We start from the raw sequence: 56,119 nt of genomic DNA on the forward strand, positions 1-56,119 counted from the left end.
GCGCGGCGGGCGGTCCCGAGCAGCCGATGGACGGCGAACGGGAGACCTCCTCCTGCCCGGAGCGCCGCCGGATCCGGTTCTCCCGGCACTGACGGCCCGAACTCCACCGCGGCGACGGCGGCAGGGCGGCTACTCGTCGCCCTTGCTCGGGGTCCGAAGCTCCTTGTACATCTCCCCGCACTGCTTCGTCGCCATGTCGTCGGGAGCGCACAGCAGCACGTCCAGGGCGAAATCGACGCTCCGCTGCCGGCCCTCCGAGGTGGAGAAGAGGGCCCTGATTCACGCGTCACCAATACTTGGCGGTTCGGCGATACGCGCGCCGGGGCCGGCCCAGCCCTCCAGTGAGTTGCCGCGCAACCAGGCTGTGCACACCGGAGGGCCGGGGCCGGTGGGACCGACCGCCGACCCGCTGCTTCCGCCGCCGGCGGCGGGTCCGGGACGGTCAGTGGTAGGCGTGGACGACCGCGTGTCCCCTGCCTCGGCCGATGACCCACTTGTTGACGGGCGTGGTGACGATGAACGCCACCGCCAGCGACACGGCGAGCGATCCCCAGAACAGCCAGTCGGCCAGGCCCGCGGCCATCGCGCCGGGGATGGCGACGACGACCGTGTTGTCCACGATCTCCATGACGAGGATCGACAGCGTGTCCGCGGCCACCGCCAGGCGGACCGCCGTACGCCAGTCGACCCCCGCCCGGCGCAGGCCGCGCAGCGTGAGCGCGTAGCCGAAGAAGAACGCCAGCACGATGGCGAGCACCACGGAGGGGACGTTCCCCCAGCCCAGGGTCGTCGCGATCACCATGCCGAGGACCTCGCCGATCGCACAGCCCGTCAGGCAGTGCAGCGTCGCCGCCGCCGCGACTCCCCACGTCGCCGAGTGCCCGTCGTGCCCACCATGCCCGCCCGGGCCGTGCCCAGCATGCCCGCCCGAGCCGTGCCCAGCATGCCCGCCCGGGCCCCGCCCGCCATGTCCCTCGGCGCCGTGCCCGTCCGTGCCGTGCCCGCCGGGGGCGTGGGCCGCGTGCTCGGCATGCCCGGACCGGCGGGCGTGGTCGGCCCCGCCTGGGGCCGGGTGCTCGTCGTGGCCGTCTTGATCGTGACGGGCCCGGGCGTCGTGACCGGGTCGCCTGAAATCCGACATCATCGCCTCCTCGGTCCGACTATATACCCCCCACCCGTATGTCGCGCCGCCGCTCCCACCGCTCGTTTGCCCCCTGACCTCACGGGTATCAGGCGGCCATGTTCGTGCCGTCAGACCTGGATGTCCTGGTCCCGACCCGGGACCGGTCCGGCGCGCTGGCCGTCACGCTCTCGGGCCTTGCGGCCCAGACGGCGTCCGGGTTCCGCGTGGTCGTGTCCGACCAGTCGCGGACCGCGGTGAGCGGGGACGGCCTGGTCGCGGCCGCCGCGCGCATCCTCGAACACCGGGGGTGCCCGGTCACCCTGATCCACCACGTGCCGCCGCGCGGGATGGCCGAGCAGCGGGCGTTCCTGCTCCGGCACGCCGAGCGGCGCCTGGTCCTCTACCTCGACGACGACGTGTGGCTGGAGCCCGAGGCGATCGAGGTCCTGCTGGCCGCCATCAGCCGGCTCCGCTGCGGGTTCGTCGGCTTCGGGCTGCACGGCCTGTCGTACCGCGACGACGTCCGCCCCCAGGAGCTCACGCCGTACGAGGAGTGGACGGACGGGGTGCGGCCCGAGCGTGTGCGGCGCGGGACCGCGGCCTGGCGCCGCCACACCCTGCACAACGCCTCGAACCTCCTGCATCTCGACGAGCGGACGAGCCCGGCGACGCACGGCGGGGGTGCCAAGCCGCCCTGGCGGCCGTACAAGGTGGCCTGGATCGGCGGATGCGTGATCTACGACCGGCCGCGGCTCGTGGAGTGCGGCGGCTTCGACTTCTGGACCCACGTGCCGCCGCACCACGCGGGTGAGGACGTGGTCGCGCAGCTGCGGGTCATGGAGAGGTACGGCGGGGCCGGGCTGTTGCCGAGCCGGGCCTATCACCTCGAACTCCCCACGACCGTCGCGGACCGCCGGGCCGAGTGCTACGACTATGTGATCGACGCGTCATGAGCGGCGGAGTGGGCCCGACCCTCGACGGGGTGCGGCGCATCGCTGTGCTGCGCGCGAACGCGCTGGGCGACCTGGTGCTCGCGATGCCCGCGCTGGACGCGATCCACCACGCGTACCCGGAGGCGCGGATCACGCTGCTCGGCCTCGACTGGCACGCCCGCTTCCTGGACGGCCGGCCGGGCCCGGTGGACGACGTGGTCGCGCTGCCGCCGATCACGGGCGTGTCCACCGCGGAGAGCGGGCACGCGGCCCCGGAGAGCCTGTTCGACGAGCTGCGCGGGCGCCGCTTCGACCTCGCGGTGCAGATCCACGGCGGCGGGCGCCACTCCAACTCCTTCCTCCTCGGGCTCGGCGCCCGGATGACGGCCGGGCTGCGCACGCCGGACGCCGCGAAGCTCGACCTGTGGGTGCCGTACGTGTACTACCACCACGAGACGCTGCGCTACCTGGAGGTGGCCGCCCTGGTCGGAGGGTTCACCGAGGACCTCGAGCCGCGCGTCGCGGTCACACCGGCCGACCGGGCGGAGCTGGCCCGGGCGTTCGGCGAGCCGCCACCCGGCCTCGTCGCGCTCCACCCTGGTGCGAGCGACCCCCGGCGGCGGTGGCCCGCCAAGGACTTCGCGGCCCTCGCCGACCGGCTGGGGCGGCCCGTGGTGATCACCGGTGTCGAGCGGGAGCGCGACCTGGTCGAGGAGGTGGCGGCGGCCATGAGCCGGCCCGTCGTCCTGGCCGTGGACACCCTCACCCTGGGCGGTCTCGCCGCCCTGTACGAGCGGTGCTCCCTGGTGGTCTCCAACGACACCGGGCCCCGGCACCTCGCCGCCGCCGTCGGCGCCCCGACCGTCGGGATCTACTGGTGCGGCAATCTGATCAACGCCGGGCCGCTGACCAGGGCCAGGCACCGGCCGCTGGTGTCCTGGACGCAGGCCTGCCCGGTGTGCGGGACGAGCGGTGTCGACCTCACCCTCGAACGGTGCCCGCACGACGCCTCCTGGGTGGCCGGGGTCACCGTGGACGAGGCCGCCGAGCAGGCCGAGGACCTGCTCGGCGGCCTCGCCCAGGGCCGTTGAGCCGTACGGCCGGTGGGGGTCGCGGCGTGGCCCCGCCGTGACCTGGCGGCGGCACACTCCTGTCCGTCGGCGGGCGCGACCCGCGTCCGCGGGACGACGGCGAGAGGACGGCATGTGAGAGACGGCGTCTGCCCGAAGTGCTCTTCGACGGCCATCATGCAGGGCGTGGAGGTGCGCGACCGGGGCGAGCACAACCCCCAGCCCCTGCGGGTGCACGTCACCGAGCCCGAACCGGCCAAGCACGGCTTCATCTGGTTCCAGGGCGGGTCGGACGGCGTAGTGCGCGCCTGGATCTGCGCCTCCTGCGGCTACACCGAGCTCTACACGGACAACCTGGCCGCGCTCTACGAGAGCTACCGCAAGACCCTGGGCTGAACCCCGGCGATAGCATGATCCGCGTGAGGAGCGAGCCGTACGTCGAGGTCCGTCCCATGCTCGACGCGGACGCCGACGTCGTGCTGGCCATCTACCAGGCCGGCCTCGACTCCGGCGACGCCAGCTTCGAGACGGCCGCGCCCGACTGGGCGACGTTCGCGGCCGGCAGGCTGCCCGGTCTCCGCTTCGTCGCCGTGGACGGCGCCACCGGCCGCGTCGCCGGCTGGATCGCCGCCTCCCGCGTGTCGTCGCGCGTGGTGTACGAGGGCGTGGTGGAGCACAGCGTCTACACCGACCCGGCGTACCGGCGCCGCGGGGTCGCCCGGGCCCTGCTGGAGGCCTTCATCGCGGCCAGCGAGGCCGCCGGGATCTGGACCATCCAGAGCGGGATCTTCCCGGAGAACCTCCCCAGCCTGCGCCTGCACGAGTCCCTCGGCTTCCGGGTGGTCGGGACGCGCGAGCGCATCGGCCGCCACCACGGGGTGTGGCGCGACGTCGTCCTGGTGGAGCGGCGCAGCCCCGCCGTCTGAGGCGGGCGCACGGGCGGGCGGAGCCGCACGGGCGGGGCGCACTACTCCCTGGGGTGGAGGGCGGCGGGCGCGTGCGCCCGGGGTGGTAGATCGGATGGCCTCCCCCCGCGCGACGACGCGGGAGGCCCTCCGCGGGCACGATCGAGGCGTCGCCGGCGCACCGGCGGGCGCACGGCTGAGGCGTCCTCCGTACTCCCCCGGTGGTAGGCGACGTGTCGCTGGGCGGCGGACGACGACGGCCCCACCGGTCGGAGACCATCGCCGTGGCAGGTCACCGCACAGCGCCAGTGGGCCCTCGCGGGGGCCGGGTCACGGTCGCCGGGCCCCGGCGCGCCTGCGGCCGTCCTCGCCCCTCCGTATCCGATCCCCCACCGAAGGGAGTCCCGCCGTGCGCAAGGTGTACGCCGTTCTCGCGGGCGTCCTGTTGGCCGCCACCGTGGCGCAGATGTACTTCGCGGCCGTCGGCGCGTTCGACAAACCGCAGGACGACGGCTCGTTCGCCCTGCACAGCATGACCGGCATGCTGGTCATCCCGGTCCTGACGCTGCTGGTCACGGCCGCCGCCGCGGCGGCCCGCGCGCCCGGCCGGCTGATCGGGCTGAGCGTGCTCCCGCTCGGCCTGATCGTCGTCCAGGTGCTGATCGTCGTCCTCGGCCGCGCGTTCGACGACGGCGCCGGGAACTCCACCCCGGTTGCCCTCGCCATCCTGGGCCTCCACGCGCTCAACGGCATGGCCGTCATGGGTGTGTCCGCGGCGGTGTTCCGGCAGGCCCGGCGGCTCGCGGCCGGCACGGCCGGCGCGGCGGCGGGCGCCTCCGAGGGGTCGGCGGTGCGGGCCTCGTGACCACGGACCGGCTCATGGCGCTCGACCTGCTCGTCGCGGTCCTCACGGCGGCGGCGTGGACGGGCGCGGGGGCGGCGGCGGCCGCTCGGCGTCCGCGCGTGGCGGCGGCGCTGCTCGCGGCGGCGATCGTGCTGTCGGCCGCCCGGGCCGGTTCCGTGATCGCCCTGGCGGGGGCCGGGTGGTGGTTCGTCCAGGAGAAGGTCGTCTTCGGCCTGCCCCTGCTGGTCGCGGGGACGCTCGTCGCGGGCGTCCTCGCCGCACCCCGGCTGCTCGCCGCCGTCCGCGGGGGCGCGGCGGAGGCCGCCGGGGCGCCGGCCGTCGTCGTGCCCCTTCTGGGAACGGGATACGCGGCGGCGGCCGGCCCCGTCCAGACCTTCCTGCTCGGGTACCCGGCCACGTGGAGCACCGGCCTCGTCCTGACGGCCGTGGTCGCCGGGGCCGTCCTGGTGACCTGGCGGGCCGTCTCCGGCCGGGTCCCCGGCCTGCGTACGGCCTCGGCCGCGGTCGCGCTGGCCGGCGTCGCCGGGGTGGTCCTCGGCGTCCTCCCTCTCGGCGGCGGGGCGGCGGCCGTGAGCGGCCACGACCCGGGCGACCCGGGCGACACGGGCGGCATGAGCGGTATGAGCGGTATGAGCGGTATGAGCGCCATGGGTGACATGAGCGCGATGGGCCATGCCCGTCACCAGGACCGGATGCGGTCGGTCACCGAGCTGCGCGGGCCGGACACCCCGGACCAGGGGGGCGCCGTGCGCCGGTTCACCCTCACCGCCCGCACCGCGACCGTGACGCTGTCGTCGGGACGGCGCGTCTCCGCCTGGACGTTCGACGGCCGCGTCCCCGGCCCGCCGATCACGGCCGTCCAAGGCGACCTGGTCGAGGTGCGGCTGCGCAACGCCGACATCTCCGCCGGCGTGACCCTGCACTGGCACGGCTACGACGTGCCGTCCGGCGAGGACGGCGTCCCCGGCCTGACCCAGGAGGCCGTCATGCCGGGGCAGGAGTTCGTGTACCGGTTCCGCGCGGAGCAGGCCGGCACGTTCTGGTACCACACCCACGAGGTGTCCGACCTGGGCGTCCGCATGGGCCTGTACGGCACGCTCGTGGTCACTCCGCGCGCGGCGGCCCCCGCGGGGCTCGACCTCACGCTGCCCGTGCACACGTTCGCGGGCGCGACCGTCGCCGGCGACCACGACCGGCCGATCGAGCAGACAGTGGCCGCCGGCACCGCCGTACGGCTGCGCCTGATCGACACCGACAACGACCCGCACCGGTTCACGCTCGCGGGCACGCCGTACCGGCTGGTGGCGGTGGACGGCGCGGACCTGCACGAGCCGGGCGTCCTCACCCGGTCCGCCCTCCGGCTGGCCGCGGGCGGACGGTACGACCTCGCCTTCACCATGCCGGCCGGCGGGTCCGTGGTGCTCCGGGTCGACGACCGCACGGTCGCCCTCACCCTCTCCAGCGGGGCCGCGGCCACCGGCCAGAGCCCCGGCGCGGACGGGGCGTCCTGGCCCGAGCTCGACCTGACCCGGTACGGCACGCCGGCCCCCACCCCCTTCACGGCGCGGACCCCGGCCGACCGGCGGTTCACGCTCGTGCTCGACAGGGGGCTGTCCCTCGCGGGCGGCAGGCCGCTGTACGCGTACACGGTCAACGGGGACGCCTTCCCCGACATCCCGCCGCAGACGGTGGCGGAGGGCGACCTGGTGAGGTTCACGGTGGTCAACCGCGGCAGCGACACCCATCCGTGGCACCTGCACGGCCACCGGGTGCTCGTGCTCTCCAGGAACGGGCGCGCCCCCACCGGCAGCCCGCTCTGGCTCGACACGTTCGACGTGCGGCCGGGCGAGGTGTGGGAGGTGGCCTTCCGGGCCGACAACCCCGGCCTGTGGATGAACCACTGTCACAACCTGGGGCACGCGGACCAGGGCATGGTCCTCCACCTGGCGTACGAGGGGGTCGGCACGCCCTTCCACGGCGCGCACGGCGGATGACGCGGCGGGCGCGGAGCCCGGGAAGCGCAGGCTCGGCAGAGAGATTTCCGAATACGACACGCCATTTCGGTCCGGCGCCACGTAAAGAATCGCGCTGTCCGCTGGACCGGGTGTAAACGAAGGGTAATCAGAGCAAAACTTAGGGTGAGCATCACAGGCCGGGTCCCGCCAAGCAAGCGATCAGGACCGGAAGGAGACATCGTGACACTCGCCCACCGGATCGTCCCCGCGATGGCGGCCTGCGCCGCCGCGGGATCGCTCGTCGTCGCCGTCCCACCCGCGGCGCAGGGCGCGAGCCGGGCCCGCCCGGAGCCGGACGTCGAGGCGCAGACGCTCTCGTGCACCTACCGCGTGCACGGCGTCCGCCCCTCCAGCTACCTCCACGTACGGCACGGCCCGGGGCTGCGGTACCACCCCGTCGGCACCCTCCGGGTGTCCGACGGCCGCTTCGCCGGCGCGTGCTCGGCCTCCGGCGGCTGGGTGCCGGTCCGGGCGTCGGGCGGCACGGACGGCTGGGCCGCGGCCCGCTACCTGCACAGGCTGGCGCTCGCCCAGCCGAGCGTGTTCATCCGGCCGAGCCTGTCGTGCGCCTACCGGGTCGCCGAGGTGGGCGCGGGGAGCTTCCTCAACGTCCGCAGGGGGCCGGGGCTGCCCTATCACCCCATCGGCACGCTGCGGGCGTCGGACGGCCGGGTGGCCGGCGGTTGCGACCCGTTCAACGGCTGGGTGGCGGTCGACTCGTCCGGCGGCAGGCCCGGCTGGGCCTCCGCCCACTATCTGCGCAAGCTCTCCTGAGCCACCGGCGGCCCTCGCCGTTACCCCCTGGTGGCGAGTGCGGCCATCCTCCCCCGATCCCCGCCTCCGGCGTCCTCCCGCCGGGGGCGGGGATCCCCGGAACCGGCCGCGGGCACTACCCGAGGTCGGGGTGGGGCACGTAGCGGTCGAGCCGCACGAGCCCGGGATCGGTCGCCATGAACGTGTCCATGTCCCCGATCCGCCAGCCGTCCTCCAGGAGGAGGGGAAGCAGCGGGTGGACCCCGGGCACCGCGACCCGGACCCGTCCGGCTCCCGGATGCGCGGCGACGGCCGCGCGCACCGCCTCCACGCAGTCGTGCGGGGTCTCGCCGCCGGCCGGGCCCACCTCCAGGCTGCCGGCCGCCGTGCGGGCGAACGCGTAGCCGCCCGCCGTGGTGTGCAGCGACACCCCCGGCACTCCGGCGTACCACGCCAGCGGCTCGGACCGGTCCCCTCCGGACACCCGGGCGTCCAGGGACGACGCCTCCCCCACGTCCCCGGCCGCCTCCCGCACGCCGTCCCGCGGCCCGTCCGCGGACGGGCCGGTCAGGTAGACCAGCGGGCACACCGGGCGCATGCCCTGCCGGACGTACAGCGCCAGGGCACGCGGGTCGGACGACGCGAACGTCACCCGCGGCGCGTCCGCCGGCAGCAGGCGGCGCAGGATCTCCCGCCCCACGCCGGACGACTGGTGGGCGGGCAGCACGAACAGGTCACCCAGATGCGTCAGCCCTCCCCTGCGCAGCGCCCCGCCGAAGCCGGCGATCCGGCCGTCCGCCTCCCCGACGAGCAGGGTCCCGAAGGCGCGCTCGGCGTCGAGGAAGTCCGCCGTGCCGGTCCAGTCGTCCAGGAGCGCGAACGCCGAGGCCACCTCCCGGACGGCCGCCATGTCCCCGTCCCGCGCGACGCGTACGACCGACTCCCCCACCTGGACTCCTCACCTGGCTGTTTCCACACCGTTCGGCCAACACTAGGACCCGTTAACCGACTCTTGTCCCGCCGGGGGATTCGATGAGCCGCAAGGGGTAGCGGATCGGGGCGTACCAGCGGGACGAGCGGGGGGCCATGGACGTCGTCGGCGTGAGGGGCGGATCGCCCGCCACGGATCCCAGCAGCACGACCTCGACCGTCCCCGCCACGGATCCCAGCAGCACGACCTCGACCGTCCCCGCCACGGATCCCACCGGCACGACCTCGCGAACGACCGACCCCGACGCCGCACCCTCCGGCACGCTCGTGCCCCGGACGGCGCCTCACCGGCGGCGGGCGGCGGTCTGGGCGGCCCGGCGGTGGACGGGCTGGGCGGGCTGGGCGGGCTGGGCGGGCTGGGCGGTGCTCGCCGTACCGGCCCTGGTGGCGCTCGTCGCGGGCGCCTGGGGAATCGACCGGGGGTCGATGTGGCAGGACGAGGCGACGACGTTCGCCATCGCCGGGCGCTCGCTGCCCGAGCTGTGGCGGACCCTCGGGCACGTGGACGCGGTGCACGGCCTCTACTACCTGCTCGTCCACCCCCTTCTGGGGCTCGGCGGGGGCTCGATCCCGGCCGAGGTGCTGATCCGGCTGCCGTCCGTCGCGGGAACGGCCGCCGCGGCCTGCGGCGTCGCCGCCCTCGGCAGGCGGCTCGGCTCGCCCGCGACCGGCCTCGCCGCCGGGCTGGTCTACGCGACAACCCCGGTCGTGAGCTACTACGCCCAGGAGGGCCGGTCGTACGCGCTGGTGACGGCGGCCGTGGTGCTCGCCACGCTCCTGCTGGTCAGGGCCGCGGACCGGCCGGACCGCGCGGGACGGTGGGCCGCGTACACGGCGGCCGTCGCCCTGGCCTGCCTGCTCAACCTCTTCGCCGCCCTGGTCCTCGCGGCCCACGGCGTGACGCTCGTCGCGGGCCGGGTGGGCGCGCGGACGCTCGCGCGGTGGGCCTGCTCCTGCGCGGCGGCGCTGCTCGCGGTCCTGCCGGTGGCCCGGGTGAGCTTCGGGCAGCGGGCCCAGGTCGCCTGGCTGGAGCGACCCGGGTGGCCCGAGGTGGAGGCCCTGGTCACCCGCTTCGCGGGCACCGGCGTCCCGCTCGCGGTGACGGCCCTGCTGTCCGCGCTCGCCGTCCTCACCGTCTTCACCACCCGGCGTTCGGCAATCGGAGAGGCGGAGACCGCGAAACGGCGGCCGGCCCTGACGCTGCCGCTCGTCGCGGCGCCTCTCGCTCTGCTGCCGCCCGCCGTGCTGCTGGCGGTCTCCCAGATCCACCCCTTCTACCAGGAGCGGTACGTCCTGTACGCCGTCGCCGGACTCGCGCCGCTCACCGGGGCGGGCGTCGTCGCCGTGGCCCGGCTCGCCCGGCCCCTCGCCGCGCGGCTCGGGATCGCGGCCGCACTCCTGGCCCTCCTGGTCGTTCCTGCGCTGCCCGTGCAGCAGCAGGTCAGGAGGGTGGACAGCCGCACGGACGACCCGGCGGCCGCGGCCCGGATCGTCGCGGCGGGAGCGCGCCCGGGGGACGCCGTGCTGTTCCTGCCGTCGGTCCGCCGTCTGGTCGCGGAGGCGTACCCGGACGCCTTCCGGCGGACCCGGGACGCCGCGCTGCGGGTGTCCGGCGCCGCGTCCGGGACGCTGGCCGGCCGTGAGCTGCCGCCGGAGCGGATCGAGGCGTCCCTGGCGGACGCGCCCCGGGTGTGGGTCGTCAGCCGATCGCACCCGCGCGACGCCGACCTGGCCTCCGGCCCCGACACGGCCAAGCGGCTGCTGCTCCGCGAGCACTACAACCGGCGGATGTTCGTCCGCGTCCTCGGCTACGCCGTCCGGCTCTACGTCCGCAAGGGGACGGGCGTCAGCCCTTCATCGCCCCCGCCGTCAGCCCGCCGATGAGCTGGCGCTCGGCCACGGCGTAGAAGCCGAGGGCCGGGATCATGGCGATCACGATGTACGCGAGGATGCGCGCGGTGTCCGAGGCGTACTGGCCCTGGAACTGCTGGACGCCCAGGGGGATCGTCCACCAGTTGGGGTCGTTGAAGACGACCAGCGGGAGCATGAAGTTGTTCCAGCTGGCGACGATCGCGAGCACCGACACCGTCGCGAGCGCGGGCCTCGCCATCGGCAGCAGGATCCGCCAGAAGAAGCCGAACGCGGTGCATCCGTCGAGCGTCGCCGCCTCCTCGATCTCCCCGGGGATGGCCCGGAAGAAGCCGCGCAGGATGATGATCGTCATCGGCAGCCCGAACGCCGCCTGCGGCAGGATCACGCCGAGGGGGTTGTCGAGCAGCCCGAACATCCGCAGCAGCACGAACAGCGGCAGGATCGCCACCGCGAACGGGAACATCAGCCCGGCCGCGAACAGCGTGAACAGCAACTCCCGCCCCCGGAAGGAGAAGCGGGCGAAGATGAACGCCGCCATCGCCGACACGGCCACGACCAGCACGGTCGTCGCGACGGCGATGAACGTGCTGTTCCACAGCTCCCGCCAGAACGAGCCCGAGGACAGGACGCTCGTGAAGTTCCCCGGCACCCAGGGCGAGGGCAGTCCGAACGGGTTCGTCGACAGCTGCTGGGTGTTCTTGAACCCGCCGATCACGCCGTACAGCAGCGGGACGAGGACGAACGCGCCGACCACGACCACGATGGCGTGCAGCGAGATCGATTGCGTCCGGTTGCGCCGGTTGTGGTTGGGGCGCGCGTGGGCGCGCGGCCCGGCCTCGGGCGGCCGCCGGGCCGGCCCCCGGTCGGCCCCCCGTCGCACCTGGGTCTGCCCGGTCATCGCTTGTCTCGCAGCACGGTCGTCGCTCCTTCGAGGTCGCGGCGCATGACGTATCTCTGGTAAAGGAGGGCGAACACGAGGCTGATGAGGAAGATCACCACGCTGATCGCGCTGGCGTAGCCCACCTGGAAGCGCTTGAAGCCGAACTGGAACATCGTCACGGCCATGGTCTCCGACGCGTGGGACGGCCCGCCGTCCGTGATGATCCACACCAGGTCGAAGAGCTGGATGGCGCCGATGACGGACAGGAACACGCTGATCCGGATCGTGGGCCCGAGCAGCGGCAGCGTGACGTGGCGGAACACCTTCCAGCCGGCCGCGCCGTCGATCTTGGCGGCCTCGATCAGCTCCTCCGGGATGCCCTGGCGCCCGGCGAGATAGAGGATCATGTGGAAGCCGAAGTACTTCCAGGTCATGACCACGAAGATCGACAGCAGGACGGTCGACGGTTCGGCGAACCACTCCAGGCCGCCGAGCCCGATGCTCTCCAGGATCTGGTTGGCCAGGCCCTCGTCCGGCGACAGGATCATCGTGAAGAGGACGGCCGTGATCGCCTCCGACAGGACGTACGGGGCGAAGAACAGCAGCCGGTAGAACGCCCGGCCGCGCAGCCGCTGGTTGAGCAGCAGGGCCAGGCCGAGCGACATCGGCAGCTGCACGAGCAGCGACAGCACGATCAGGACCCCGCCGTGCCACAGGTCCCCGAGGAACACCGGGTCAGAGAAGGCCCGGGTGTAGTTGTCCAGCCCAAGGAAGTCCGTGGGCAGCCCCCGCAGGCCGTTCCACTTGAAGAAGCTGGTGTACATGGCCACCGCGATCGGCGCCACCACCAGCAGCAGGAACAGCACCAGAGCCGGGAGCAGGAACAGCAGGACAGTGGTGAACCCCCGGAGCCTGCCACGGCTCCGGGGTCGCGTCATCTCCACTCCGCGGTTACTCCGACTTCGCCGTCTCGGTGATGGCCTGCGCCACCTGCTCCGGCGTCTTGGTCCCCGCGATCAGCTCGGCCACGCTGTCGTTGACCTCCTGGCCGACGGCCGGGGGGTACGCCTGGTCGAGGTAGAGCTGGAAGCCCGTCGCCGACGCGAGGTTCTTGGCGACCACCGAGAGGTTCGGGTCCGTCACCGCGTCCTCCTCACCCTTGAGCACGGGGAGCACGCCGCCCGTCTGGACGGCCTTGCGGTGCTCGTTGCTCTCGGTGAGGAACTTCAGGAACTCCAGGGCCTCCGCCGGCGCGTCCGCGCCGATCGCGAAGCCGCCGCCGCCGCCGAACGCGTCGGTCACCGAGCCCTTGCCGCCGTCGACCGCGGGGAAGGGGAAGAAGCCCAGGTCGTCGCCGATGCCCTTGCCCGAGGACTTCTCGACGGAGGGCGCCCACTGGCCCATCAGCTCCATCGCGGCCTTGCCGTTGCCCATGGTCGCCGCCTGGCCGTCCGGCTTGTCGTAGGCGGCGCCGAGGTAGCCCTTCTGGAACGGCTGGAGGTCGGCCAGCTCCTTGAGCTTCTGCCCCGCCTCCACGAACGGCTGACCGGTGAAGTCCTTGGTCTCACCCGCCTGCTTGAGGGCGTCGAGGCCGCCGATCCGCATGGCCAGGTAGGCCCAGTAGTAGTGGCCGGGCCACTTGTCCTTGCCCGCCAGGGCCATCGGGGTGATGCCGGCCGCCTTCAGCTTCTTGACGTCGTCGATGAGCTGGCTCCACGTGCTGGGAGCGTCGGCGATGCCCGCCTTCTTGAACAGCGCCTTGTTGTACCAGAAGCCGACCATGCCGATGTCTTCCGGGACCGCGTAGGGCTTGCCGTCGACCTGGTAGGCCGCCATCGCGGCGTCGGTGAAGGTCCCGAGCCAGGAGCCCGCGTCCCCCGACAGGTCCTTCACCAGGCCGGCGTCGACCTGCTGCTTCAGCACGCCGCCGCCCCAGGTCTGGTACACGTCCGGGGCCTTGCCCGACTGCGTCAACGTCGTGATCTTGGACTTGAACGCCTCGTTCTCCGTCGCGACGTTCTTGATCGTGATGTTCGGGTGCTGAGCCTCGAACTCCTTGATCGCATTGACGCCATACGTCTTCATGGGCTCGGTGGTCCAGATGTTCCAGAACTCGACCGTCACCTTGGATCCGGCCGAGCTGCCGCTCCCGCCGGAGTTGTTGCCCCCTGTACTGCCACAGCCCCCGAGGATCAGTGCCGACGCCGCCACCAGCGCCGCACTTCGCCGACACACCTTCACGGTCGTTCCCTCCTGGATGTCGAAACTTTCGGCACATGTCCGATAGTTTCTGCGATGGCGCTGACGTTACAGTGGGCTTTCCGTCAGATCAACGGCTGTTGTTGAGCTGTTACGCGTAGGCACGGAGGGCCGCTGAGGCCGGGATCCGGACGTCCCGGAAAGCCGCGCGGCGGCGTGGAGAAGACGTGCGCCGGCCCCCTGGGGGGTCAGAGCCAGCCGCGCTCGTCGGCGATGAGGGCCGCCTCGGCGCGGGTGCTCGCGCCGGTCTTGCCCATGGCCGACGACAGGTGGTTGCGGACCGTGCCGCCCGACAGGTGCAGGGCCCGGGCGATCTCGGCGACGGTGCCGCCCCGGCGGGCCTGCCGCAGCACGTCGCGTTCGCGCGGGGTGAGCGGGCTCACGCCGCTGGCCAGGGACTCCGCGGCCAGGGCCGGGTCGACCACACGGAGGCCGGCGTGCACCCGCCGGACCGTGTCGGCCAGGTGCTCGGGAGGCGCGTCCTTGACGACGAACCCGGCCGCGCCGTTCTCCATGGCCCGCGCGAAGTAGCCGGGCCGGCCGAACGTCGTGCAGATCACCACCCGGCACGCCGGGACGGCGGCCCGCAGCTCCGCCGTCGCCTCCAGGCCGTCCTTGCCGGGCATCTGCACGTCGATGAGCGCCACGTCGGGACGGTGCAGCCGGGCGGCCGCGACGACCTCGTCGCCCGAGGCGACCTGGGCGACGACCTCGATGTCGGGCTCCAGCGCGAGCATCGCCGCCAGCGCGCCCCGCACGAGCGCCTGGTCGTCGGCGAGCATGACCCTGATCATGGGCGGCTCGCGCTCAGCCGGTACCCGCCGCCCGGCAGCGGCCCGGCCTCGATCCGCGCGCCGACCGGCCGCAGGCGCTCGGCCAGGCCGGCCAGCCCGTTCCCCGGTCCGGCGAACCGCGCCGGCGACTCGCCGTCGTCGCTGACCTCCAGGGACGAGCCGCCGACGCGCACCTCGCAGCGGGTGGCGCCGCTGTGCCGGATCACGTTCGTCACGGCCTCACGCAGGACGTAGGAGAACGGCTCCTCGAGGTCGGGGGCCACCTGGCCGGCGGACGGCGGCAGGGCGGCCGCGATCCCGGCGGCGCGCAGGGCCGCCCGCGCCCCCACCAGCTCCACGGCGAGCGAGGGCCTGCGGTGGCCGGAGATCGTGGCGCGGATCTCCGCGTGGGCCTCCCGGGAGAGCCGTTCGACGTCGCGCAGCTCGGCCAGCGCGTCCTGCCGGTCGGCGCCGCTCTCCAGGAGCCGCCGGGTGAGGCCGGTCTTGACGGTGATCGCGGTCAGCGTGTGGCCGAGGACGTCGTGCAGGTCCCTGGCCAGCCGGGCCCGCTCCGCCGCCGCCGCCAGTGTCTCGATCTCCTCCCGCGCCTGGCCGAGCTGGACGACCAGCCGCACCAGCAGGACCACCCCGACCGGGGTCACGAGCTCCGGGAAGATCGCCACGGCGTCGCTCCACCGCACCGCCCCCGCCGTCGCCCACAGCACGGCCAGCCGCGCCGCCGCCGTGGCCGCCGCGAGGGCGAGCGCCCAGACGGCGGGCAGCAGCCACACCGCCGCCGACAGCGCGTACGCCAGGATACCGAACGCGGGCGCCCCGTGCCGGAGCAGGGCCAGGCAGACGCCGAGCGCGAACAGCCAGCCGACCAGCAGCACCCGCTCCCGCGGCCGCCGGGTGGCGCCGTACGCCATGACGGCGATCCAGCTCGCGCCGTAGAGCAGGAGGACGGCGACGGCGGCCGCGGGGAGCGGGCCGGCGTGGGGACGGGTGGCGGTCCGGACGGCCGACCACACCGGCCAGGCCAGGAAGAGCGCGAGCGCGAGGAGGCCGCGCACCCATGTCGCGCGGCCTCCCCTGGGACGGGACACGGACCCGACCGGCCACGCCCCCGGCCGGAAGATCCCCTCCCTCATGCGGTCACCCCCTGGTAGGAATTGTCGCGCAGCACGGGCTCATGGGCGGCCGGCGTCGCGCCGGAACCGGACGGCCACGGCCGCCGCCAGGACGAGGCTGTAGAGCCCGAGGACGAGGACCGCCGTACCGGTGCGCACGTCCCCTCCCGCGGCCCCGTGGGCGATCTCCGCCAGCCAGTACGTCGGCAGCGCCTTCGCCACCGTCGCGAGGGCGGCGGGGAACGAGGCGGCCGGGATGAACAGGCCGCCCGCGAACGCGAGCACGAGCAGCAGCCCGCCCTGGTAGGCCTGCACGTTCTGGGGCGTGGCGAGCTGGCCGACGAGGAGGCCGAGCAGCGCGAACGGCACGGCGCCCGCCCACAGGCCGAGCACGGCCGCCGCCCAGCCGCCCGCGGGCAGGCGGACGCCGGACAGGACCGCGGCGGCCGCGGCCACGCCGGCGATCGGCGGGAGCGCCGTCAGCATCCCGACCGCCCCCTTCGCCGCCAGGTAGCCGCCGCGCGTGAGCGGGGTCAGGCGCAGCTGCCGCTGCCAGCCGGCGCCGCGCTCGACCGCCGTCCTGGCGCCCGTGTCGAACGCCGCGCGGAAGGCGCCGAAGGCCGCGAGACTGCCCATCAGGTACGCGGGGCCGACGTCGTCCCGTCCGAACAGATGGGACTCCAGCAGGAACAGCGCCACCGGCAGGCTGAGCTCGAACAGCAGGAACTTCGGGTCGCGCAGCGCCCGGCGGATCTCGAAGACCAGGTATGCGGGGTTCATCGGGTCGCCTCCCCCGAGGTCAGCCGGACGAACGCCTCGTCGAGACCGCCCCTGGCCACCTCCGCGACCGGCCCGTCCGCGGCCACCCTGCCCGCGTTCATGAGGACGACCCGGTCGGCGTACGCCTCGGCCTCCTCCAGGTAGTGGGTGGCGAACAGCACGGTGCGGCCCGCCTCGCACAGACTCCGCATCGCGGCCCAGAACTCGCGCCGGCCGTCCACGTCCATGGCCGCGGTCGGCTCGTCGAGCACCAGCAGGTCCGGGTCGGGCACGAGCGCCGCGGCGAAGCGGACGCGCTGCCGCTGGCCGCCGGACAGCCGGGCCGACCGGCGGCCGGCCAGCGACTCGATCCCCGCCCGGCGCATGGCCTCGACGGCGGGCAGGGGCGCCCGGTGCAGGGACGCGATCAGCCGGAGGACCTCGCCGACCGTCACGTCGTCGAGCAGGCCCGCCTCCTGGAGCATCACGCCCACCGACCCCGACCTGACGGCCGCACCGGGGTCGGCGCCGAAGATTTCGATGTCGCCCTCGTCCGGCCTGACCAGGCCGGTCAGCATCTCGACCAGGGTCGACTTGCCCGCGCCGTTCGGGCCGAGGAGGGCCACCACCTCGCCGCGCGGGATGAGCAGGTCCACTCCGTCGACGGCGCGCACGCCGCCGTACCTCTTCCGCAGCCCCCGCGCGGCCACCGCCCACTCCGGGCCGGTCGCGTCCTCCGGGTCCGCCGTGTGTCTTGTCGTCATGCGGCAAGCCTGCGCCGCCGGGGGCCCGCGCTCCCCTGTCGTCCGTCACGACGTGCCCACGACGGATGTCACGGGTCCCGGACGGGGCCGCCTAGCCGACGGCCGCCGAGGGGCGCCGGCCGTAGGCGTGCTTGACCAGTGCGATCAGCACGTCCTTGCCCGAGTCCCGGCTGCGCGCGTCGCAGAGCATGACGGGGACGTCGGGACCGAGGTTGAGGGCCATCTTGACCTCGTCCAGCTCGAAGACCGGGGCGCCCTCGAAGCAGTTGACGGCCACGACGAACGGCGTGCCGCGCCGCTCGAAGTAGTCGACCGAGGGGAAGCAGTCGGCGAGCCGCCGGGTGTCGGCCAGCACGACCGCGCCGAGCGCCCCGCGGGCCAGCTCGTCCCAGACGAACCAGAACCGCTCCTGCCCGGGCGTGCCGAACAGGTACAGCATGAAGTCGTCGCCGATGCTGATCCGGCCGAAGTCCATCGCCACGGTGGTCGTGGTCTTCTCCTCGACGCCGGACAGGTCGTCGACGCCCACGCTGCGGTCGGTCAGCGTCTCCTCGGTGCGCAGCGGCCGGATCTCCGACACCGCCCCCACCATCGTGGTCTTGCCGACCCCGAACCCGCCGGCGATCAACAGTTTGATCGCCGTGGGCATCCTGGGGCCGTCAGAGCGCCCGAAGGCCATCGAGCACCGCCTTGTACATCCGCTCGTCGAGCACGTCCATCTCCGGTTGGGGCTGCTGCACGGCCACGAAGCCCCGGTCGAACAGGTCGCCGAGGAGGACCCGGACGATCCCGGCCGGAAGGTCCAGGTGCGCCGCGATCTCCGCCACCGAGAGCGGCCGGCGGCACAGCCTCACGATGGCCTGGTGCTCGGGGTCGAGGCCGATCTCGGTGCCCGTCGTGGGGCGGACCGTCACCGCGAGCGAGATGAGGTCGAACCTGTCCTGCGCCTCGGTCCGGCCGCGTGCGATCACGTACGGCCGGACGGTGGGCGCGTCGAGGAGACGCTCCCCGTCCGGGTTGACCTCATTGCTCATCGGTGGGCCTCGTTCCCCGTCGTCCGGGCGGGAGAGGTGAGGTACTGCCCGACGCGCGCCACGAGCATGGCCATCTCGTAGGCCACGAGGCCCACGTCGGCGTCGCCGCTGCACAGCACGGCCAGGCAGGCCCCCTGGCCGGCGACGGTCACCAGCAGGTAGGCCGACTTCATCTCGATGATCGTCTGCCGGACCGGGCCGCCCTGGAAGCGCTCCCCGACGCCGCGGGCCAGGCTCTGCAGGCCAGAGGCCACGGCGGACAGGTGTTCCGCGTCCTCTCTGCGCAGCCCGGCCGACGCGGCCAGCAGGAGCCCGTCGGTCGACAGCACGATGCCGTGCTCGGCCTCGCGGACCCGCTCCACCAGATCGTCGAGCAGCCAGGCCAGGTCCGCCGTGGCGCCGGTCTTCGTCACTGGTCGTCCTCCCCTTCACGCCCTTCGCGCGCCAGCTTGGCGGCTTCCGACCGGCCCCGGCGGGTTCCGGACTGGAATGATCCCATGATCTTGCGGATGTCCTCCGGGGACCGGCGGTCGTCCTCGTCGTCGAGCCTGGACGGCGGCTGGTCGGCCAGTTCCGGGGCCAGGCTGGCCTGCGGCACCCGCAGCGGCAGGCCGCCGGGGGTGAAGGCGGCCGGAGGCGCGGGCCTCGGCGGCTCTGGGGCACTGGGCACGGGAACCACCACCTCCTGGGCGGGCTCGGGGACCACCTCGGGCGCGCCGACGAGTGCGATCCTCCGCGCGCCCCTCTCCTGCTCGGGGAGCGGCCCGGTGTCCTCGCCGGACAGCTCCTCACCGGCCTCGATCACCAGGTCGCGCGGCAGCAGGACCACCGCCGTGGTGCCGCCGTACGCGGACGCCTTGAGCGAGACGCGGATGCCGTGCCGCTCCGCGAGGCGGCTGACCACGTAGAGGCCGAGCCGCGCGGTGCTGGACAGGTTGAACTCCGGCGGGTTCGCGATCCGCTCGTTGGTCGCGTCGAGGTCCTCCGGGGTCATGCCCAGGCCGCGGTCCTCGATCTCGATCGCGTAGCCGCTCGCCACGGACTGCCCGCCCACCTGCACGGTCGTGTACGGCGGCGAGAACGACACGGCGTTCTCGATCAGCTCGGCGAGCAGGTGGATGACGTCGCCGACCGCCCGGCCGGTCAACCCGACCTGGCCCATGGGCAGGACGGTGACCCGGGTGTAGTCCTCGACCTCGGCGAGCGCGCCGCGCACGACGTCGACCATCGGCACCGAACGGCGCCAGGCCCGGGCGGGCGAGGCGCCCGACAGGACGATGAGGTTCTCGGCGTTGCGCCGCATGCGGGTGGCGAGGTGGTCGATGCGGAACAGGTCCTTCAGCTCCGCCGGGTCGGCCTCGCGCCGCTCCATCACGTCGAGGAGCGTGAGCTGGCGGTGCACCAGCGACTGCGTGCGCCGCGCCAGGCTGAGCAGGATGTCGCGGATGCTCTGCCGGAGCTGGGCCTCCTCGACGGCCGTCCGGATCGCGGTCTCCTGGACGGTGTTGAACGCGGCGCCCACCTGGCCGATCAGGTCGCCGCCGAACTCCAGCGGCGGCGCCTCGGCGGCCACGTCGACCTTCTCGCCCTGGGCGAGCCGCTCCACGACGCCCGGCAGGCGCTCGTTGGCCAGCTCCAGGGCCGCGGCGCGGAGCTTCTCCAGCTGGCGCACGAGCGTGCGGGCCGTCGTGACCGCCAGCACGACCGACGCGACGACGGCGACCAGGCCGAGCACGCCGGCCAGCACGAGCCGGAGGATGACGCCCGCGGCGACCGGGGTCGACCGGCCGACCAGGGTGTCGCCCGCCGTGGCGACGATGTCGTGGAGCTGGGTGAGCGCGTGGGAGCTGGCCTGCTGCCACTGCTCCGCCGTGACCGGGACGAACCCGCCGGGCCGGCCCTGCTGGGAGACCAGGTCCTCCAGCGTGTGCAGGCGGGCGAGGTCGGCGCTCTTGCTGAGCCGCGCGTACGCGGCCGGGTCCGCCTGTTCCAGGTCCGTCTGCGACTGCGCCATGAAATAGCGCTCGGCGCCCACGAGCTGCGTGAACTGGGCGGCCTCGCTGCCGGTGAACCGGCCCTCCGCGATGATGCCGGCAAGAAGGGCATCTTCGCGTGATATCAGCTCTCGTGCCCAGTTAAGACCGATAAGGGTTCTCGTGTCTTTCGCGATCTCGTCGTCGTGAAGCGTCGCCAGCGCGTAGTAGGTCTGGAAAAGCGCGTCGGCGACATCCGTGTACGCGGCCACCGCCTGGGCCCGGTCGGTGTGCCCGGCGTCGATCGCGTCCCGCCCGGGACCCAGCTGGTTCAGCCGCTGGAACGCCTGGTCGATCCGCTGCCGCAGGTCGTCCCCCGCGGCCAGCCGCACGTCCCCGCCGTCGGCGAGCCGGCGGAAGTTCGCCGCCGCGGCGTCGGTCCGGGCCCGCTGCGCCTCCAGGGCGCTCCGGCTGACGCGGCCGGGATCGGCGAGCCGCGTGACGGACATCCGCCGCTCCTGCTGGAGCTCCAGGAGGAGCGTCTCACTCGGCTGTGCGACGCCCTTGTTGTACACCGCCACCCACGCCAGGTTGATGCCGTCCCGCAGGGTCACCCATGCCGCGAAGGCCCACAGGGCCGCGAGCGACACGATCAAGGCCGTGACTTTGGTCCGCACGCGCGAGTTGCGGAAGCGCATAACACCCACCAAGCGACATACAGAGAGCCCACGCGGCGCGTTTCCCGGCGATTAACAAATGCTCATCGCTAGGGGCGGCGGACAGCGCCCAACATTTGTCGCCGCGCCATGCCTCGGACACCCTAGCAAACGCACGGAAATACGCTCAAGGGCGCTAAAGGAGGGCCTCAGAGCTGAAAGTTCAAATATATACTGATATTGAGCCGTAAAACCGTGCCGAGATCATACTTGACGGTAGCGCTCCACAACAAGTCGGTTGGACTGTGCGAGGTGGAGGGCGGCCAGGACGGCGGCCCGGACGACCGACACCGGCAGGTAGAGGTCCTTGTCGTGCCACAGGGGCGGGTCGCCGGCCTCGCCGCCCGCCCGCAGCAGGTAGCCGTACCCGCGGGCGGCCGCCTCCTCGACCCGCTCGCCCGTACGGGTGAGCAGCAGCGTCTGCACGGCGTACGCCGTCTCCTCCCGGGTGCCGTCCCACCGGCCCCACGAGCCGTCCTCACGCTGGGTCTCCAGCGTCCACCGCACGGCCCTCCGGACGGCCTCGCGCGCCGCCGGGCCTCCGAAGGCGTCCAGTGCGAGCGCGCACGACGCGGTCGCGTAGTAGGGCGAGGCGTGCCAGCGGTCGTCCCACCGGCCCTCGGCGTGCTGCCGCTCGCACAGCCAGGCGCCCAGCCCGCCCACCGCCGCGGCGTAGCGGGGCGCGGCGGCCGGCCGGGCGGCGGCGTACTGACCGAACGCGTCGAGCACGTGGGCGTTCACGCTGACCGACGAGCCCTCCTCGCCCTGCCAGGTGCAGAAGTGTGTGGGCGTCTCGAACGCCCACAGGCTCTCCGGCTCGTACGGCACGCCCAGCAGAGCGAGGGCGTACAGCGCGACGGAGGTGGTGTCGGCGTCCGGCGGCAGCCCGGCGCCCGCGGCCGTGCCGCCCGGGGCGATGGCGGCTCTGAGGTCGGCGACCATCTCGGGCGGGGCGTCGAAGGGGATGCCGGCGCGGGCGAGCGAGCTCAGCACCCAGCCCCGTTCGAACACGGTGACGGGGAACCCGACGGGCACCGGTCCGCCGTGCCGGCGGGCCACGGCCTCCAGGTGCCGGCGGGCCATGTCGCCGGGGTCCGTCAGCGCCCGGTCGCCCAGCCAGGCGGCGGTGGCCGCGGGCGAGGCGCCGACCGTGCCGATCGGGGTGGGCCGCACCGACCGCGCTCCCCGGGCGGCGTCGCCCGCGACCTCGAGCGCGTGCAGTATCTTCTCGGGCAGCTCGGCGCCGGCCGCCACCCCCGCCCGGACGCGGGCCAGCGGAGCCGGGTCGAGGCCGGCGGGCGGCCGCAGCCGTCCCCGGGCGGAGACGTGGGACAGCGGCGGCTCGCGGAACCCGTCGAGCCGCGCGTTCACCAGGTCGACGAGCGAGGGCACGATCAGCTCGATGGCCGGGGTGTCGGGCAGCCACGGGTCGGCGCCCGCCGGCGGCCACTCCAGCAGCCAGGCGAGCCCGCGCTCGGCCGCCCGCGCCAGTGTCTCCGCCCCGGGATCGCCCCGGCCCGCCGCCCGGAGGAGGGCCTCGGTCGCGCTCAGCGTGGGCACCAGCCCGTAGCCGTCGCGCCGCCCCCAGTGGCCGTCGGACGTCTGGGACGCCAGCAGGTAGCCCAGCCGCTCGCCGTGGCCGACCAGCCAGGGCGCGAGGCTGACGAGCCGTCCCGTCTCGTAGACGGAGGGGGAGACCGTGCCCCAGGGACGGGACATGAGCCCGGACACCAGCTCGTCGGCCGCCGCCGCGGCGTCGACGGCCTTGGGGAAGACGAGGCCGCCGAGGCTCACAGCGCGCCCCAGTAGTCGGTGCTGCCGTAGAAGCCCATGCTGTACCCGATCTGCCGTTCCAGATAGACCACGTCGCCGGGGCAGGCGTCCCTCAGAGAACCGAGCAGGTCCCGGCAGCCGGCGACGAGCAGCCGGATCAGCTCGGCGATCTCGTCCCGGCCGGCGCCGAGCATCACCGCGTTGAGGTCGCCCCACTCCACGTCCCGGCTGTGGGTGGCGAGGTCGTTGACCAGCCGGAGCACCCGCTGCACGCGGCGGCTCGCGGCCCGCAGGTCGTCGAGCCGGTCCAGCGTCGCGGGCGCGCCCCCGCTGATCCAGTGCGAGACGTTGACGAGGGACGACCCGAAGTTGTCGGCGTTGTCCAGGTACTCGTCAAGGCCCGGCAGCGCGGCGCCCTCCCGGGCGGCCGTCTTCCAGCCCCACTCCCGGGCCATCGCGGCGAGCATCCGTTCGAGCTCCTCGCGCCAGACCGGGCGCAGACGGCCGAAGGCCGGCGCATCGGACAGCTCGGCCAGGATCTCGGCCAGGAAGCCACCGAGTGGATGGTCCGCCGTGGGCTCCCCGCCGTCGGCCACCCGCAGGCACCCGGCGACCAGGCCGTCCACCTCCTCGCGCGAGGCGGCCACGTGGTCGAGCAGCCAGTCGGCGGCGAATATCCACAGGGCGGTCCGGTTGGCGACGCGGAGCCGCTCGGCCGTCTCGCCGGGTGAGCCGAAGGCGTTCGCGAGCGCGACCGCGGACAGCAGCGTCGCGTCGAACGGCCGCGCGGGGAACAGGGCGGGGTGGCGCAGGACGCACTCCCGCAGGTCGCGGTGCGCGCGGGCGGCCTCGGCCGCCACCGTCCCGGCCGTCAGTGCCGCCCCGACCTCGTCCAGGGGCGCGCGGGTCGCGTGCACGGCCTACGCCGCCTCGGCCGGGCGCAGGGTCAGCCGCACGTGCTGGCGCGGTCGCAGGGACGCGCCCATCCGGGGCGTGGCGACCTCCGGGCTGCAGGCGACCGGCCGGAACCGGGCGAGGAGGCCCGCGACGATCAGCCGCGCCTCGATCGCGAAGACGTGCATCCCGATGCACTGGTGGGGGCCGCCCCCGAAGGGGAAGTACGCGTACCGGTGCCGGCCCTCGGAGCGCCGCCGGGAGAAGCGGCCGGGGTCGAAGGCCTCCGGACGGTCCCAGAACGCCTCCATCCGATGGGTGACGTACGGGCTCACGACGACGGTCTCGCCCGCCTCCAGCCGCACCCCGCCCACGACCTCCGGCTCGACGACCATCCGGGGGAACAGCCACCCCACCGGGTACAGGCGCAGCAGCTCCTGCACGACCTGCCCCGTGTACGGCAGGCTCGCCAGGTGTCCCGGCCGTACGCGGTCGCGGCCCACCACCCGGTCGACCTCCTCGTACAGCCGCCCGGCCACCTCGGGATGCGCCGCCAGGAGGGGCCAGAGCCAGGTCAGCGCGCCGGCCGTGGTCTCGGTCGCGGTGGCGAGCATGGCGACCAGGTTGTCCCGGATCCACCGCGCGCTCACCTCGCCGCCCTCGGGGCCGCGGGCCCGGCACAGGGCCGAGAAGATGTCGTCGCCGTCGTCCGGCCGCCCCCGGTGCCGTTCCACCAGCGGGACCACGACGTCGTCGATCGCGGCGACGGCCCGCAGGAAGGCCCGGTCGCCGGGGACCCGCACCGAGTACGGCACGGACGGCAGCAGGTAGCGGACCACGACCGAGGCGCCGATCGAGTCGAAGGCGGGGGCCAGCCGCTCGGCGTCCGCCATGTCGATCTTGCCGCCGAAGAAGACCCGCACGACCGTCCGGTTGACGATCCTCGCCATGGACTCGGGGACGTCGATCTCCCGGCCCGCCTCCGCCGGGCCGGACAGCTCGTCGACTCCCTCGGCGACCGCGTCCGCCATCCGTCCGGCCAGGGCCTCGACGTGCTTGGCGGTGAACACCGGCTGCAGGACCTTGCGGCTCAGCTCCCACTCGGGGCCGTCCGACATGATGCCGTCGCCGAACAGGCGGTGGAGGGGCCGCCAGAAGACGCCGTCGCGCGTGTAGTTGGCGGCGTTGCCGCGCAGGACGTGCTGGAGGTGCTCGGGGTGCGTGACCAGGTACGGCCGGAAGGGGCCGAGGTTGACCCTGACGATCTCGCCGGCCGCCTCCCGTCCCATGTCGAGCAGGGCCCGCACGGGATCACGGAGGATCGCGGGGATCACGCGGCGAAAGGGTAGAGTTCGCGCTTTTCGCGCCGGTTCGGCACCAACATCCACGGACATGGCGGCTTGCTCCCCACATGACGATCACGCCATTCGCGAAGTATCGCATGATCAATTCGTGTTGATCAACATTGCAGGGGAGTGACAGTTTTGTCCCTTTTGTGGGGTTTGCCGGTCTTGTTGGGAGGGGTACGGCCGTGACCGGGGCAAACGGAAGGGGCCCGACCAGATCGGCCCGGCCCCCTCACGACGTGACGTCAGGCGTGACTGGTCACCAGCAGCGCGATGCCCACGAGAATGACGACGGGGATCAGCCACACCACGACCTCGCCGAGGAACTCCTTGTACATGGGGCCGATCCTCTCGGGGACGTGCGGAAAATGAACCGCACGCAGCATATTCGCTCGCGCGCGCAGGTGGAACCACGTGCCAGGATCGAGCAATGCGGTACATCGTCATCGGCGCCGGCGCCATCGGCGGGACCATCGGCGGCCGGCTGTTCCAGAGCGGGCACGACGTCCTCCTCGTGGCGCGCGGCGCACACCTTGAGGCGCTGCGCGCGGGGGGCCTGCGCCTGGTCGCCCCGGACGGCGAGGAGGTCCTCCCCATCCCGGTCGCGGACGGGCCCGTCCCCGTCCGCGACGGGGACGTGCTGGTCGTCGCCACCAAGGCCCAGGACACCGTGGCGGCCCTGCGGGGCTGGGACGACGCCCCGGTGGTCTGCGCGCAGAACGCGGTGCAGAACGAGCGCATGGCCCTGCGCCGGTTCTCCCGCGTGTACGGCATGTGCCTGTGGATGCCGGCCCTCCACCTCGAACCCGGGGTCGTGGCGTCGTACGGCGCGCCGTTATCGGGCATGCTCCCCCTCGGACGTTATCCACAGGGTGTGGACGACCTGGTCCAGCAGATGGCGGACGACCTCGGCAAGAGCCGCTTCGCCGCCTTCGCCGTCCCCGACGTGATGCGCTGGAAGTACGGCAAGCTGCTCGGCAACCTCGGGAACGCGGTCGAGGCGCTGTGCGGCCACGCCGAGGGAACCGAGGCCGTGAGCCGCCGGGCCAGGCAGGAGGGGGAGACCGTCCTCGCCGCCGCCGGCATCCCGTACTCGTCCGAGGAGGAGGAACGGGAGCGGCGCGGCGACCTGGTCGAGATGACTCCGCTCGGCGGGGTCGAGCGGCCGGGCGGGTCGTCCTGGCAGAGCCTGGCGAAGGGCAGCGGCTCGATCGAGGTCGACTACCTGAACGGCGAGATCGTCCTCCTCGGGCGGCTGCACGGGGTGCCCACTCCGGTGAACCTCGTCCTGCAGCGGGAGGCCACCCGGCTCGCCCGCGAGGGAGGCCGGCCTGGGTCGCTCGACGTGGCGGCGCTGGAGCGGCTGCTGCCCTGAACGTTACATGCGTCCTCGCAGGTCAGCGCCACCGCGACGGCCTGTCGCTGGGCCGGCGGGCCACCCGCTCCTAGCATCGCCGCCGACGACGGAGGGCGCGATGTCGAAGAGAAGTGCGGTGCTGGCGGCGCTGGTCATGGTGCTCGGGCTCCTGGTCGCCCGGCCCGCCCAGGCGGCCACGGTGCGGATCATGCCGCTCGGCGACTCGATCACCGGTTCCCCGGGCTGCTGGCGGGCCCTGCTGTGGAACAGGCTGCAGAGCAGCGGCTACACGGCGATCGACATGGTCGGCACGCTGCCCCCGCAGGGCTGCTCGGTGCCGTACGACGGCGACAACGAGGGCCACGGCGGCTACCTGGCCACCAACGTCGCGGACCAGAACCTGCTCCCCGGCTGGCTGGCGGCCACCCACCCCGACATCGTGATGATGCACTTCGGCACCAACGACGTGTGGAACAACAAGTCGCCGGCCACGATCACGGCCGCGTTCGGCAAGCTCGTCGACCAGATGAGGGCCGACAACCCGAACATGAAGATCCTGGTCGCCAAGATCCTCCCGATGAACCCGGGCAACTGCGCCGACTGCGGCCAGCGGGTGGTCGCGCTGAACGACGCGATCCCCGCCTGGGCGGCCTCCAAGAGCACGGCGGCCTCCCCGATCGTGGTGGTGGACCAGTGGACCGGGTTCAGCACGGCGGCCGACACCTACGACGGCGTGCATCCCAACGCGAGCGGCGACCAGAAGATGTCGGACCGCTGGTACCCGGCGCTGGCCGCCCTGCTGTCCGGCGCCACGCCCAGCCCCACGCCCAGCCCCACCCCGAGCCCCACGCCGACCCGCACGCCCACGCCCACGCCCAGCCCCACGCCGTCGCCGACGCCCACCCGGACTCCCACTCCGAGCCCCACGCCGTCGCCGCAGCCGACCCCCTCGGGATGCACGGCGACCTACACGATCACCAGTCAGTGGCCCGGCGGCTTCCAGGCCGACGTGACCGTGCGGAACACCCGGTCCACGCCCGTCAGCGGATGGACCGTGACCCTGCGCTTCCTCAACGGGCAGCAGGTGAGCCAGGCGTGGAACGCCACGCTCACCCAGTCGGGGGACACCGCGACGGCGCGGAACGTGAGCTGGAACGGGGCGCTCGCCGGCGGCGCCACCGCGTCCTTCGGCTTCCTGGCGAGCTGGAACGGCGCCAACCAGCCCATCGTCCCCGGCTGCGTCGCGTCGTGAGCCGGACGGCTCCCTAGGGCTGGAAGCGGTAGCCCATCCCGGGCTCGGTCAGCAGATGGACCGGCCGCCCGGGGTCGGGCTCCAGCTTGCGGCGCAGCTGGGCCAGGTACTGCCGCAGGTAGTGGGTCTCGCGCAGGTAGGCCGGGCCCCACACCTCGGTCAGGAGCTGGCGCTGGCTGATCAGCTTGCCGGGGTTGCGCAGCAGGATCTCCAGCAGGTGCCACTCGGTGGGGGTGAGCCGGACGCCGTTGGAGACGGTCTTGCCGGCCAGGTCCACCTCGACGTCCCCCAGCCGGACCCGGGCCTCGCCGGTCTCCTGGCCGCCCGCCCGGCGGGTGACGGCGCGGATGCGCGCGAGCAGCTCGTCGACGCCGAACGGCTTGGTCACGTAGTCGTCGGCCCCGGCGTCCAGGGCGTCCACCTTGTCGGCGCCGCCGGTCCGCCCGGACAGCACGATGATGGGCACACTCGTCCAGCCCCGCAGGCCCTGGATGACCTCCACCCCGTCCAGGTCGGGCAGCCCGAGGTCGAGGACGATCAGGTCGGGATGCCAGTCGGCCGCCTGGCGCAGCGCGCCCGCGCCGTCGGCCGCCACGGCCACCTCGTAGTGCCGCGCCGCCAGGTTGATGCGCAGCGCGCGCAGGAGCTGAGGCTCGTCGTCCACGACCAGGATGCGGGTCATCGCGCCTCCCCCGCGGCGGGACGCAACCCCGTCCCCGCCGCCTCCCCCATGGTTCCAGGTTACGACCTGGGGGTAGCGCGTCTGATCGGCTAAGGTGCTGACCGCGATCCCGGAGGAGGACGGCATGAGTGAATATGCGGTGACTTTCAACCTCATCGACGCCGATAAGGACGGGCGGATCTCCGCCGAGGAGCTGGTGCGGCTGATGGAGGTGCTCGGGGAGCCGCTGACCATCGACGGCGCCCAGGGGGCGATCTCCAAGGTCGACGCCGACGGAGACGGCCTGATCGACCTGGACGAGTTCGGCGCCTGGCTGGGCGGGCGCTGAAAGCCGACGACGAACTCTGGGGCGCGGTGCCCGCGGGTGTCGCGAGGCTCCTGCGTCCCCGGCTAGGCGACGTCGCGGACCAGATGATCACGGAGATCCAGCGCCGGGTGCCCGAGTACGCGCGCCCGGCCGACGAGATCTACCTGAAGGTCCTGCGGCTGTCGGTCAACGAGGCGTTGCAGGGGTTCCTGGAGCGCATCGAGAACCCTCGCGCGCCCTGGGACCCCGAGGTCTTCCGCACCATCGGGCGCGGCGAGGCCGCCGAGGGCCGCGACCTCGAGCCGTTCCAGACCGCGATGCGGCTCGGGGCGCGGGTGGCCTGGCGGCAGGTCACCGAGCAGGCGGGCGAGCTCGGCCTCGACCCCCAGACGCTGTACGACCTGGGCGAGGCCATCTTCATCTACCTCGACCAGCTCGCCGACGCCGCCGCCGAGGGGTTCGGCGAGGCGCGCGCCCACGCCGCCGGCGAGATGGAGCGGCGCCGGCGCCGCCTGCTCGACCTGCTGCTGAGCCGGCCCCCCGCCTCGCCCGAGGCCGTCGCCGACATGGCGCGGGCCGCAGGCTGGCGGCTGCCCCGGACGGTGGCCGGTGTGGCGCTGGAGGAGCGCGACAGCGGCTCGCCGTCGTCCCTGCTCCCGCCCGACGTGCTGGCCGGGCTCGACCGGCGCAGCCCGTGCCTCGTCGTGCCCGACCCCACCGGCCCCGGCCGCGCGCAGGCGCTGGAGCGGGCCCTGCGCGGCTGGCACGCCGCAATCGGCCCGCCGGTCCCGGTGGCCGCCGCCGCGACCTCGCTCCGCTGGGCCGGCGAGGCGCTCGACCTGGCCCGGCGCGGCGTCCTCCCGCAGGAGGGCCTGCTGCACTGCGCCGACCACATGGCCACACTCGTGGTGTTCAAGGACGAGGAACTGGTGGCCGCGCTGGCCGAGGTACGGCTCGCGCCGCTCGCGCACCTCCGCCCGGCCCAGCAGGACCGTCTCGCGGAGACCCTGCTGGCGTGGCTCCAGCACGGCCGCGGGGTGGCCGAGGTCGCGGCCGGGCTCCACGTCCACCCCCAGACCGTCCGCTACCGGCTGCGTCAGCTGGAGGAGCTGTACGGCGACCAGCTGGCCGACCCCGACGTCCGGTTCGAGCTGGAGATCGTCCTGCGGGCCCGCCAGGCGAGGTCCGGCCGTCCGGAGTGATCCGCCGCGTCCCACCGGCCGCCGCGCGCGGCGGCGCCGATCAGAAGGCGGCGGAGCGGCCGCTCGTCCTGAGCCCGTGGGCGGGCCGCCGCTCGTGCAGGCCGAACCGCGCCTCCGGCGCCCACCGCCCGTCGAGGATCCCGGCCACGTAGTCGGCCAGGGCCGGCGCGTGCTTGAAGCCGTGCCCCGAGTCGCCGCCGAGCAGCCACACGCCGTCGGCGACCTCCGCGACGATCCACTCGGAGTCCCTGGTCAGCGTGTACTGGCAGACCTGGCTGAAGACGACGGGCGCGCCCACCAGGGACGGGAACCTGCGGGCGAGGTGGGCCCGCGCCGCCCGCTCGGCGCCCTCCGTGACCCGCCGGTCGCCGGACTCCGGGTCGTACGGCTCGCCCTCGGCGTCGTCGGTCACCTTCATCCCGGTGCCGTCGAGGTCGCCGTGGCCGTACGCCGCCATCTCGTAGTCGCAGAACGCGGGCACGGGCGGGGTCGCCCACGCGGACGGCACGCCGAAGTGGAAGGTGTCCTGCCGGGTGACCTCCACCTCCACCCCGAACTCGGCGCCGAACACCTCGGGCAGCCAGGCGCCGCAGGCCCACACCACCCGGTCGGCCGTCAGCACCTCCCCGTCCGCGACGACGCCCGTGCCCCCGCCGTACGGCAGGGCTCGCGCGCGGACCAGGCGGACGCCGGCGTCGAGGGCGAGCCTGGCCGTCACCTGGGTGGCGCGCCGGGCCCGCAGCACCCCGGCGTGCGGCTCCCACAGGGCGAACGCGAGGTCGTCCGTCCCGAGCCCGGGGAAGCGGCGCGCGGCCTCGTCCGGGTCGAGCAGGGCGTGCGGGACGCCGAGCGCGTCGAGGACCCGCGCGCTCCGGCGCTCCGGGCCGTCCTCGCGGTGGGCGAACCACATCAGGCCGGACTCGCAGAACAGCTCCTCGCCGGTCCGCTCCTCCAGGCGCCGCCAGCCCTCGCGGGCCCGCCACGCCATCCCGGCGTACCAGTCGTCCGAGCCGTGGCCGCACCGCAGCAGCCGCGTCTCCCCCGCGCTCGACTGGCGCACGTGCCCCGGCGTGTACTGCTCGACCAGCGTCACCCGCCACCCGGTCTCCGCCAGGCGCAACGCCAGTGAGGACCCCCAGATCCCCGCGCCCACCACGACGACCGACCTCATCGCAGCCCTCCTCCGGAGCCTCCGGCCTCCGCGTCCCGCGCCGGGGGCCGGGATAATCGAATCATGATGGCGGCCGAGTCGGCGCAGACGCTGGAACGGGGATTGCAGCTGTTGCGGCTGCTCGCGGACGGCAACCGGGGCCGCACGCCCACCGAGCTGGCCCAGGAGCTGGGGCTGAGCCGCCCGGTGGTGTACCGGCTGCTCACCACCCTCCAGGCCGAGGGCTTCGCCCGCAGGGACGCGGCCGGCCGGGTGCACCTCGGGTTCGGCGTGCTCGTGCTGGCCCGGGCCGTCCAGCCGTTGCTGCGGGCGGCGGCGATGCCCGCGCTCCGCGCGCTCGCCGAGCAGGCGGGGGCGACCGCGCACCTGACGGTGGCCGAGGGCGACGAGGGGCTCGCCGTGGCGGTCGTCGAGCCGTCCTGGACCGACTTCCACGTGGCCTACCGGGAGGGCTCCCGCCATCCGCTGACGCGGGGCGCGGCCGGCCTCGCCGTCCTGGCGCTGCGCTCGGGCGACGAGCGGGCGCTGCACAGCAGCCGCGGCCAGCTCCAGGAGGGCGCCCAGGGCGTCGCCGCGCCCGTACGGGGGCTGCCCTGGCTGGAGGCGTCCGTGGGGGTGGTCAGCTTCACCGACCTCGACCTCGACAAGGTGGGCCCGCTCGTCCTGGCCACCGCGGAACGGCTGGCCGAGGCGCTGACCGACGGGGTTTGACAGGGACGGCACGCATGACGGAAGGTCGTACGTATAGGGGACGAAGCTGTCCGCTTAACGGACACGCTCTGCTGGAGGTCGTCATGCCGCACTACCGTGTCGTCGGCGAGGTGCCCCGCAAGCGCCACGTGCAGTTCCGCAGGCCCGACGGCGGCCTGTACAAGGAGGAGCTGATGGGCGAGGAGGGCTTCTCCTCCGACTCCTCGCTCCTCTACCACCGCCACGCGCCCACGGCGATCGTGAAGGCCGAGGCGGTCGAGACGGGAGGAGCGGCGCTCACGCCGAACCTGCCGCTGTCCCCGCGCCACTTCCGCACCGGGGACCTGTCGCCCGGCGGCGACCTCGTCACGGGCCGCATGCTGCTGGCCGGCAACGGCGACGTCCGCATCTCGTACGCCGCCACCGGGAGCCCGAGCGAGCTGTACCGCAACTCGATGGGCGACGAGTGCGTCTACCTCGCGAGCGGCCGGGCGCGCTTCGAGTCCGCGTACGGGGCGCTCGACGTGGGCGAGGGCGACTACGTGGTCGTCCCCACCGGCGCCGTCCACCGCTGGGTGCCCGAGGGCCCGGTCACCGCGCTCGTCGTCGAGGCCGCCGGGCACATCCGGCCGCCGAAGCGCTACCTGTCCCAGTACGGCCAGTTCCTGGAGCACGCGCCGTACTGCGAGCGCGACCTGCGCGCCCCGGGCGAGCCGCTGCTGGTGGACGGCGAGGAGGTCCCGGTCCTGGTCCGCACGCGCGGCGGGCTGACCCGGCTCACCTACGCGAACCACCCGTTCGACGTGGTCGGCTGGGACGGCTGCCTGTACCCGTACGCCTTCAACATCCAGGACTTCGAGCCGATCGTGAAGCGGACCCACGCGCCGCCGCCGGTTCACCAGACGTTCGAGGGGCCGGGCTTCGTGATCTGCTCGTTCTGCCCCCGGCCGCTCGACTTCGATCCCGAGGCCGTGCCGATCCCGTACAACCACCACAACGTGGACTCCGACGAGTTCATGTTCTACGCGGGCGGCGACTACACGGCCAGGAGGGGGTCGGGCATCGACGTCGGATCCGTCTCGCTGCACCCGGCCGGCTTCACGCACGGGCCGCAGCCGGGCGCGGTGGAGGCCGCCGTCGAGGCCGTGCGGCAGGGCGTCACGCAGACCAGCGAGCTCGCGGTCATGCTCGACACGTTCCGCCCGCTCGACCTCGGCCCCGCGGCCCTGGCCTGCGAGGACCCCGGGTACGCCTGGACGTGGGCGGGCCGCGGGTGACGCCGGCGCGGCGCGGCCTGCCCTACGGCGTGTTCTCCCGCCCCGGCGAGCCCCGGCGGGTGGGGGTGCGGGTCGGGGACCAGGTCCTCGACCTCGCGGCCGCCCTGGGCGACGAGGTGTTCGCGGCCCCGGTCCTGAACCCGTTCATGGCCCTGGGCCGCGTGGCGTGGCGGGAGGCGCGCGAGCGGGCGGCGGAGGCGGCGCGGACGGGCGACCACCTGCTCCCGCTCGACGCGGTGACCCTCCACCTGCCGATCGAGGTGGCCGACTACGTCGACTTCTACGCCTCGCTGGAGCACGCGACCAACCTCGGCCGGATCCTGCGCCCCGGCGAGGAGCCGCTCAAGCCCAACTGGCGGCATCTGCCGGTCGGCTACCACGGGCGGTCCGGGACCGTCGTCGTGTCGGGCACGCCAATCAGGCGGCCGTGCGGCCAGCGCCCGCCGTCCACCCCGGGGGGACGGCCGTCCTTCGGGCCGTCCCTCCGCCTCGACCTGGAGGCGGAGGTCGGCTTCGTCGTGGGGACGCCCACGCGGCTCGGCGAGCGCGCGGGGGCCTTCGAGGACCACGTCTTCGGCGTCACCCTGGTCAACGACTGGAGCGCCAGGGACATCCAGGCCTGGGAGTACGTCCCGCTCGGCCCGTTCCTGGGCAAGTCGTTCGCGACCTCGGTCTCGCCGTGGATCACCCCGCTCGACGCCCTGGAGGGCGCGCGCGTCGAGGGGCCGCCGCAGGAACCCGAGCCGCCCGCCTACCTGCGCAGGGCCGCCCCCTGGGGGCTCGACCTCGCGCTGCGCGTCCAGATCAACGGTGAGACGGTCGCCGAGCCGCCGTACCGGGACATGTACTGGACGCCGGACCAGATGCTCGCCCACCTGACCGTGAACGGCGCCTCGGTGCGCACGGGCGACCTGTTCGCGAGCGGCACCGTCTCCGGGCCCCGCGACCCCGGCTCGCTGGTCGAGCTGACCCGGAACGGCGCCGAGCCGTTCAAGCTGGCCGACGGTGCGGCCCGGACGTTCCTGGAGGACGGCGACACCGTCACTCTGACCGCCACCACCCGGGACGGGATCTGTCTCGGCGAGGTCTCCGGCACGGTCGTTCCCGCGACTTAGCGTGTTCCTGTCGTCACCCGTCGCTACCCTGGGGAGCCCCGAGTAGCGAAGGCAGGAACGCATGCGTGTGATCGCCTGGGCGGCGGCCCTCCTCCTCGCCGTCGCCGGATGCGCCGTCCGGGTGCCGCCCGCGCCGCGCGTCACGATGACCCCGGCGCCGGACGCCGTGGGCGCGCCGCCGGACGGCGGGCTCGTGGTCCGGGCCGACGGCGGCCGGCTGACCAACGTGGTCGCGTTCGCCGGGCGCGATCTCGTGCCGGGCGCGTTCGACCGCTCCCGCACGGTCTGGCGCTCGTCCTGGGCCCTGCGTCCCGGCACCGACTACGTGGTGAACGCGCTGGCCGTCGGGCCGCAGGGCGTCGCCGGGCGGCTCACCGGCCGGTTCCGGACCCTCCGGCCCCACCACGAGGTGGCCCTCGCCTCGGTCGTGCCGTCCGACGGGGAGACCGTGGGCGTCGGCATGCCGATCATCGTGACGTTCACCCGGCCCGTGGAGAACCGGGCGGCGGTCGAGCGGGCGCTGGCCGTGACCGGGCCGGTCGAGGGGGCGTGGCACTGGTTCGGCCCGTCCCAGGTCGTCTACCGGCCCATGCGGATGTGGCCGGCCAGGAGCAGGATCGCGTTCACGGCCCACCTGGCCGGGGTGCGGGCCGGCCCCGGCACGTACGGCGCCGCCGACCGGTCCGTCTCCTTCACCGTGGGCCGCGCGATGGTCAGCACGGTCGACACCCGCGTCCACCGGATGGTCGTCCGGCAGGACGGCGTCGTGGCCCAGCGCATTCCGATCAGCGCCGGCATGGCCACGACCCGGGAGTACACCACCACGAGCGGCATCCACCTGACGATGGAGAAGGGCAACCCGGTCCGGATGGTGTCGCCCGGCCGGCGGAAGGGCGACCCGGAATACTACGACAACCTCATCGACTACGCCGTGCGGATCTCCAACAGCGGGGAGTACGTCCACGCGATGGGCAACGTGTGGGCCCAGGGGCGGATCAACATGAGCCACGGCTGCGTGAACGCGAGCCCGGACCAGGCGCGCTGGTTCTACGAGCACGCCCTGCGCGGCGACCCGGTGATCGTGACGGGCACCTCGCGGAGGCTCGAGTGGAACAACGGCTGGGGCTACTGGCAGATCTCCTGGCCCGACTGGCTCAGCGGCAGCGCCCTCCACCGCGTGCCCGAGTTCGTCAGGGGCGCCGCCGGCCCCTGACGGGCCTCGCCTTCGCGGGAACCGGCCCTCGAAGGGGACGGAAACAGTCCTGGAGGCAGGGGATGACGGCGGCCGGAAGAGTTAGCGTTAAGGGAAGGAACCCCCCGAAAGCGGGATCCGTTCATTGCTATGGAGGCGGCAATGGACCCCTGGATCGTCTGGCTCATCCTGGCGGCTGCCCTCGGCGTCGCGGAGATCTTCACGCTGACCGCCGCGCTCGGGCTCCTGTCGATCGCCGCCCTGCTCACCGCGGGCGTCGCCCTGGTCGGCCTGCCGCCCGGCCTCCAGTTGGCCGTCTTCGTCATCGCCTCGGCCGCCGGCCTCGCGGGAGTCCGGCCGTTCGCCCTGCGGCACATCAGACAGCCGCCGCCCCGGCGCTTCGGCGTCTCCGCGCTCATCGGCAGGCCCGCGTACGTCACCCGGGAGGTGACCGGCCGCGACGGCAGGGTCCAAATCGGCGGCGAGGAGTGGTCGGCCCGCGCCTACGACGACAGCCTGGTCATCCCCGCCGGCGCGAAGGTCGACGTCATCGAGATCGAGGGCGCGACCGCCCTCGTCTATCCACGGGAGTGAGCATGGACGCAGCCCTCATCGCCGGACTGATCGTCGCTCTGGTCGCCGTCTTCACGGTGCTGCGCTCGGTCCGCATCGTCCCGCAGGCGAGAGCCGGGAACGTCGAGCGTCTGGGCCGCTACTACCGCACGCTCGGGCCCGGGCTGAACTTCGTGATCCCGTTCATCGACCGGGTGCGTCCGCTCATCGACCTGCGCGAGCAGGTGGTCTCGTTCAAGCCGCAGCCCGTCATCACCGAGGACAACCTCGTCGTCGACATCGACACCGTGCTGTACTTCCAGGTCACCGACCCGAGGGCGGCCGCGTACGAGATCGCCAACTTCATCCAGGGCGTCGAGCAGCTCACCGTGACGACGCTGCGCAACGTCGTCGGCGGCATGGACCTGGAGAAGACGCTCACCTCCCGCGACACGATCAACAGCCAGCTGCGCGGCGTGCTCGACGAGGCCACCGGCAAGTGGGGCATCCGGGTCAACCGGGTCGAGATCAAGGCGATCGACCCGCCGAAGACCATCAAGGAGGCCATGGAGAAGCAGATGCGCGCCGAGCGGGACAAGCGCGCCGCCATCCTCACCGCCGAGGGCCAGCGGCAGTCCCAGATCCTCACGGCCGAGGGTGAGAAGCAGAGCGCCATCCTGCGGGCCGAGGGCGAGCGGACCGCGCAGATCCTCAAGGCCGAGGGCCAGTCGCGGGCCATCGACGAGGTGTTCCAGGCCGTGCACCGCAACGACCCCGACCCGAAGCTGCTGGCCTACCAGTACCTCCAGGTGCTCCCCCAGCTCGCACAGGGCCAGGGCAACACGTTCTGGGTGATCCCGAGCGAGGTCACCTCGGCGCTGCAGGGGGTGTCGAAGGCGTTCACGGAGGCGCTGCCCGTCTCGCCGGCCCTGCGAGAGCGTGAGGACCACGGCGAGAGCGAGGCCGTCGCCGAGGCCGAGCGGGCGGCCGCTGAGGCGAGGGCCGCCGCGGAGGACAGCGAGCTCGGCCCCCGCCAGATCGCCTCGGGCCGGCGCTCGTTCGACCCGCTCACGTCGATGGGCGGCTCAGGGGCCGGGCGCGACGATGTCCAGGACGGACCGGTCGCCGGGGAGGGCGTGCCGAGCCCGGCCGTCCATGAGGAGCCCGGCCGTCCATGAGGAGCCGGCCGTGCCTCCGGTTCCTCCCTCGGGCGCGGCCGGACGCCGTCCCCGTCCTCAGGGCCTGACGGCGCTCACCAGCCATACCGCGCCGGGGATGCGGACGCCCTCCGGGGTCTCGTAGGCGAGGAGTCCGGCCCGCAGCTCCTCCCGCGTCCGCTCGACGACGGACGGGTCGACCCCGTCGAGGTTGAAGCGGACCGGCCCCTGGCTGAGGATGAAGCCGGCGGCGTCGGCCGCGTCCCGGCCGTAGTCCATCGGCGCTTCGACCGGCCTGACGACCACGTCGGCGAACCCGGCCGCAGTGAGCACCTCGCGAATGCGGGCCGGATCGACCAGCGATCCCATGCCCCGCGCGGCCGGGGACGGCATGCGCATCAGCGGCTTCAGCGCCGCGGTGGCACGGGCGTAGTCGCTGTCCGGCCCGCCGGGCTGCGGGCCCATGAAGACGAGCCGCCCACCCGGCCGAAGCCCCCGCCGGATGTTGGCGAAGCCGGCGACCAGGTCGCCGAAGAACATCACCCCACCACGGCTGATCGCGACGTCGAAACCACTGGCGGGAAACCCGTGGACCTGGGCGTCCCCCTGCTCGAACGTGACGTTGCCGACGCCCTGCTCCGCCGCGTCGGCGCGGGCGCGCTCCAGCATCGGCGCCGAGATGTCGACGCCCACGACGTGCCCGCGGGACGCCAGGCGTGCGGCGCGCAGCGTGATCTCGCCGGTGCCGCAGCCGACGTCGAGGACGCGGTCGTCCTCGACGATCGCCGCGATGCGGAAGAAGTCGTCGGTGAAGCCGGCGACTGTCGCGTTGTAGCGGGCGGCGTCGTTCGCCCAGTTGACGCCCTCCCAGCCGTTCCACGCTTCCGCGTGCTCTCTGTTCGCGATCGACTGCATGGATCCTCCCGTAACTAGAGTTGGTATCTAGAGTTCAACTCTAGAGATAAGCTACAGCCATGAGTCAGGTCAAGAGCGAGGACAAGCGGACCCGCAGGCCCAAGGAGACGCGCAGGCGCATCCTGGACGCGGCGCGTGACCTGTTCGTCCAGCAGGGATACGGCGCGACGGCGCTCCAGGAGATCGCCGACCGGGCCGGTGTGGCCGTCCAGACGATCTACTTCACGTTCGGCAACAAGCGCGCGCTGCTCAAGGAACTGGTGGACGTGTCGATCGCCGGCGACCACGAGGCGATCGCCACGATGGATCGCCCCTGGTTCCGCGAGGCCCTCGCCACCGAGACCGCCTCCGCGCAGCTGCGGCTCCACGTGCGGGGGACGCGGGGGATCCTGGAGCGGGTGGCTCCGATCATCGAGATGCTGCGGGCCGCCGCCCTGACCGACCCGGGGATCGGCGAGCTCTGGGCCCACGACGCCGACCCGCGGTTCGCCGTCCACGCCACGGCCGCCCGATCACTGGTGGCCAAACCGGGGGCCAGAGCCGGGGTGACGGCCGAGCAGGCCGCCGACCTGCTGTTCGGCCTGCTCAGCCCGGAGCTGTACCTGGTGTTCGTCCGCGACCGCGGCTGGACGCCAGACCGGTGGGAGCGCTGGACGCACGAGACCCTGAGCTCCCAGCTCTGCGCTGGGTGACCGCCTCCGCGGCCGGATCGGCGCTCCCGCCCGCCCCACCGACCGGCGCACCGCCTACGGCGTGATCGCGATCCTGGCGGTGCTCGGCCTGGTGTTCCCGCTCGCGGCATCCCAGGCCGGTAGACGGGCAACGAAACCCGGAAGGTTCATAAGCCGATCTCTGTCCCAGATGGGCCTGGATTCAGGACGGGGGGATGCGTGACGAGTCAGGGACCGCTTTCGCAGGGGATTGCCACGGCCAGCGGCGCTCGAGCTCCACCTGCAGAGACAGGCTGAGAAAGGTGCGCACCAAAACGATCACGGCGAGCACGCCGACGCTCTGAAAGGTCGGAGAGATCGCCACGGTGCGGATGATGTCGCCGGCGACGAGGAACTCAAGGCCGAGGAGGATGGCGCGCCCCATTCCTCTGCGATACCGCCGATAGGCATCCTCCGTCGGGCGGCGGAGCAGGAACGAGCGCACGAACAAGACGGTCGCCACCAACGCGCCGACGACGATCACGGCGACGCCGGCCGTGTCGATCGCCCGCCCGACGGTCTCGATGACGGGCACGAGGTCCACGTTCGGGCTCCAGGATTTCCGGCGATCTACGCTCCTGTCGATGGCCCTTCATGCCCGGCCCGGCAGCGGTCGAATCATCTCGACGAGGGACCTCCGGTCGAACGTCCGGCTCTCAGGGGGCTCAGGAGGGACGAAGCGGTGGGTCGTCGTACGGCCGCCCGCGAACGGCGCCCGCCCCACCGGCGACCGGCCGGCCCCGGGACCGCCGGCTGTGTGACCTCTCGACCCGTCAACCGGGTTCGGCGGCGGCGGTGGCGAGGGCCCGGACAAAGTGGGTGTAGCGGGACAGCTCGTCGTTCGCCGGCGTGACGACGAGGTCGTGGGCGACCCGCTCGACGCCCGCCCGCAGTGCCTTCGCGGTCCTCCGCGCGCGCCGTCGGCCGCCGAGCCAGGCGGCGGCGCGGGAGAGCAGCGCGACGAACACGCCGCCGAGCACACCGCCGGCCAGCAGGACCGTCGGCCACGGCACCCTGCCGAGGGTCGGCGTGGGCGGCCGGGTCAGCAGGAGGTAGTCGACCGCGAACAGCGCGAACAACCACAGCGCCCCGGCGGCCGTCGCGACCACCATGAGCCACTGCAGCGCCCCGACCGCGCGCCACCAGCGAGGCGCCCGGGAGGCGTCGAGCGAGGTGACGGCCACGGTGCGGTCGAGGGCGTCGGTCAGTTCGCCGGCCCGCGACCGGGCGGCGTGCCGTATGGAGGACGCCCAGGGCTCAGGCACGTCCCGGGCGGCGGCGGCCCCCACGTCGCGCAGGGCCGTGTCCACGGCGGAGACCTGGACGGCGGTGGCCGGCGGCAGGGACGTGCGGACGCCTCCGCGGGTCAGGTGGAGGCGGCGCAGCGGGTCGGGACGCAGACGGCGCAGCCACCGGGTGACCGGCCATCCCGTGGCGACGATCGAGCGGTGCACATGGGCCTTGGCCACGGCCCGGACGACGACCGGCACGGCCGCGGCCTCCTCCAGCGCCCGCGTGAGCGACCGGTCGAGCGTGACCGGGGACGGCCCCGCCGCGCCCTCGTCGAGGAGGTCCTCCTCCTTCCACAGGGCGGTGGCGGCCGTGGCGGCGTCGGCGGCGAGCCGGGACGCCCACGCCCGCCGCTGGGCCACCCGCCGGTCGAGCAGGGCGCGCAGCTCGCCCACCCCCTGGCCGGTACGGGCCGAGGCGCCGATGACGGGGACGTCGTCCAGGCCGTCGGCGGCGAGCAGGCCCTTCAGGTCGTCGAGGCAGCGGGCCACGGCCCGGGCGGGCAGCCGGTCGATCTGGTTGAGCACGACCACGGTGACATCGCGGTGGCGGGCGAGCGGCCGCAGGTACCGCTCGTGCACCGCCGCGTCCGCGTACTTCTGCGGGTCGAGCACCCACACGAGCAGGTCGACCACGCCGACGAGCCGGTCCACCTCCAGCCGGTGGGACAGCTCGATCGAGTCGTGGTCCGGCAGGTCGAGCAGGATCAGCCCGGCGCTCCCCGGCGACTGCGGGCCGGCCGGGGCGCCCTCGGGCCCGGCGCCGATCGTGTGGCGGAGGGGCACGTCGAGCCAGTCGAGCAGCGGGCCCGAGCCGTCCGGCCCCCACACGGCGGCCTGGGCCTTGGAGGTCGTCGGCCGGGTCACCCCGACGGTCGCGAGCTCGGCTCCCGCGAGCGCGTTGAACAGCGACGACTTCCCGCTCCCGGTGGCCCCGGCCAGGGCGACGGCCGTGTGGTCGGCCGACAGGCCGCGCCGCACCCCCGCCCGTTCGACCACGGCGCGGGCGCGGTCGACGGCGGCGCCGTCGAGGCGGCCCTCGGCGAGGTCGGCGGCCTCGGCCAGCGCCGCCAGCCGGTCGTCCAGCGGCACCGCCGTCCTCCTGCGCAGGAGCTTCACAGGTCGCCCCTCTCCTGTACGGCCTTGGCCGCCTCCCGCAGGCGCGCCGCCGTGTCGTCGGCGGGGCCCAGGCCGTCGAGCAGGGACGTGAATCGCGCCCGCTCCAGGTCGAGCAGCTCGCGGACCCGGCGACGCAGGTCCTCGCGGGCGTCCTGGGTCAGCGCGCGGACGGCCTGGTCGCCGAAGACGGCCTCCAGCAGCTTCTGGCTGAGCACGCTCGTGCCGCCCGCGATGCCGATCTCGATGCCGGTGATGCCGCCGGTGGAGGAGAACACGGCCAGCATGAGCAGCACGCCCAGGCTGTTCACGCCGAAGGAGGCGGCCCGGGCGAGCGTCCGCCGGTCGGCGCCCTGCGACCTGACCAGCTCGAGCACGTACCCCTGCCAGCCCCGCACCGCGTCCGCGGCCCGGCCCGGCAGGTCGGCGGAGGCGCGGCCGAGCCGTCCGGTGACCGTGACGCCCGACCGCTCCAGCAGGTCGCGCCCGGCGGGCATGGCCAGCCACGACTCGACCGCCCGCTCGGCCGACGCGTCGGCCGTGGACCGGACGAGCGACTCGACGCCGCTCTCCAGCGCGACGCGCAGCTCCCTGTCGGGGGCCGGACGGCCGCGGAAGACGGCCGTGATGCGGTCGCGGAGCCATCCGATGCGGGACTCCAGCGACCGCATCAGGTCACCGGTCCCGACGAAGTCCTGCCACCGGGCGAGGACCTCACCGCGCAGCAGCAGGCCGTCCCGCATGCCGTCGTCGAAGGCCGACATGCCCGTGTCGTACGCCTTCTCCACCACCGCCCGGAGCTCGGCGATGCCGGCACGCTGACGGTCCACCCGGTCGGCGAGGTCGGGCACGCGGGTGGCGAGGCTGTCGAGGGCGCCGGTGAGGGTCCGCCGCACGACGGCGGCGCGGGAGCGGGCGTCCACCGACAGCTCGGCGAGCCAGGTGGCGATGGGCTGGACGGCGGCCGCGGGGAGCCTGGCGCGCTCGGAGGGCAGCTCCAGCTCGGGGACGGTGAACAGCGGGGTCCCGGCGAGGCCGTTGGCCCGCAGCAGGCGCACCAGGTCGGCCACGACCGGCTCGCGCGCCTCGGCCGGCACCCGCTGGAGGACGACCGCGAGGGCCGTGCTCCGCTCCCGCGCCTGCCGCAGGAAGCTCCACGGCACCTCGTCGGCGTACCGGGCGGCGGTGGTGACGAACAGCCACAGGTCGGCGGCCGCGAGAAGCTGCGCCGCGAGCTCCCGGTTGGCGGCCACCACGGAGTCGATGTCGGGGGCGTCGAGCAGCGCCAGCCCGGCGGGCAGGCTCCCGGCCGTGGCGATCCTCAGCGTGCCCGGCTCGCCCCGGCCGCCGCCGGTGACCCGCGGCAGCCCGGGCAGGACCTTCGGCGAGGTGAACCACTCCCGGTCGGCCGGGTTCGCCACCAGGGTCGGGGCGAGGGTGGTCGGGCGCAGCACGCCGGGCTCGGCGACGGTCTCGCCGACCAGGGAGTTGACCAGGGTCGACTTCCCGGCCCCCGTCGAGCCCCCGACGACGGCCAGCAGCGGGGCGTCGATGGCGGCCAGCCGCGGCAGCAGGTAGTCGTCGAGCTGGCCGCTCAGCTCGCGCAGCGCGCGGCGGTCGGCCGCGACGTCACCGATCGCCAGAGGGAACAGCTCGTGGCGGAGGTGCCGCCGCAGGCTCAACAGAGCCGTCAGAAGCCCCTCGTTGCCCGCCATACCCCCCGACCTTCCCGGTGGAGGGGCCTCGAATCACGCGCTGGGCGAGGGGGCCGCCGTGGGCAGCAGCACCCGGCACTTCTCGAACGCCTTGGCCACCTTGGGGTCGCTGCGGTCGAGCCCGCGCAGGCCGTTCTGGTCGCCGAGCGTCACCCCGTTGTCCTTCATGCAGCCGCGGAACGCCTGCATGGCCGCCGGGTCCCCGCCGTTCCGGCCGAAGCCGCCGCCGCCGAAGCCACCGCCGCCGAAGCCGCCCTGCGGCATCAGCGACCGGCACGCCTGGAACGCCTTCTCCATCTCGGGGGACATGGTCCGGAAGCCGCCGCTCGGCCGTCCCGAGGGCCAGGCCGAGGGACGGCCGGAGGGACGTGCGGTGGGACGGCCGCTGGGGAGGGTCACGCCGTTCTTGCGCAGGCATTCGGTGAACGCCGCCCGGGAGGCGGCGGCGCCGGACGCCCCGCTGGGCGCGGCGGCGGGCGCGCTCGCCGTGTCTCCGCCTCCTCCGCAGCCGGCCACCGAGACGGCCAGCGCGGCGCAGGCGGCCGCGGACAGGAAACGCACGGGTCGCATAGGGATCGACCTAACCTTTCGTGACGGGCGGGCACGCCGGCAGGTGGACGCGGAAGACCGCGCCGTGACCGGGCTCGCTCTCGGCCGTGATCGTGCCGCCGTGCGCCTGGACGAGCGCGGCGGCGATGGACAGCCCCAGCCCGGTGCCGCCGGAGTCGCGGCTGCGGGCGGGGTCGGCGCGGTAGAACCGTTCGAAGACCCGCTGGGCGTCGCCCGGAGGCAGCCCGGGGCCCTCGTCGGCCACCTCGATCACCGCGAGGGGGCCGGTGAGCACGCCCACCCCGACGCGGAAGGGGGTCCCTGGCGGCGTGTGCCGGAGGGCGTTGCCGATGAGGTTGCCGATGACCTGGCGCAGCCGGGTCTCGTCGCCCACCACCCTGACCGGCCGGTCGGAGTCGTCGAGCCTGAGCAGGTCGATCTCCCGGTCGGGCGCGAGCACCTGGGCGTCGAGCACGGCGCCGGCCGCCAGGCTCAGCAGGTCGACCGGACGGCGGTCGAGCGGCCGCTGCTGGTCGAGGCGGGCGAGCAGCAGCAGGTCGTCGACGAGCAGGCCCATCCGCACGGCCTCGTCCTCGATGCGGCGCAGCAGCAGGGCGGGGTCCTGCGACCGCTGCTGCCGGAACAGCTCGGCGAAGCCCCTGATGGACGTCAGCGGCGTGCGCAGCTCGTGGGAGGCGTCGGCCATGAACCGGCGCATCCGCTCCTGCGAGGCCTCCCGGTCGCGGAACGCGGCCTCGATCTGCGACAGCATGCCGTTGATGGCCCGGCCGAGCCTGCCCATCTCGGTGCGGGGATGCCGCAGCGGCACCCGGCGGGACAGGTCGCCGACCGCGATGGCCTCGGCCGTCCGCTCGATCTCCCCCAGGGGGCGCAGGCTGCGCCGTACGAGCCAGTAGCCGGCGAGACCGAGCGCGACCAGCACGGCGCAGCCGACCCCGGACACGATGATCACGAGCCGGGAGACCGTGCCGTCGATGTCGTTCAGGCTGATGGCGGCGGCGCGGAAGCCGCCCCGGCCGTCCCTGGTGGCGATCACCCGCCACAGGGTCCCGGACGGCGACACGGCGGTGAACAGCCACGGGTCGCGTCCCGTGGAAGGCGCCGACAGGGTCGGCGGGTCGACGTTCGGCGGCTCCTGGATGGTGCGGACGACGGCGCCGTTCCCGTCGAGCTCGACCACGTAGAAGGAGCCGAACAGCCGCTGCGGGCGCCCCGGGTCGGCGCCGCGCGGCAGCAGGGGCGGGGCGCCGGGCGGCTCGGGCATCCGCCGCCCGACGGCCATGAGCTGGTTGTCCACCCGGTCGACCAGGTAGCCGCGCAGGAGCTGCACGGCGAAGCCGCCGGTGAGGGCGATCGCCAGGGCGACCATGAGCAGCGTCCCGCCGACGAGCCGCAGCCAGAGCGGGGTCCTGGCCAGACGCCGTTTCAGCTCACTGACGCGGAGCACGGAGGACATAGCCCACGCCGCGGAGCGTGTGGATGAGCTTCGGCTCGGCCGTGTCGACCTTGCGCCGCAGGTAGGAGACGTACGACTCGACCACGTTGCGGTCGCCGCCGAAGTCGTAGTGCCACACGTGGTCGAGGATCTGCGCCTTGGACAGCACCCGGCCCTGGTTGATCAGGAAGTAGTGCAGCAGCTTGAACTCGGTCGGCGACAGCCGCACCGGCCGGCCCGCCCGCCACACCTGCCGGGAGTCCTCGTCCAGCTCCAGGTCCGCGACCCGCAGGCGGGCCGGTTCGCCCTCACCCGAGCGCGTACGGCGGAGCACGGCCCGGATCCGCGCCAGCACCTCCTCCAGGCTGAACGGCTTGGTGACGTAGTCGTCGCCCCGGCCGAGCCCGCTGACCTTGTCCTCGGTGGCGTCCCGCGCGGTGAGGAACAGCACGGGGACGCGCCGCCCGGACGCCCGGAGCCGGTCGCTCACGGAGAAGCCGTCCATGTCGGGCAGCATCACGTCGAGCACGATCAGGTCGGGCCTCACGCGCTCGGCGACCTGCACGGCCTCCCGGCCGTCGGAGGCGGTCATCACCTCGAAGCCGGCGTACCGCAGGCTGGCCGACAGCAGTTCCCTGATGTTCGGCTCGTCGTCGACGACCAGCAGGCGCGCCTCCGGCGCCGCGCGGCGCTGCCCGGGGACGCTCACGAGCCCGCCCTCCGGCCCGCGAGCTGGGAGCTCTCGGTCACCGTGGTCGCGGTCACGTTGCCCTGCGCGTCCTTCGTCCCGTTGACGACGACGACGTTGCCCGGCTTGAGGTCGCTCACCTTGCCGGCCTTCGAGACCTGGATCTTCGTGTCCTTGCCGGTCGTCACCGTGACGACCCCGCCGCCCGCCGTCTGCACGTAGACCTTGCCGCCGTCCACGAGCTTGACCGTCCCGAACGTCACGCCGCCTCCTCCGAAGCCGCCGCCGGAACCGCCTCCGGCGCCGAAGCCCCCGCCGTTGCCGAAGCCGCCGAATCCTCCGCCGCCGGCCCGCGCCCCCGTCCCCGCTCCCGCCGCGCCGCCGCCTGCCCGGCCGGGGAAGGCCGAGGCCGAGCCCGTACCGCCGAAGGCCTTGTGCGCCTGGATGCCGAGCAGCAGGCCCGCGACGAGCAGGACGGCCCCGGCGAGGGTCAGCGTGAGCTTCGACGCTCCGGCGCCTCCCGGCCGCGCCGCCAGCACGTCGGCCAGGTCGTCGTCGAACGGCGAGGACTCCAGCACGTCCTCGGTGCTGTGCCTGCTCACATCCATCTCCCTGCTGTCCGTGGAGGGCGCCTGCCCGTCGTCCGCCGTACGGCGGTGGCCGCCGCCTCCCGGGGATCTCCACATCGCCATGTCTCGCTCCCCGTCGTCACTCGAAGCGGAGGGCTTCGATCGGCCGCAGCTTGGCGGCGCGGTTGGCCGGATAACTCCCGAAGAACAGGCCGATCGCCACCGAGACGCCGAGCGCCAATGCGATCGAGGCCGGGACGATCACCGGCTGGACGCCCGCGATCGTGAACTGGGCGCCGATCACCGCGATGAGCACGCCGAGCAGGCCGCCGACGAGGCTGAGCATCGTGGCCTCGGCGAGGAACTGCCCGAGGATGGCGCCCCGCGGCGCCCCGATGGCCTTGCGGATGCCGATCTCCCGGGTCCGCTCGGTCACCGTGACCAGCATGATGTTGGTGATCCCGATGCCGCCCACCAGGAGGCTGATCGCGGCCACGGCCCCGAGCAGCACGGTGAACGTGCCGGTCGCCGCGCTCACCGTCTCCTGCAGGGTGGCCTGGTTGAGGATGCGGAAGTCGGCGGCGGCCGTCCCGGTGACGCCGTGCCGCTGGTCGAGCACCTGCGTCACCTCGGCCTGGGCGGTGTCGACGGTGTCGGCGCTCTTGGCCTGGACGAGGATCTGGCCCAGCGGGCCGAACCCGGTCAGGCTCTGCTGCACGGCCGGCAGCGGCGCGATCGCCACGTCGTCGGCGTCCTGGAACCCCGACGACCCGGCCTCCTTGAGCACTCCGACGACCGTGAACGGCACGCCCGACACGTTGATCTGCTTGCCGACCGGGTTCACCGTGCCGAACAGGTCCTGGGCCACGGTGTGCCCGATGACCACGACCTTCCTGGCGGCCAGGACGTCGTCGTTGAAGAAGTACGTCCCGGCGGCGACGGGCTTGTTCGACGCCTCGAAGTAGCTGGGGTAGGTGCCGACGAGCTGCTGGATCGAGTGGCTCGCGCCCTCGTACGTCGCGGTCTGGGCCTGGGCGGTCACGACCGGGGAGACGCTCTTGACCGAGGGGGCCTCCGCCGGGTCGGCGAGCGCCCGGGCGTCCTCCACGGTCAGGTCCTTGGCCTGGGTCCGGGGACCCGACCCCTGGCCGCCCTGCCCGCCGCCGCCCCCGCCGAACAGCCGGGCGAACCCTCCCCCGCCGCCTCCGCCGCCTCCGCCCGCGGTGGACGGCATGACGGTCAGGGAGTTGGCGCCGAGCCGCTGGATGTTCTGCTGGATCTGCTGCGAGGAGCCCTGGCCCACGGCGACCAGGAGGATCACCGCGGCGACCCCGATCAGGATGCCGAGCATGGTCAGCGCGCTGCGCATCTTGTTGGCGGCCAGGCCCCGGAGGGCGAACCGCAGGACCTCGGCGGCGTTCACGACGCCACCCCGGCGAGCCGCGGCGGCAGCCCGGTCACGGGCGCGGTGCGGGCGTCCTCGACCACCTGGCCGTCCATGAGGCGGACGACCCGCTTGGCGTGCGCCGCGACCTCCTCCTCGTGGGTGATGACGACGAGGGTCCGGCCGCTCGCGCTGAGCCGGTCGAAGATGGTCATGATGTCCTCGCTGGACTTGCTGTCGAGGGCGCCCGTGGGCTCGTCGGCGAGCAGCAGGGTCGGCGCCGTGACGAGTGCCCGGGCCACGGCGACCCGCTGCTGCTGGCCGCCGGACAGCTCGTTGGGCTGGTGGCCGACCCGCTCGGCCAGCCCCACCCGGTCGAGCGCGGCCAGCGCCCGCCTGCGCCGCTCGGCCGCCTTCACACCCCCGTACGCCAGGGGGAGCTCGACGTTGGCGAGGGCGCTCATGCGGGGGATCAGGTTGAACGACTGGAAGACGAACCCGACCTTGCGGTTGCGCAGGATCGCCAGCTGGAACTCGTCGAGCGCGCCGACGTCGGTGCCGTCGAGCAGGTAGCGGCCGGACGACGGCACGTCGAGGCAGCCGATGATGTTCATCAGCGTCGACTTGCCGGAGCCGGAGGCGCCCATGATGGCCACGTAGTCCCCGGTCTCGACGGTCAGCGAGACCCCGCGCAGCGCGCGGACGGTCGTCTCCCCCTCGCCGTACACCTTCGCGACCTGCCGGAGGTCGAGGACCGGGGTCCGCCGGGCGCTCATCTCGCGCCCCTGCCGCCGCCACCGCCGCCGCCGAAGTTGCGGCCCAGCCCGCCCCCGCCTCCTCCGGGGAACGGGAACCCGCCCGTGCCGCCGGTCGTCGTGGGTAGCGGACGCACCACCTGGTCGCCCTCGTCGAGGCCCGACGTGATCTCGGTGGTGGTGTCGCCCTTGACGCCGACCTGCACCCTGCGCACGACCTGCCTGCCGTTCTCCAGCACGGTCACCGTGCTCTGGCCGCCCGCGGTCGTGACCGTCGAGGTCGGCACGGTCAGCACGTCGTCGGCCCGGTCGACCGTCACCTGGACGCTCGCCGTCTGGCCGAGCCGCACGGTCGACGGGACGCCGGTCAGCGAGATCGTGACCGCGTACTGGACGACGTTGTTGTTCGTCTGGGGCTGGGGGTCGATCACGGTGACCTTGCCGTCCGCGGTGACGCCGGTGAGGGCGTCGAACGTCACGGTCGCCGCCTGGCCCACCTTGAGCCGGGTGACGTCGGCCTCGGTGAAGTCGCCGACGATCTGCAGCCGGGACGGGTCGGCGAGCTGGATGAAGCCGCCGGACGCCGTGCTCTGCGAGCCGCTCTGGGACGACCCGCCGCCCTGGGAGCCGCCGCTGCCCGACCCGCCGCCGGACGCACCGCCGGACGCACCGCCGGAGCCGTTCGAGGAGCCGCCCTCCGAGCCGTTCACCGCGGTGACGACCCCGGCGAACGGCGCCTTGATCACGGTGCCGGTCACGGCCCGCTCGGCGGCGCGGTAGGAGTTGCGGGCGCTGATGTACTGCGAGTAGCCCGAGGCGGTCGAGGTGTCCGCGTCGGAGGCGGCGTCGAAGCTCGCCTTCGCGGCGTCGAGGTTCTCCTGCGCCGTCGTGTCGTCGAGACGGGCGAGCACCTGGCCCTTCTTGACCTTGTCCCCGGCCTTCACCTTGACGGACTCGACCGTTCCGCTCGTCCCGAAGTCGAGCGCGCGGGTGCGGGCGCTCTCCACCGAGCCGGAGGCCGAGACCGAGGCCAGGACGGTTCCCCGGGTGACGCGGGACGTCAGCGGCGACGCGTCGGCCGAGGAGTCGCCCCCGAGGGACGCCCAGGCCGCCGCGATCCCGCCCAGCAGGAGCACCAGCAGGACGCCGTTGATCAACAGCGTCCTGCGCTTCGTCGACAGCTTCACGACGACGAACCCTGGCAAACAGCGCTTCGGGCAACCTCGGCCGTTGCTGAGGGTTTGCTGGCAGTCGTCGTATCCACAGTCAACTCTCAGGTTCGGCCAAGGCGGCGGTGACGTGGCGTCAGCAGGATGTCCGCCATGAGCTCGATGACTCCCGTCCGCGTGGGGGGACTGGCGCTGGCCGCGGTCGTCGTCGCGAGCGTGGTCGCGGTCACGACCGCGGGCGGCTCGCCGGCGGTCGCCCCCGTGTCCCTCGCGGCCGCCGCGCGCGGCACGGTCACGTCGTACGTCTCGGCCGCCGGCAACACGGTCGACGACGGCGTGCGGGACCTCGCGTTCGGCGCGGAGGGCACGGTCGAGAAGGTGTACGTCAAGCCCGGGGACAAGGTCGAGAAGGGCCAGGTCCTCGCCCGCGTCGACGACACCGTCGCCCGCGAGGACTACGACGCCGCCAAGGCCGCCCTCGCCGCCGCCCAGGAGACCCTCGACAACGTACGGAACGGCGTCGCGGTGCCCGCCGGATCCGGGGGCACGTCCGGCGCAGGCGGATCGGGCGGTTCCTCTGCGGGCGGCGGGACCGGCGGCTCGGGCGGCGGTTCCGGCGCGCGCGGCGGATCGGGCGGCTTCTCCGGAGGAGGCGGGGGTGCCGGGGGCTCGTCCGGGGCAGGCGGCTCGGGCGGCGCCGGCGGCGGCTCAGGTGCGGGCGGCGGTTCCGGCGCGGGCGGCTCAGGCGGTGGTTCTGGGGCAGGCGGTTCGGGTGGCGGTGCCGGGGGGTCGCAGCCGCAGTGCCCGACCTCCTCGGCCCGGCCGACACCGCGGCCGACGGCCCAGCCCACGACACGGCCCAGCACAGGGCCCACGGCACACCCCTCGCCGTCGCCCACCGGCATGGTCCCCGGAGGATCCGGCGCCGGCGCGCAGCCCGCGAGCCTGACGGCGCCCGCCGTGGCACTCCCGGCGGCGACGCCGTCCGGGGCCGGCGCGACGACCGCGGCCCTCGCCGATCCTCCGTTCACGACCGGAGGGACCTCGGCGAACGTGGCGCTCGTCGCGTACGCGACCACGGTGACCGGGACGACGCCCGCGACCCCGCCCACGTCGCCCCGGCCGACAGCGGAGCCCACGGCGACCCCCCGGCCGACCCCGCACCCGACCGCGTCCCCCAGCCCGGAGCCGACCCCGGCCCCCGGCGGGTCGCACGGCCACGGGCACGGGCACGGTCACGGCAAGCCGCACCATCCGGCGCCCACCCCGACGGTCACGGTCAGCGTGTCGATCCCGCCGACCGCTCCCACGCCCACCGCCTCCCCCACGCCGACCCCCCGCCCGTCGTCCACCGCCTGCGCCCCCCAAGGCTCGCAGGGCTCACAGGGTTCCCAGGGCCAGGGCGGCCAGGGAGGCCGGGGCGCCGGAGCGGGCCAGGGCTTCGGCGGACGCGGCGGCCAGGGCGGCCAAGGGGGTCAGGGCAGCGGCGGCGGCCGGCAGCTCACGGAGGCGGAGGCCGAGGCGCAGGTCAGCAAGGCCACCACCGACCTGGGCGACGCGAAGGACGCGCTCGCGGGCGTGAAGATCAAGGCGCCCGCGGACGGCACCGTGCTGACCGTCGCGGGCACCGTCGGCACCCACTACACGTCCGGGACGTTCATCACCCTCGGAGACCTCTCCGACCTGGAGGTCCAGGCCATGTTCACCGAGTCGGACGTCGGCGTGCTCAAGCTGGGCCAGAAGGCCACGATCACGTTCGCCACCCAGCCGGGCCAGACGTACGCCGGCGAGGTCGCCCACATCGACCCGACGGCGACCACGAGCAGCCGGCTCGTCCGGTACGGCGTGACGATCAGCCTCGACAACCGGCCGGCCCGGCTGCTCCTCGGACAGAGCGCGAGCGTCTCCGTGCTCACGGGCGAGGCGTCCGGCGCGCTGTACGTGCCTGCGCAGGCGGTGCGGACGGCGGGCGACGGCACGACCACGGTGACGGTGCGCAGCGGCGGCGGTCAGGTCAGGCGGACGGTGAAGGTCGGCGTCCGCGGCGACCGCTACGTGGAGATCCTCAGCGGGCTCTCCGACGGCGACGAGGTCGTCCTCCCCGCGGACGCCGCCGGCGGCGGCTTCCCCCAGGAGGGCTTCCCGGGCGCCTGACGGTCCCTCGGCACGGGCCCGGCCGCCGGGAAGAGAGGGGGGTCAGGGCAGCGCTTCGGGACTGAGGGGGAGGACGACGCGGAAGGCCGCGCCCGCCCCCGGCTCGGACCGCACGCTCACCGTCCCGCCGTGAGCCCGTACGAGCGAGTCGACGATGGCGAGGCCCAGACCGGCGCCTCCCGAGGGCCGGGTCCGTGACGGGTCGGCGCGGTAGAACCGTTCGAACACCCGGGCGGCCTGCTCGGCCGTGAGCCCCGGTCCCTTGTCGGCGACCTCCAGGAAGGCCTGGTCTCCCTCGCTGCCCACCCGCACGGTGACCGGGGTGCCCTCGGGGGTGTGGGTGGTGGCGTTGCTCATCAGGTTGCCGACCACCTGGCGCAGCCGCACCTCGTCGCCTGAGACGATCAGGGCGGTCTCCCCCTCGATGGTGAGGGAGACGTCGCGGTCGGGGCGGAGCGTCCGGGCGTCGTGGACGGCGTCGGCCGCGAGGGCCAGCAGGTCCACGGGCTGCCGGGCCAGCGGGCGCTGCTGGTCGAGCCGCGCGAGCAGCAGCAGGTCTTCGACGAGCAGGCCCATGCGGGCGGCCTCGCTCTCGATGCGGGACATCAGCCGGGTGGTGTCCGCGTCCGGCACCTGCCGGTGGAACTCGGCGAACCCCCGGATCGACGTGAGCGGGGTCCGCAGCTCGTGCGAGGCGTCGGCGACGAACCGGCGCATCCTGGCCTCGGACTCCCTGGCGGCGGCCTCGGAGGCGGCCCGGGCGGCGAACGCCGCCTCGATCTGGGCGAGCATCCCGTTGAGCGACCGGGCGAGCCGCCCGACCTCCGTACGCGGGTCGCGGTCGGGGATGCGGCTGCCGAGATGCCCCTGGGCGATGGCCTCCGCGGTCGCCTCGATCTCCGCGAGCGGCCGCAGGCTCCGCCGTACGATCACGACGCCGACGACGGCGAGCCCGGCCATGACCAGGCCGCCGCCGAGCAGTTCGATGAGCGCGAGCCGGGTGGTGATCTCCCGGACCGAGGCCATGTCGACGGCGACGACCACCGAGCCGAACCCGTCGATCGGCACGACCCGGGCCCGCCAGAGCCCGTCTCCCGATGTGGCGGCGACGGTCCGGGGCTCGGTGGAGGTCACGGCCCCCGGCCCGGGACGGCCCTCGACGGCCATTCCGGCCTGGGCGAGCAGCGTCCTGCCTGAGGTGTCGCGCACCTCCACGCGGCCGTCGGGCGGCACCCGCAGCCTGCCGAAGAACGCCGGGCCGCGCTCGAGCCTCATGGCGGCCTCGCGCGCCACCATGCCGACCTGCATGTCCACACGGGTGACCAGGTAGTCCCGCAGCACCGACACGCTGCCGACCCCGATGACCGCGAGGGCCACCGCGACCAGCGCGAGCATCGCCGCGCTGAGACGGATCCGCAGCGGCGTGCGTCCGGACACGGCCTACACGCCGGCCGGGGGCACCCGCATGACGTATCCGACGCCGCGCAGCGTGTGGATGAGCCGGGGGTGGGTGTTGTCGAGCTTGCGGCGCAGCACCGACACGTACGACTCGACGATCCCGGCGTCGCCCCGGAAGTCGTAGTCCCACACATGGTCGAGGATCTGGGCCTTGGACAGCACCCGGCCGGCGTTCGCCATGAAGTAGCGCAGCAGCTTGAACTCGGTGGGCGACAGCGGGACCGCGGTGCCCGACCGCCAGACCTCGTGCGACTCCTCGTCCAGCTCGATGTCCGCGAACGTGAGGCGCGGCGGCGCGCCCAGCGGGTCCCCCGCCGTACGGCGCAGGACGGCGCGGATGCGCGCGACGACCTCCTCCAGGCTGAACGGCTTGGTGACGTAGTCGTCGCCGCCGAGGGTGAGCCCGCGGATCTTGTCCTCGGTGGCGTCCCTGGCGGTGAGGAAGACGACGGGCGTGTGGGTGCCGCCCCCGCGCAGGCGGCGGACGATGTCGAACCCGTCCATGTCGGGCAGCATGACGTCGAGCACGATGAGGTCGGGCCGGTGGCGCTGCGCCGCCGACACCGCCTCGGTCCCGTTCGACGCGGTGGTGACCTCGAAACCGGCGTATCGGAGACTGGCCGCGAGGAGCTCGAGGATGTTCGGCTCGTCCTCGACGATCAGCAGCCGGGCTTCGGCAGATTCAACGACCATGGCGGAAGCACTCTAGATGCTTTTCGGTAAGGGAACTGTTAAGGCGATATGACGGGCTATGGCCAGACTTGAGGTGGCCGCCGGGGACGGGGCGTTCCGGACCAGGACGATCCTGCCGTGCACGTCGATCGCGAAGTCGTCGAGCAGCCGGCCGTCGCGCGCCACGGCCTGGGCCCGCACGCCGCCTCCGGTCCTCTCCAGGTCCGCCGCGGTCAGGGCCGGGACGTAGCGCCGGGCGGCCGACAGGAACGCGCTCCCCGCCACCGAGCCGTACACCTCCCGCACGCCGGTCCGCCAGTGGGCGGCCGCCATCCGCCGCGTCCCCGGCCAGCCGAGGATCCTGCGCAGATCGCGGGGCGAGACGTCGCGCCAGGTGTACCCCTCGAACGCGAGGGCGAGCACCGCGTTGGGGCCGACGAGGACCTCGCCGTCGATCCGGCGGGTGAGATGGACGCCCAGGAACGGGTAACGGGGGTCGGGAACGGGATAGATGAGCCCGCGGACCAGGCTCTTGGCCGAGCCGGCCAGCCGGTGGTACTCCCCGCGGAAGGGCACGATCCGCACCTCGCCGGGGGTTCCGGCCAGCTCCGCCACCCGGTCGGTGCCGAGCCCGGCGCAGGAGATCAGGGTGTCGAAGCGGAACACCGTGCCGCCCGCCGCCACCTCGACGGCCCCGGCCCTCTCCCTGATCCCGCGCACCGGATGCGAGAGCCGTACGGACCCGCCGGAGGCGGCCACATCGGCGGCGAGGCGGCGCGCGACGGCCGGGAAGTCGGTGATCGCGGTGCGCGGCGAGTGGACGGCGCCGACGCCGACCGCGTCCGGCTCGATCTCGCGCAGGCCGAGCCCGTCGAGCTCCGCGATGCGGGGCACGCCGTTCTCCCTGGCCCGCGCTGCGATCCGGCGCAGCCCGGGCAGCTCGGCGCGCGACGAGGCCACGACGAGCTTGCCGACCTCGTCGTACGGCAGGCCGTGCTCGGCGCAGTACTCGCGCAGCATCGCGACGCCGTCCCGGCACAGCGTGGCCTTCAGCGACCCGGGGGCGTAGTAGATCCCGGCGTGGACGACGCCGCTGTTGTGCCCGGTCTGGTGGGCCGCGACGCGGTCCTCCTTGTCGAGCACGGTGACCTCGGCGCCCGCCCGCGACATCTCCCGGGCGACGGCCAGGCCGAGGATCCCCGCGCCGACGATCCCGATCCTCATGCGGGTACCGCCCGCGGCCGGTGGTGTCCCATGCCCGACATTGTGACGCAGCCGCCCCGATCCTCGGTGATCGAACTTCTGTTCGGTATAGTCGCGGCGTGTACGTGCCACCGGGCTGGCCGCCCGAGGTCCGGCCGCCGGACAGCCCCGACTGGGAGGTCTCGGCCGTGTCGTGGCTGCTCGACGCCGTCCCGCCGGACTACCGCGGATACGGCGTGCTGCGCCGCCATCCGCTGGCGCTCGCCCGGATGGCCCGCCAGCACGTCCGGGCGTCGATCGAGGCCGCCAGGGAGGGCTACCGCGGCGCCGCCGTCGACCTGAAGGACCACCTGCCGCCGCACGCGGTCGAGGCCGTGCTCGACGCCTACCGCCAGGAGGGTCCCCGGCTCGTACGACTGGCCGAGTCGATCGCGCTGGTGGAGCGGGCGCTCCGGGGGAGCATTTCGTCCCGCGACTCCAGTGACTTCTCGACAAATCGGGCATAAACCCCAAAAGCGCAATGATTGGGGGCGACCATGACCACCCAAGGAGCCGGGAAGAGGGCCCGTGACGTCATGCACGCGGGCGCCCAGTGCGTCGGCGAGCACGACAGCCTACGGACCGCAGCGCAGATGATGCGCGACATGGACGTCGGCGCGCTGCCCATCTGCGGCGACGACGACCGCCTCAAGGGGATCATCACGGACCGCGACATCGTGATCAAGTGCATCGCCGAAGGCGGCGACGTCGACCAGATGACCGCGCGCGAGCTCGCCCACGGGCTCGTGTGGTGCGACGCCGAGACCAGCGTGGAGGACGCGCTGGTGAAGATGGAGGAGCACAAGATCAAGCGGATGCCGGTGATCGAGAACCACCGCATCGTCGGCATGATCAGCGAGGCCGACCTGGCGAAGGAGCTGCCCGACAGCAAGCTCGCCGAGTTCGTCCACCGCGTCTACTCGGGAGCCTGAAAAGGTTTCACCGGCCCCGGGGCGTGAAGGCTTCGCGTCCCCGGTGAGCCGGAGGAATCCGGAGGATCCCAGTGACGGGCCGCCGGCCCGTGTCCGGTGCGACGCGGGTCAGCGGCCCGTGCGATAGGCCACGGCGGCGATGACGCCGATGGCGCCCACGGCGACGCCGAGCCATAACAGGGTCATCGAGAGCGGCACGCCGCCCGGCTCGCCCTCCGCCCGCGAGGCGTGCGGCGACGGGCGTCCGGAGGGCTTGGCCGCCCGCGGGCGGGCCGAGGGCGACGCCGGCCACCCGCGCGCCTCCGGCGGGAGCGGCACGCGGTAGACCGGGCTGCCCGCTCCCTCGGAACCGGTCAGCAGGGCCGTGCCGTCCCGGGTGTAGGAGATCGACTCGGCCTGCTGCAGCGGCGGCATGGTGACGTGCGCGATCAGCTTCCCCGGGGCGCTGTACACGGACGCCGAGAAGTACGTGCGGATGACGAAGGCCGACCCGTCCGGCGCGTACGCGGCGTCCGTCGCCATGAGCGGGGCCGGGCCCACCTTGCGCAGCACGTTGACCCGGTCGG

General features: G+C 73.9%; 56 protein-coding genes (2 of these 56 cut by a window edge). 23 read left to right on the forward strand and 33 right to left on the reverse strand.

Annotated elements, in window-relative coordinates; all coding sequences use genetic code 11:
• Positions 1-92: the end of a cation diffusion facilitator family transporter gene (locus Mco01_RS28920; protein ID WP_204060025.1), read on the forward strand. The gene continues 1,135 nt to the left of window position 1, outside the view; the window shows 92 of its 1,227 coding nt (coding positions 1,136-1,227); the start codon falls outside the window, past its left edge; the stop codon is at positions 90-92.
• A 350-nt stretch (positions 93-442) separates the two neighbouring features.
• On the opposite strand, the gene Mco01_RS28925 is transcribed toward Mco01_RS28920, so the two are convergent.
• Complete coding sequence (locus tag Mco01_RS28925; protein ID WP_204060026.1) at positions 443-1,141, reverse strand: DUF4396 domain-containing protein; 699 nt, start codon at positions 1,139-1,141, stop codon at positions 443-445.
• A 98-nt stretch (positions 1,142-1,239) separates the two neighbouring features.
• Between Mco01_RS28925 and Mco01_RS28930 the strand changes: the two genes are divergently transcribed.
• From Mco01_RS28930 to Mco01_RS28960, 7 genes are all read left to right on the forward strand, one after another.
• On the forward strand, positions 1,240-2,076 hold the full coding sequence (locus Mco01_RS28930) for a glycosyltransferase family 2 protein (protein WP_204060027.1): 837 nt from the start codon (positions 1,240-1,242) through the stop codon (positions 2,074-2,076).
• Entirely contained in the window at positions 2,073-3,146 is a 1,074-nt protein-coding gene (locus tag Mco01_RS28935; RefSeq protein WP_204060028.1) for a glycosyltransferase family 9 protein, read from the forward strand. Before Mco01_RS28930 ends, Mco01_RS28935 begins: the two co-directional genes overlap by 4 nt.
• A gap of 114 nt (positions 3,147-3,260) precedes the next feature.
• Complete coding sequence (locus tag Mco01_RS28940) at positions 3,261-3,521, forward strand: hypothetical protein (protein ID WP_036332656.1); 261 nt, start codon at positions 3,261-3,263, stop codon at positions 3,519-3,521.
• Between the two features lie 23 nt (positions 3,522-3,544).
• On the forward strand, positions 3,545-4,051 hold the full coding sequence (locus Mco01_RS28945; protein WP_239103983.1) for a GNAT family N-acetyltransferase: 507 nt from the start codon (positions 3,545-3,547) through the stop codon (positions 4,049-4,051).
• Positions 4,052-4,439: 388 nt separating this feature from the next.
• Positions 4,440-4,895, forward strand: coding sequence for a DUF6220 domain-containing protein (locus Mco01_RS28950; RefSeq protein WP_204060029.1), 456 nt, complete (start codon positions 4,440-4,442; stop codon positions 4,893-4,895).
• Positions 4,892-6,889: a multicopper oxidase family protein gene (locus Mco01_RS28955; protein ID WP_204060030.1), complete on the forward strand. Its 1,998-nt coding sequence runs from the start codon at positions 4,892-4,894 to the stop codon at positions 6,887-6,889. Before Mco01_RS28950 ends, Mco01_RS28955 begins: the two co-directional genes overlap by 4 nt.
• Before the next feature lie 201 nt (positions 6,890-7,090).
• Entirely contained in the window at positions 7,091-7,684 is a 594-nt protein-coding gene (locus tag Mco01_RS28960; protein WP_204060031.1) for an SH3 domain-containing protein, read from the forward strand.
• Positions 7,685-7,799: 115 nt separating this feature from the next.
• Here Mco01_RS28960 and Mco01_RS28965 read toward each other — a convergent pair whose 3' ends face one another.
• Complete coding sequence (locus Mco01_RS28965) at positions 7,800-8,612, reverse strand: GNAT family N-acetyltransferase (protein WP_204060032.1); 813 nt, start codon at positions 8,610-8,612, stop codon at positions 7,800-7,802.
• Between the two features lie 137 nt (positions 8,613-8,749).
• On the opposite strand from Mco01_RS28965, the gene Mco01_RS28970 reads away from it, so the two are divergent.
• Positions 8,750-10,537, forward strand: coding sequence for a glycosyltransferase family 39 protein (locus Mco01_RS28970; protein WP_204060033.1), 1,788 nt, complete (start codon positions 8,750-8,752; stop codon positions 10,535-10,537).
• Here Mco01_RS28970 and Mco01_RS28975 read toward each other — a convergent pair.
• The 14 genes from Mco01_RS28975 to Mco01_RS29040 form a co-directional block, all read right to left on the reverse strand.
• Positions 10,500-11,423, reverse strand: coding sequence for a carbohydrate ABC transporter permease (locus tag Mco01_RS28975; protein WP_204060034.1), 924 nt, complete (start codon positions 11,421-11,423; stop codon positions 10,500-10,502). The genes Mco01_RS28970 and Mco01_RS28975 overlap by 38 nt on opposite strands.
• Positions 11,420-12,343 (reverse strand): carbohydrate ABC transporter permease, encoded by a 924-nt coding sequence (locus tag Mco01_RS28980; protein WP_204060035.1) that lies wholly within the window; start codon positions 12,341-12,343, stop codon positions 11,420-11,422. The genes Mco01_RS28975 and Mco01_RS28980 overlap by 4 nt, the downstream gene beginning before the upstream one ends.
• Before the next feature lie 13 nt (positions 12,344-12,356).
• Complete coding sequence (locus Mco01_RS28985; RefSeq protein WP_239103984.1) at positions 12,357-13,529, reverse strand: extracellular solute-binding protein; 1,173 nt, start codon at positions 13,527-13,529, stop codon at positions 12,357-12,359.
• Between the two features lie 323 nt (positions 13,530-13,852).
• The gene (locus Mco01_RS28990; RefSeq protein WP_204060036.1) at positions 13,853-14,458 is read right to left on the reverse strand and encodes a response regulator transcription factor; all 606 of its coding nucleotides are present in this window, start codon (positions 14,456-14,458) and stop codon (positions 13,853-13,855) included.
• Positions 14,455-15,588, reverse strand: coding sequence for a sensor histidine kinase (locus Mco01_RS28995; RefSeq protein ID WP_204060037.1), 1,134 nt, complete (start codon positions 15,586-15,588; stop codon positions 14,455-14,457). Before Mco01_RS28995 ends, Mco01_RS28990 begins: the two co-directional genes overlap by 4 nt.
• A 39-nt stretch (positions 15,589-15,627) precedes the next feature.
• Positions 15,628-16,347, reverse strand: coding sequence for an ABC transporter permease (locus Mco01_RS29000; protein WP_204060038.1), 720 nt, complete (start codon positions 16,345-16,347; stop codon positions 15,628-15,630).
• Complete coding sequence (locus Mco01_RS29005; protein WP_204060039.1) at positions 16,344-17,090, reverse strand: ABC transporter ATP-binding protein; 747 nt, start codon at positions 17,088-17,090, stop codon at positions 16,344-16,346. Before Mco01_RS29005 ends, Mco01_RS29000 begins: the two co-directional genes overlap by 4 nt.
• A 91-nt stretch (positions 17,091-17,181) precedes the next feature.
• Positions 17,182-17,769 carry a GTP-binding protein gene (locus tag Mco01_RS29010; protein WP_204060040.1) on the reverse strand — a complete coding sequence of 196 codons (588 nt, stop codon included), beginning with the start codon at positions 17,767-17,769 and terminating at the stop codon, positions 17,182-17,184.
• Positions 17,750-18,124, reverse strand: coding sequence for a DUF742 domain-containing protein (locus Mco01_RS29015; protein WP_036332677.1), 375 nt, complete (start codon positions 18,122-18,124; stop codon positions 17,750-17,752). The genes Mco01_RS29010 and Mco01_RS29015 overlap by 20 nt, the downstream gene beginning before the upstream one ends.
• The gene (locus Mco01_RS29020; RefSeq protein ID WP_204060041.1) at positions 18,121-18,537 is read right to left on the reverse strand and encodes a roadblock/LC7 domain-containing protein; all 417 of its coding nucleotides are present in this window, start codon (positions 18,535-18,537) and stop codon (positions 18,121-18,123) included. Before Mco01_RS29020 ends, Mco01_RS29015 begins: the two co-directional genes overlap by 4 nt.
• Complete coding sequence (locus Mco01_RS29025; RefSeq protein WP_239103995.1) at positions 18,534-20,747, reverse strand: sensor histidine kinase; 2,214 nt, start codon at positions 20,745-20,747, stop codon at positions 18,534-18,536. Before Mco01_RS29025 ends, Mco01_RS29020 begins: the two co-directional genes overlap by 4 nt.
• A 270-nt stretch (positions 20,748-21,017) precedes the next feature.
• Positions 21,018-22,607: a prenyltransferase/squalene oxidase repeat-containing protein gene (locus tag Mco01_RS29030; RefSeq protein WP_239103985.1), complete on the reverse strand. Its 1,590-nt coding sequence runs from the start codon at positions 22,605-22,607 to the stop codon at positions 21,018-21,020.
• The gene (locus Mco01_RS29035) at positions 22,604-23,503 is read right to left on the reverse strand and encodes a terpene synthase family protein (protein WP_204060043.1); all 900 of its coding nucleotides are present in this window, start codon (positions 23,501-23,503) and stop codon (positions 22,604-22,606) included. The genes Mco01_RS29030 and Mco01_RS29035 overlap by 4 nt, the downstream gene beginning before the upstream one ends.
• Before the next feature lie 3 nt (positions 23,504-23,506).
• Positions 23,507-24,814 (reverse strand): cytochrome P450, encoded by a 1,308-nt coding sequence (locus Mco01_RS29040; RefSeq protein WP_204060044.1) that lies wholly within the window; start codon positions 24,812-24,814, stop codon positions 23,507-23,509.
• A gap of 442 nt (positions 24,815-25,256) precedes the next feature.
• Between Mco01_RS29040 and Mco01_RS29045 the strand changes: the two genes are divergently transcribed.
• Positions 25,257-26,201 (forward strand): ketopantoate reductase family protein, encoded by a 945-nt coding sequence (locus tag Mco01_RS29045; protein WP_204060045.1) that lies wholly within the window; start codon positions 25,257-25,259, stop codon positions 26,199-26,201.
• A 100-nt stretch (positions 26,202-26,301) separates the two neighbouring features.
• The gene (locus Mco01_RS29050; protein ID WP_204060046.1) at positions 26,302-27,435 is read left to right on the forward strand and encodes a cellulose binding domain-containing protein; all 1,134 of its coding nucleotides are present in this window, start codon (positions 26,302-26,304) and stop codon (positions 27,433-27,435) included.
• Positions 27,436-27,448: 13 nt separating this feature from the next.
• Here the strand turns inward: Mco01_RS29050 and Mco01_RS29055 are convergent, their stop codons facing one another.
• Positions 27,449-28,117: a response regulator gene (locus Mco01_RS29055; protein WP_204060047.1), complete on the reverse strand. Its 669-nt coding sequence runs from the start codon at positions 28,115-28,117 to the stop codon at positions 27,449-27,451.
• A 124-nt stretch (positions 28,118-28,241) separates the two neighbouring features.
• Here Mco01_RS29055 and Mco01_RS29060 point away from each other — a divergent pair, with 124 nt between their 5' ends.
• The gene (locus Mco01_RS29060) at positions 28,242-28,445 is read left to right on the forward strand and encodes an EF-hand domain-containing protein (protein WP_157099921.1); all 204 of its coding nucleotides are present in this window, start codon (positions 28,242-28,244) and stop codon (positions 28,443-28,445) included.
• A gap of 26 nt (positions 28,446-28,471) precedes the next feature.
• Entirely contained in the window at positions 28,472-29,626 is a 1,155-nt protein-coding gene (locus Mco01_RS29065; protein ID WP_486348083.1) for a PucR family transcriptional regulator, read from the forward strand.
• A gap of 40 nt (positions 29,627-29,666) precedes the next feature.
• On the opposite strand, the gene Mco01_RS29070 is transcribed toward Mco01_RS29065, so the two are convergent.
• Positions 29,667-30,797: an NAD(P)/FAD-dependent oxidoreductase gene (locus tag Mco01_RS29070; RefSeq protein WP_204060049.1), complete on the reverse strand. Its 1,131-nt coding sequence runs from the start codon at positions 30,795-30,797 to the stop codon at positions 29,667-29,669.
• Between the two features lie 63 nt (positions 30,798-30,860).
• On the opposite strand from Mco01_RS29070, the gene Mco01_RS29075 reads away from it, so the two are divergent.
• The 6 genes from Mco01_RS29075 to Mco01_RS29100 all read left to right on the forward strand — a co-directional run bounded on the left by Mco01_RS29075 (position 30,861) and on the right by Mco01_RS29100 (position 36,801).
• Positions 30,861-31,508: an IclR family transcriptional regulator gene (locus Mco01_RS29075; protein ID WP_239103986.1), complete on the forward strand. Its 648-nt coding sequence runs from the start codon at positions 30,861-30,863 to the stop codon at positions 31,506-31,508.
• Positions 31,509-31,591: 83 nt separating this feature from the next.
• A complete protein-coding gene (locus Mco01_RS29080; RefSeq protein ID WP_204060050.1) occupies positions 31,592-32,764 on the forward strand; it encodes a homogentisate 1,2-dioxygenase in 1,173 nt (390 codons plus the stop codon).
• On the forward strand, positions 32,761-33,879 hold the full coding sequence (fahA, locus tag Mco01_RS29085) for a fumarylacetoacetase (protein WP_239103987.1): 1,119 nt from the start codon (positions 32,761-32,763) through the stop codon (positions 33,877-33,879). Before Mco01_RS29080 ends, fahA begins: the two co-directional genes overlap by 4 nt.
• Before the next feature lie 61 nt (positions 33,880-33,940).
• Entirely contained in the window at positions 33,941-35,092 is a 1,152-nt protein-coding gene (locus Mco01_RS29090) for a L,D-transpeptidase (RefSeq protein ID WP_204060051.1), read from the forward strand.
• Between the two features lie 141 nt (positions 35,093-35,233).
• The gene (locus tag Mco01_RS29095; protein WP_036332703.1) at positions 35,234-35,665 is read left to right on the forward strand and encodes an NfeD family protein; all 432 of its coding nucleotides are present in this window, start codon (positions 35,234-35,236) and stop codon (positions 35,663-35,665) included.
• 2 nt (positions 35,666-35,667) lie between these two features.
• Positions 35,668-36,801: an SPFH domain-containing protein gene (locus Mco01_RS29100; RefSeq protein WP_204060052.1), complete on the forward strand. Its 1,134-nt coding sequence runs from the start codon at positions 35,668-35,670 to the stop codon at positions 36,799-36,801.
• Between the two features lie 57 nt (positions 36,802-36,858).
• On the opposite strand, the gene Mco01_RS29105 is transcribed toward Mco01_RS29100, so the two are convergent.
• Positions 36,859-37,695 (reverse strand): class I SAM-dependent methyltransferase, encoded by an 837-nt coding sequence (locus Mco01_RS29105; RefSeq protein WP_204060053.1) that lies wholly within the window; start codon positions 37,693-37,695, stop codon positions 36,859-36,861.
• A gap of 59 nt (positions 37,696-37,754) precedes the next feature.
• On the opposite strand from Mco01_RS29105, the gene Mco01_RS29110 reads away from it, so the two are divergent.
• Complete coding sequence (locus Mco01_RS29110; RefSeq protein ID WP_204060054.1) at positions 37,755-38,387, forward strand: TetR/AcrR family transcriptional regulator; 633 nt, start codon at positions 37,755-37,757, stop codon at positions 38,385-38,387.
• Between the two features lie 181 nt (positions 38,388-38,568).
• Here Mco01_RS29110 and Mco01_RS29115 read toward each other — a convergent pair whose 3' ends face one another.
• From Mco01_RS29115 to Mco01_RS29160, 10 genes are all read right to left on the reverse strand, one after another.
• Positions 38,569-38,949 (reverse strand): DUF1622 domain-containing protein, encoded by a 381-nt coding sequence (locus Mco01_RS29115; RefSeq protein ID WP_204060055.1) that lies wholly within the window; start codon positions 38,947-38,949, stop codon positions 38,569-38,571.
• A gap of 229 nt (positions 38,950-39,178) precedes the next feature.
• A complete protein-coding gene (locus Mco01_RS29120; RefSeq protein WP_204060056.1) occupies positions 39,179-40,813 on the reverse strand; it encodes a GTPase in 1,635 nt (544 codons plus the stop codon).
• A complete protein-coding gene (locus Mco01_RS29125; RefSeq protein WP_239103988.1) occupies positions 40,810-42,525 on the reverse strand; it encodes a GTPase family protein in 1,716 nt (571 codons plus the stop codon). Before Mco01_RS29125 ends, Mco01_RS29120 begins: the two co-directional genes overlap by 4 nt.
• A 33-nt stretch (positions 42,526-42,558) precedes the next feature.
• Positions 42,559-43,095 carry a hypothetical protein gene (locus Mco01_RS29130; RefSeq protein WP_204060057.1) on the reverse strand — a complete coding sequence of 179 codons (537 nt, stop codon included), beginning with the start codon at positions 43,093-43,095 and terminating at the stop codon, positions 42,559-42,561.
• 10 nt (positions 43,096-43,105) lie between these two features.
• Positions 43,106-44,542, reverse strand: coding sequence for an ATP-binding protein (locus Mco01_RS29135; RefSeq protein WP_239103989.1), 1,437 nt, complete (start codon positions 44,540-44,542; stop codon positions 43,106-43,108).
• Positions 44,526-45,239, reverse strand: coding sequence for a response regulator transcription factor (locus tag Mco01_RS29140; RefSeq protein ID WP_036332709.1), 714 nt, complete (start codon positions 45,237-45,239; stop codon positions 44,526-44,528). The genes Mco01_RS29135 and Mco01_RS29140 overlap by 17 nt, the downstream gene beginning before the upstream one ends.
• Positions 45,236-45,910 carry a hypothetical protein gene (locus Mco01_RS29145; RefSeq protein ID WP_204060059.1) on the reverse strand — a complete coding sequence of 225 codons (675 nt, stop codon included), beginning with the start codon at positions 45,908-45,910 and terminating at the stop codon, positions 45,236-45,238. The genes Mco01_RS29140 and Mco01_RS29145 overlap by 4 nt, the downstream gene beginning before the upstream one ends.
• 16 nt (positions 45,911-45,926) lie before the next feature.
• Positions 45,927-47,210: an ABC transporter permease gene (locus Mco01_RS29150; protein ID WP_204060060.1), complete on the reverse strand. Its 1,284-nt coding sequence runs from the start codon at positions 47,208-47,210 to the stop codon at positions 45,927-45,929.
• Entirely contained in the window at positions 47,207-47,947 is a 741-nt protein-coding gene (locus Mco01_RS29155) for an ABC transporter ATP-binding protein (RefSeq protein WP_204060061.1), read from the reverse strand. Before Mco01_RS29155 ends, Mco01_RS29150 begins: the two co-directional genes overlap by 4 nt.
• Positions 47,944-49,113, reverse strand: coding sequence for an efflux RND transporter periplasmic adaptor subunit (locus tag Mco01_RS29160; RefSeq protein ID WP_204060062.1), 1,170 nt, complete (start codon positions 49,111-49,113; stop codon positions 47,944-47,946). Before Mco01_RS29160 ends, Mco01_RS29155 begins: the two co-directional genes overlap by 4 nt.
• A gap of 135 nt (positions 49,114-49,248) precedes the next feature.
• Here Mco01_RS29160 and Mco01_RS29165 point away from each other — a divergent pair, with 135 nt between their 5' ends.
• Positions 49,249-51,249 (forward strand): efflux RND transporter periplasmic adaptor subunit, encoded by a 2,001-nt coding sequence (locus Mco01_RS29165; protein WP_204060063.1) that lies wholly within the window; start codon positions 49,249-49,251, stop codon positions 51,247-51,249.
• 42 nt (positions 51,250-51,291) lie between these two features.
• Here Mco01_RS29165 and Mco01_RS29170 read toward each other — a convergent pair whose 3' ends face one another.
• From Mco01_RS29170 to lhgD, 3 genes are read right to left on the reverse strand one after another with little or no spacing between them, the layout of a single operon-like run.
• Complete coding sequence (locus tag Mco01_RS29170) at positions 51,292-52,686, reverse strand: HAMP domain-containing sensor histidine kinase (protein ID WP_239103990.1); 1,395 nt, start codon at positions 52,684-52,686, stop codon at positions 51,292-51,294.
• Positions 52,687-52,689: 3 nt separating this feature from the next.
• Positions 52,690-53,400, reverse strand: a complete 711-nt coding sequence (locus tag Mco01_RS29175; protein WP_204060064.1) for a response regulator transcription factor — start codon at positions 53,398-53,400, stop codon at positions 52,690-52,692.
• Positions 53,401-53,412: 12 nt separating this feature from the next.
• On the reverse strand, positions 53,413-54,603 hold the full coding sequence (gene lhgD / locus Mco01_RS29180) for an L-2-hydroxyglutarate dehydrogenase (RefSeq protein ID WP_204060065.1): 1,191 nt from the start codon (positions 54,601-54,603) through the stop codon (positions 53,413-53,415).
• A gap of 98 nt (positions 54,604-54,701) precedes the next feature.
• Between lhgD and Mco01_RS29185 the strand changes: the two genes are divergently transcribed.
• Positions 54,702-55,088 (forward strand): hypothetical protein, encoded by a 387-nt coding sequence (locus Mco01_RS29185; protein WP_204060066.1) that lies wholly within the window; start codon positions 54,702-54,704, stop codon positions 55,086-55,088.
• A gap of 30 nt (positions 55,089-55,118) precedes the next feature.
• The gene (locus tag Mco01_RS29190) at positions 55,119-55,553 is read left to right on the forward strand and encodes a CBS domain-containing protein (RefSeq protein WP_204060067.1); all 435 of its coding nucleotides are present in this window, start codon (positions 55,119-55,121) and stop codon (positions 55,551-55,553) included.
• 108 nt (positions 55,554-55,661) lie between these two features.
• Here the strand turns inward: Mco01_RS29190 and Mco01_RS29195 are convergent, their stop codons facing one another.
• A protein-coding gene (locus tag Mco01_RS29195; protein ID WP_204060068.1) for a hypothetical protein crosses the window boundary here: on the reverse strand, positions 55,662-56,119 show its end. It continues 586 nt past the right edge of the window; 458 of the gene's 1,044 nt are visible here — the last part of the coding sequence; its start codon lies off the right edge, out of view; its stop codon occupies positions 55,662-55,664.

Origin of the sequence: Microbispora corallina (assembly GCF_016863035.1) — a bacterium.
Taxonomy (GTDB): domain Bacteria; phylum Actinomycetota; class Actinomycetes; order Streptosporangiales; family Streptosporangiaceae; genus Microbispora; species Microbispora corallina.

Coding starts and splice junctions, on each gene's coding strand:
- Mco01_RS28925 (WP_204060026.1), bottom strand. CDS start 1,141: ATGTCGGATTTCAGGCGACCCGGTCACGACGCCCGGGCCCGTCACGAT.
- Mco01_RS28930 (WP_204060027.1), top strand. CDS start 1,240: ATGTTCGTGCCGTCAGACCTGGATGTCCTGGTCCCGACCCGGGACCGG.
- Mco01_RS28935 (WP_204060028.1), top strand. CDS start 2,073: ATGAGCGGCGGAGTGGGCCCGACCCTCGACGGGGTGCGGCGCATCGCT.
- Mco01_RS28970 (WP_204060033.1), top strand. CDS start 8,750: ATGGACGTCGTCGGCGTGAGGGGCGGATCGCCCGCCACGGATCCCAGC.
- Mco01_RS28975 (WP_204060034.1), bottom strand. CDS start 11,423: ATGACCGGGCAGACCCAGGTGCGACGGGGGGCCGACCGGGGGCCGGCC.
- Mco01_RS28980 (WP_204060035.1), bottom strand. CDS start 12,343: ATGACGCGACCCCGGAGCCGTGGCAGGCTCCGGGGGTTCACCACTGTC.
- Mco01_RS28990 (WP_204060036.1), bottom strand. CDS start 14,458: ATGATCAGGGTCATGCTCGCCGACGACCAGGCGCTCGTGCGGGGCGCG.
- Mco01_RS28995 (WP_204060037.1), bottom strand. CDS start 15,588: ATGAGGGAGGGGATCTTCCGGCCGGGGGCGTGGCCGGTCGGGTCCGTG.
- Mco01_RS29000 (WP_204060038.1), bottom strand. CDS start 16,347: ATGAACCCCGCATACCTGGTCTTCGAGATCCGCCGGGCGCTGCGCGAC.
- Mco01_RS29005 (WP_204060039.1), bottom strand. CDS start 17,090: ATGACGACAAGACACACGGCGGACCCGGAGGACGCGACCGGCCCGGAG.
- Mco01_RS29010 (WP_204060040.1), bottom strand. CDS start 17,769: ATGGCCTTCGGGCGCTCTGACGGCCCCAGGATGCCCACGGCGATCAAA.
- Mco01_RS29015 (WP_036332677.1), bottom strand. CDS start 18,124: ATGAGCAATGAGGTCAACCCGGACGGGGAGCGTCTCCTCGACGCGCCC.
- Mco01_RS29045 (WP_204060045.1), top strand. CDS start 25,257: ATGCGGTACATCGTCATCGGCGCCGGCGCCATCGGCGGGACCATCGGC.
- Mco01_RS29050 (WP_204060046.1), top strand. CDS start 26,302: ATGTCGAAGAGAAGTGCGGTGCTGGCGGCGCTGGTCATGGTGCTCGGG.
- Mco01_RS29055 (WP_204060047.1), bottom strand. CDS start 28,117: ATGACCCGCATCCTGGTCGTGGACGACGAGCCTCAGCTCCTGCGCGCG.
- Mco01_RS29060 (WP_157099921.1), top strand. CDS start 28,242: ATGAGTGAATATGCGGTGACTTTCAACCTCATCGACGCCGATAAGGAC.
- Mco01_RS29070 (WP_204060049.1), bottom strand. CDS start 30,797: ATGAGGTCGGTCGTCGTGGTGGGCGCGGGGATCTGGGGGTCCTCACTG.
- Mco01_RS29075 (WP_239103986.1), top strand. CDS start 30,861: ATGATGGCGGCCGAGTCGGCGCAGACGCTGGAACGGGGATTGCAGCTG.
- Mco01_RS29080 (WP_204060050.1), top strand. CDS start 31,592: ATGCCGCACTACCGTGTCGTCGGCGAGGTGCCCCGCAAGCGCCACGTG.
- Mco01_RS29090 (WP_204060051.1), top strand. CDS start 33,941: ATGCGTGTGATCGCCTGGGCGGCGGCCCTCCTCCTCGCCGTCGCCGGA.
- Mco01_RS29095 (WP_036332703.1), top strand. CDS start 35,234: ATGGACCCCTGGATCGTCTGGCTCATCCTGGCGGCTGCCCTCGGCGTC.
- Mco01_RS29100 (WP_204060052.1), top strand. CDS start 35,668: ATGGACGCAGCCCTCATCGCCGGACTGATCGTCGCTCTGGTCGCCGTC.
- Mco01_RS29105 (WP_204060053.1), bottom strand. CDS start 37,695: ATGCAGTCGATCGCGAACAGAGAGCACGCGGAAGCGTGGAACGGCTGG.
- Mco01_RS29110 (WP_204060054.1), top strand. CDS start 37,755: ATGAGTCAGGTCAAGAGCGAGGACAAGCGGACCCGCAGGCCCAAGGAG.
- Mco01_RS29125 (WP_239103988.1), bottom strand. CDS start 42,525: ATGGCGGGCAACGAGGGGCTTCTGACGGCTCTGTTGAGCCTGCGGCGG.
- Mco01_RS29130 (WP_204060057.1), bottom strand. CDS start 43,095: ATGCGACCCGTGCGTTTCCTGTCCGCGGCCGCCTGCGCCGCGCTGGCC.
- Mco01_RS29145 (WP_204060059.1), bottom strand. CDS start 45,910: ATGGCGATGTGGAGATCCCCGGGAGGCGGCGGCCACCGCCGTACGGCG.
- Mco01_RS29155 (WP_204060061.1), bottom strand. CDS start 47,947: ATGAGCGCCCGGCGGACCCCGGTCCTCGACCTCCGGCAGGTCGCGAAG.
- Mco01_RS29165 (WP_204060063.1), top strand. CDS start 49,249: ATGAGCTCGATGACTCCCGTCCGCGTGGGGGGACTGGCGCTGGCCGCG.
- Mco01_RS29175 (WP_204060064.1), bottom strand. CDS start 53,400: ATGGTCGTTGAATCTGCCGAAGCCCGGCTGCTGATCGTCGAGGACGAG.
- lhgD (WP_204060065.1), bottom strand. CDS start 54,603: ATGAGGATCGGGATCGTCGGCGCGGGGATCCTCGGCCTGGCCGTCGCC.
- Mco01_RS29190 (WP_204060067.1), top strand. CDS start 55,119: ATGACCACCCAAGGAGCCGGGAAGAGGGCCCGTGACGTCATGCACGCG.